This is a genomic window from Ancylobacter radicis (assembly GCF_018449475.1).
GTDB lineage: Bacteria > Pseudomonadota > Alphaproteobacteria > Rhizobiales > Xanthobacteraceae > Ancylobacter > Ancylobacter radicis.
On the sequence record NZ_JAHCQH010000021.1, the window covers coordinates 178229 to 233943 of the forward strand.

Annotated in this window: 51 protein-coding genes (2 of these 51 running past the window's edge); 28 read left to right on the plus strand and 23 right to left on the minus strand. The window is 69.1% G+C overall.

The window, feature by feature from the left end; translation table 11 throughout:
• A protein-coding gene (locus KIP89_RS17085) for a DNA-packaging protein (protein WP_250152588.1) crosses the window boundary here: on the plus strand, window positions 1-1178 show its 3' portion. The gene continues 145 nt to the left of window position 1, outside the view; the window shows 1178 of its 1323 coding nt (coding positions 146-1323); its start codon lies off the left edge, out of view; the stop codon is at window positions 1176-1178.
• A 48-nt stretch (window positions 1179-1226) separates the two neighbouring features.
• Here KIP89_RS17085 and KIP89_RS17090 read toward each other — a convergent pair whose 3' ends face one another.
• The gene (locus KIP89_RS17090) at window positions 1227-1946 is read right to left on the minus strand and encodes a S1 family peptidase (RefSeq protein WP_213756792.1); all 720 of its coding nucleotides are present in this window, start codon (window positions 1944-1946) and stop codon (window positions 1227-1229) included.
• 442 nt (window positions 1947-2388) lie between these two features.
• Between KIP89_RS17090 and KIP89_RS17095 the strand changes: the two genes are divergently transcribed.
• The 18 genes from KIP89_RS17095 (at window position 2389) to KIP89_RS17180 (ending at window position 20919) form a co-directional block, all read left to right on the plus strand.
• A complete protein-coding gene (locus KIP89_RS17095; RefSeq protein WP_213756793.1) occupies window positions 2389-2955 on the plus strand; it encodes a head-tail connector protein in 567 nt (188 codons plus the stop codon).
• Window positions 2952-3278, plus strand: a complete 327-nt coding sequence (locus tag KIP89_RS17100) for a head-tail adaptor protein (protein WP_213756794.1) — start codon at window positions 2952-2954, stop codon at window positions 3276-3278. The genes KIP89_RS17095 and KIP89_RS17100 overlap by 4 nt, the downstream gene beginning before the upstream one ends.
• A gap of 73 nt (window positions 3279-3351) precedes the next feature.
• A complete protein-coding gene (locus tag KIP89_RS17105; protein WP_213756795.1) occupies window positions 3352-3762 on the plus strand; it encodes a DUF3168 domain-containing protein in 411 nt (136 codons plus the stop codon).
• A gap of 224 nt (window positions 3763-3986) precedes the next feature.
• A complete protein-coding gene (locus tag KIP89_RS17110; RefSeq protein WP_213756796.1) occupies window positions 3987-4346 on the plus strand; it encodes a phage major tail protein, TP901-1 family in 360 nt (119 codons plus the stop codon).
• Between the two features lie 83 nt (window positions 4347-4429).
• Window positions 4430-5347, plus strand: coding sequence for an arabinofuranosidase catalytic domain-containing protein (locus KIP89_RS17115; RefSeq protein ID WP_213756797.1), 918 nt, complete (start codon window positions 4430-4432; stop codon window positions 5345-5347).
• A 24-nt stretch (window positions 5348-5371) separates the two neighbouring features.
• Complete coding sequence (locus KIP89_RS17120) at window positions 5372-6157, plus strand: glycoside hydrolase family 108 protein (protein ID WP_213756798.1); 786 nt, start codon at window positions 5372-5374, stop codon at window positions 6155-6157.
• Complete coding sequence (locus tag KIP89_RS17125; RefSeq protein ID WP_213756799.1) at window positions 6154-6402, plus strand: hypothetical protein; 249 nt, start codon at window positions 6154-6156, stop codon at window positions 6400-6402. Before KIP89_RS17120 ends, KIP89_RS17125 begins: the two co-directional genes overlap by 4 nt.
• Before the next feature lie 434 nt (window positions 6403-6836).
• Complete coding sequence (locus KIP89_RS17130) at window positions 6837-7508, plus strand: response regulator transcription factor (protein ID WP_213756800.1); 672 nt, start codon at window positions 6837-6839, stop codon at window positions 7506-7508.
• A complete protein-coding gene (locus KIP89_RS17135) occupies window positions 7508-8905 on the plus strand; it encodes an ATP-binding protein (protein WP_213756801.1) in 1398 nt (465 codons plus the stop codon). Before KIP89_RS17130 ends, KIP89_RS17135 begins: the two co-directional genes overlap by 1 nt.
• Before the next feature lie 104 nt (window positions 8906-9009).
• Window positions 9010-9477: an RT0821/Lpp0805 family surface protein gene (locus KIP89_RS17140; RefSeq protein ID WP_213756802.1), complete on the plus strand. Its 468-nt coding sequence runs from the start codon at window positions 9010-9012 to the stop codon at window positions 9475-9477.
• Window positions 9478-9628: 151 nt separating this feature from the next.
• Entirely contained in the window at window positions 9629-10780 is a 1152-nt protein-coding gene (gene ccmI, locus KIP89_RS17145; RefSeq protein ID WP_213756803.1) for a c-type cytochrome biogenesis protein CcmI, read from the plus strand.
• Window positions 10781-10784: 4 nt separating this feature from the next.
• A complete protein-coding gene (gene ccmE / locus KIP89_RS17150) occupies window positions 10785-11231 on the plus strand; it encodes a cytochrome c maturation protein CcmE (RefSeq protein ID WP_213756804.1) in 447 nt (148 codons plus the stop codon).
• Entirely contained in the window at window positions 11228-13225 is a 1998-nt protein-coding gene (locus KIP89_RS17155; protein WP_213756805.1) for a heme lyase CcmF/NrfE family subunit, read from the plus strand. Before ccmE ends, KIP89_RS17155 begins: the two co-directional genes overlap by 4 nt.
• A 131-nt stretch (window positions 13226-13356) precedes the next feature.
• Window positions 13357-13848 (plus strand): cytochrome c-type biogenesis protein, encoded by a 492-nt coding sequence (locus KIP89_RS17160; RefSeq protein ID WP_213756806.1) that lies wholly within the window; start codon window positions 13357-13359, stop codon window positions 13846-13848.
• Between the two features lie 94 nt (window positions 13849-13942).
• On the plus strand, window positions 13943-15511 hold the full coding sequence (locus tag KIP89_RS17165; protein ID WP_213756807.1) for a Do family serine endopeptidase: 1569 nt from the start codon (window positions 13943-13945) through the stop codon (window positions 15509-15511).
• A gap of 260 nt (window positions 15512-15771) precedes the next feature.
• Window positions 15772-16452: a response regulator transcription factor gene (locus KIP89_RS17170; RefSeq protein ID WP_213756939.1), complete on the plus strand. Its 681-nt coding sequence runs from the start codon at window positions 15772-15774 to the stop codon at window positions 16450-16452.
• Window positions 16436-17842 carry a sensor histidine kinase gene (locus KIP89_RS17175; protein ID WP_213756808.1) on the plus strand — a complete coding sequence of 469 codons (1407 nt, stop codon included), beginning with the start codon at window positions 16436-16438 and terminating at the stop codon, window positions 17840-17842. Before KIP89_RS17170 ends, KIP89_RS17175 begins: the two co-directional genes overlap by 17 nt.
• Window positions 17843-17895: 53 nt before the next feature.
• The gene (locus KIP89_RS17180; RefSeq protein ID WP_213756809.1) at window positions 17896-20919 is read left to right on the plus strand and encodes a bifunctional [glutamine synthetase] adenylyltransferase/[glutamine synthetase]-adenylyl-L-tyrosine phosphorylase; all 3024 of its coding nucleotides are present in this window, start codon (window positions 17896-17898) and stop codon (window positions 20917-20919) included.
• A gap of 7 nt (window positions 20920-20926) precedes the next feature.
• Here KIP89_RS17180 and KIP89_RS17185 read toward each other — a convergent pair whose 3' ends face one another.
• Together KIP89_RS17185 and KIP89_RS17190 are read right to left on the minus strand one after the other, a co-directional pair.
• Window positions 20927-22051, minus strand: a complete 1125-nt coding sequence (locus KIP89_RS17185; RefSeq protein ID WP_213756810.1) for an NAD(P)/FAD-dependent oxidoreductase — start codon at window positions 22049-22051, stop codon at window positions 20927-20929.
• Window positions 22052-22060: 9 nt separating this feature from the next.
• Window positions 22061-24391, minus strand: a complete 2331-nt coding sequence (locus KIP89_RS17190; RefSeq protein WP_213756811.1) for a sensor histidine kinase — start codon at window positions 24389-24391, stop codon at window positions 22061-22063.
• A gap of 242 nt (window positions 24392-24633) precedes the next feature.
• Between KIP89_RS17190 and fae the strand changes: the two genes are divergently transcribed.
• Entirely contained in the window at window positions 24634-25173 is a 540-nt protein-coding gene (gene fae / locus KIP89_RS17195) for a formaldehyde-activating enzyme (protein ID WP_213756812.1), read from the plus strand.
• Window positions 25174-25219: 46 nt separating this feature from the next.
• Here the strand turns inward: fae and pepN are convergent, their stop codons facing one another.
• Window positions 25220-27868 carry an aminopeptidase N gene (pepN, locus tag KIP89_RS17200; protein ID WP_213756813.1) on the minus strand — a complete coding sequence of 883 codons (2649 nt, stop codon included), beginning with the start codon at window positions 27866-27868 and terminating at the stop codon, window positions 25220-25222.
• A 173-nt stretch (window positions 27869-28041) separates the two neighbouring features.
• On the opposite strand from pepN, the gene KIP89_RS17205 reads away from it, so the two are divergent.
• A complete protein-coding gene (locus tag KIP89_RS17205; protein ID WP_213756814.1) occupies window positions 28042-29292 on the plus strand; it encodes an acyltransferase family protein in 1251 nt (416 codons plus the stop codon).
• Between the two features lie 4 nt (window positions 29293-29296).
• On the opposite strand, the gene folB is transcribed toward KIP89_RS17205, so the two are convergent.
• The 3 genes from folB to KIP89_RS17220 are packed head-to-tail and all read right to left on the minus strand — an operon-like array spanning window position 29297 to window position 31677.
• Window positions 29297-29659, minus strand: a complete 363-nt coding sequence (folB, locus tag KIP89_RS17210; protein WP_213756815.1) for a dihydroneopterin aldolase — start codon at window positions 29657-29659, stop codon at window positions 29297-29299.
• Window positions 29660-29677: 18 nt separating this feature from the next.
• On the minus strand, window positions 29678-30718 hold the full coding sequence (locus KIP89_RS17215) for a hydantoinase/oxoprolinase family protein (RefSeq protein WP_213756816.1): 1041 nt from the start codon (window positions 30716-30718) through the stop codon (window positions 29678-29680).
• Window positions 30715-31677: an ATP-grasp domain-containing protein gene (locus tag KIP89_RS17220; RefSeq protein ID WP_213756817.1), complete on the minus strand. Its 963-nt coding sequence runs from the start codon at window positions 31675-31677 to the stop codon at window positions 30715-30717. Before KIP89_RS17220 ends, KIP89_RS17215 begins: the two co-directional genes overlap by 4 nt.
• Before the next feature lie 44 nt (window positions 31678-31721).
• Between KIP89_RS17220 and KIP89_RS17225 the strand changes: the two genes are divergently transcribed.
• Entirely contained in the window at window positions 31722-32420 is a 699-nt protein-coding gene (locus KIP89_RS17225; RefSeq protein WP_213756818.1) for a HisA/HisF-related TIM barrel protein, read from the plus strand.
• On the opposite strand, the gene KIP89_RS17230 is transcribed toward KIP89_RS17225, so the two are convergent.
• From KIP89_RS17230 to KIP89_RS17255, 6 genes are all read right to left on the minus strand, one after another.
• Window positions 32410-33231, minus strand: a complete 822-nt coding sequence (locus KIP89_RS17230; RefSeq protein ID WP_213756819.1) for a triphosphoribosyl-dephospho-CoA synthase — start codon at window positions 33229-33231, stop codon at window positions 32410-32412. The genes KIP89_RS17225 and KIP89_RS17230 overlap by 11 nt on opposite strands.
• Entirely contained in the window at window positions 33231-34136 is a 906-nt protein-coding gene (locus KIP89_RS17235) for a RimK family alpha-L-glutamate ligase (protein ID WP_213756820.1), read from the minus strand. Before KIP89_RS17235 ends, KIP89_RS17230 begins: the two co-directional genes overlap by 1 nt.
• Complete coding sequence (gene mch, locus KIP89_RS17240) at window positions 34133-35098, minus strand: methenyltetrahydromethanopterin cyclohydrolase (protein ID WP_250152590.1); 966 nt, start codon at window positions 35096-35098, stop codon at window positions 34133-34135. The genes KIP89_RS17235 and mch overlap by 4 nt, the downstream gene beginning before the upstream one ends.
• A 7-nt stretch (window positions 35099-35105) precedes the next feature.
• Window positions 35106-36266: an ATP-grasp domain-containing protein gene (locus KIP89_RS17245; protein ID WP_213756821.1), complete on the minus strand. Its 1161-nt coding sequence runs from the start codon at window positions 36264-36266 to the stop codon at window positions 35106-35108.
• Entirely contained in the window at window positions 36232-37128 is an 897-nt protein-coding gene (locus KIP89_RS17250; protein WP_213756822.1) for an NAD(P)-dependent methylenetetrahydromethanopterin dehydrogenase, read from the minus strand. The genes KIP89_RS17245 and KIP89_RS17250 overlap by 35 nt, the downstream gene beginning before the upstream one ends.
• 86 nt (window positions 37129-37214) lie before the next feature.
• A complete protein-coding gene (locus KIP89_RS17255) occupies window positions 37215-38234 on the minus strand; it encodes a beta-ribofuranosylaminobenzene 5'-phosphate synthase family protein (protein WP_369807188.1) in 1020 nt (339 codons plus the stop codon).
• 214 nt (window positions 38235-38448) lie between these two features.
• Here KIP89_RS17255 and KIP89_RS17260 point away from each other — a divergent pair, with 214 nt between their 5' ends.
• From KIP89_RS17260 to KIP89_RS17280, 5 genes are all read left to right on the plus strand, one after another.
• Window positions 38449-38829 (plus strand): 4a-hydroxytetrahydrobiopterin dehydratase, encoded by a 381-nt coding sequence (locus KIP89_RS17260; RefSeq protein ID WP_213756824.1) that lies wholly within the window; start codon window positions 38449-38451, stop codon window positions 38827-38829.
• 17 nt (window positions 38830-38846) lie between these two features.
• On the plus strand, window positions 38847-40091 hold the full coding sequence (locus tag KIP89_RS17265) for a molybdopterin-binding domain-containing protein (RefSeq protein WP_213756825.1): 1245 nt from the start codon (window positions 38847-38849) through the stop codon (window positions 40089-40091).
• Window positions 40092-41759 carry a formylmethanofuran dehydrogenase subunit A gene (locus KIP89_RS17270; RefSeq protein WP_213756826.1) on the plus strand — a complete coding sequence of 556 codons (1668 nt, stop codon included), beginning with the start codon at window positions 40092-40094 and terminating at the stop codon, window positions 41757-41759.
• Window positions 41760-42102: 343 nt separating this feature from the next.
• Window positions 42103-43029, plus strand: coding sequence for a formylmethanofuran--tetrahydromethanopterin N-formyltransferase (gene fhcD / locus KIP89_RS17275; RefSeq protein ID WP_213756827.1), 927 nt, complete (start codon window positions 42103-42105; stop codon window positions 43027-43029).
• Window positions 43026-43823, plus strand: coding sequence for a formylmethanofuran dehydrogenase subunit C (locus KIP89_RS17280; protein ID WP_213756828.1), 798 nt, complete (start codon window positions 43026-43028; stop codon window positions 43821-43823). Before fhcD ends, KIP89_RS17280 begins: the two co-directional genes overlap by 4 nt.
• Window positions 43824-43936: 113 nt before the next feature.
• On the opposite strand, the gene mgtE is transcribed toward KIP89_RS17280, so the two are convergent.
• The 7 genes from mgtE to KIP89_RS17315 form a co-directional block, all read right to left on the minus strand.
• Window positions 43937-45340: a magnesium transporter gene (gene mgtE, locus KIP89_RS17285; protein WP_213756829.1), complete on the minus strand. Its 1404-nt coding sequence runs from the start codon at window positions 45338-45340 to the stop codon at window positions 43937-43939.
• 585 nt (window positions 45341-45925) lie between these two features.
• The gene (locus KIP89_RS17290) at window positions 45926-46642 is read right to left on the minus strand and encodes a (5-formylfuran-3-yl)methyl phosphate synthase (protein ID WP_213756830.1); all 717 of its coding nucleotides are present in this window, start codon (window positions 46640-46642) and stop codon (window positions 45926-45928) included.
• A complete protein-coding gene (locus KIP89_RS17295) occupies window positions 46639-47241 on the minus strand; it encodes a DUF447 domain-containing protein (RefSeq protein WP_213756831.1) in 603 nt (200 codons plus the stop codon). Before KIP89_RS17295 ends, KIP89_RS17290 begins: the two co-directional genes overlap by 4 nt.
• A complete protein-coding gene (locus KIP89_RS17300; protein ID WP_250152591.1) occupies window positions 47231-48757 on the minus strand; it encodes a DUF6513 domain-containing protein in 1527 nt (508 codons plus the stop codon). The genes KIP89_RS17295 and KIP89_RS17300 overlap by 11 nt, the downstream gene beginning before the upstream one ends.
• The gene (locus KIP89_RS17305) at window positions 48750-49316 is read right to left on the minus strand and encodes a flavoprotein (RefSeq protein WP_213756832.1); all 567 of its coding nucleotides are present in this window, start codon (window positions 49314-49316) and stop codon (window positions 48750-48752) included. Before KIP89_RS17305 ends, KIP89_RS17300 begins: the two co-directional genes overlap by 8 nt.
• Window positions 49313-49951 carry an amino acid kinase family protein gene (locus KIP89_RS17310; protein WP_213756833.1) on the minus strand — a complete coding sequence of 213 codons (639 nt, stop codon included), beginning with the start codon at window positions 49949-49951 and terminating at the stop codon, window positions 49313-49315. The genes KIP89_RS17305 and KIP89_RS17310 overlap by 4 nt, the downstream gene beginning before the upstream one ends.
• Before the next feature lie 252 nt (window positions 49952-50203).
• Entirely contained in the window at window positions 50204-51022 is an 819-nt protein-coding gene (locus tag KIP89_RS17315) for a TrmH family RNA methyltransferase (protein ID WP_213756834.1), read from the minus strand.
• 279 nt (window positions 51023-51301) lie between these two features.
• On the opposite strand from KIP89_RS17315, the gene mqo reads away from it, so the two are divergent.
• Window positions 51302-53020 (plus strand): malate dehydrogenase (quinone), encoded by a 1719-nt coding sequence (mqo, locus tag KIP89_RS17320; protein WP_213756835.1) that lies wholly within the window; start codon window positions 51302-51304, stop codon window positions 53018-53020.
• 291 nt (window positions 53021-53311) lie between these two features.
• On the opposite strand, the gene KIP89_RS17325 is transcribed toward mqo, so the two are convergent.
• The 3 genes in view from KIP89_RS17325 to KIP89_RS17335 are tightly spaced (at most 49 nt apart) and all read right to left on the minus strand, a layout consistent with a single transcriptional unit that may run on beyond the window.
• Window positions 53312-55153 carry an ABC-F family ATP-binding cassette domain-containing protein gene (locus KIP89_RS17325; RefSeq protein WP_213756836.1) on the minus strand — a complete coding sequence of 614 codons (1842 nt, stop codon included), beginning with the start codon at window positions 55151-55153 and terminating at the stop codon, window positions 53312-53314.
• A gap of 49 nt (window positions 55154-55202) precedes the next feature.
• Window positions 55203-55508, minus strand: a complete 306-nt coding sequence (locus tag KIP89_RS17330; RefSeq protein ID WP_213756837.1) for a type II toxin-antitoxin system RelE/ParE family toxin — start codon at window positions 55506-55508, stop codon at window positions 55203-55205.
• Window positions 55498-55715, minus strand: partial view of a type II toxin-antitoxin system ParD family antitoxin gene (locus KIP89_RS17335; RefSeq protein ID WP_213756838.1) — the 3' portion only. Its footprint extends 67 nt past the window's final position; the window shows 218 of its 285 coding nt (coding positions 68-285); its start codon lies off the right edge, out of view; the stop codon is at window positions 55498-55500. The genes KIP89_RS17330 and KIP89_RS17335 overlap by 11 nt, the downstream gene beginning before the upstream one ends.

Here is a 55715-nt window from a genome sequence, read left to right on the forward strand (position 1 = left end):
GGCTGACCTGGCTGGTGCTGGGCGGGCGCGGCGCCGGCAAGACGCGGGCGGGCGCCGAATGGGTGCGCGCGCTCATTCATGGCCGGGCCGGGCCACGGGCGGGGCGCATCGCGCTGGTGGCCGAGACCTTCAACGATGTGCGCGAGGTGATGGTGGAGGGCGTCTCCGGCCTGCTCGCCATCCACCCCCGGGCTGAGCGCCCTGTCTGGGAGCCGACCCGGCGGCGGCTGGAATGGCCCAATGGCGCGGTGGCGCAGGGCTTTTCCGCCGAGGACCCGGAGGCGCTGCGCGGTCCGCAATTCGATGCCGCCTGGTGCGATGAACTCGCCAAATGGCGCCACGCGCAGGCGAGTTTCGACATGCTGCAATTCGGCCTGCGGCTCGGCGCCCGGCCGCGCCAGATGGTGACGACCACGCCCCGCCCGAGCGCGCTGATCCGCGCCCTGCTGGCCGATCCGCGCAGCGCGATCACCCGCATGGGAACAGCAGAGAACGCCGCCCATCTCGCCCCGAGCTTTCTCGACACGGTGGTCGGGCGCTATGCCGGCACCCGGCTCGGCCGGCAGGAACTGGCCGGCGAGCTGATCGAGGACCGGCCGGACGCGCTGTGGAACCGGGCGGCGCTGGAAGCCGCGCGGGAGGAGATGGCGCCGGAGCTGATGCGCGAAAAGCTGGTGCGCATCGTCGTGGCGGTCGACCCGCCGGCGTCCTCGCGCCGCACGGCCGATGCCTGCGGGCTGGTCGCCGCCGGGATCGACCGCGACGGATTGGTCCATGTGCTGGCCGATGAGAGCGCGCAGGGCCTGACGCCGACCGCCTGGGGCGCGCGGGCGGTCGGGCTGTTCCATCGGCTGTCCGCCGACCGGGTGGTGGTGGAGATCAACCAGGGCGGGGAGATGGTGCGTACCATTCTCGCCGGCATCGACCCCGCCGTGCCGGTGCGCGAGGTGCGGGCCACACGCGGAAAATGGCTGCGCGCCGAGCCGGTCGCCGCGCTCTACGAGCAGGGCCGCGTGCGCCATGCCGGGGTGTTTCCGGCGTTGGAGGACGAGATGTGCGACTTCGCGCCGGAGGGCCTGTCCAATGGCCGCTCGCCGGACCGGCTCGACGCGCTGGTCTGGGCGGTGACGGCGCTGGCGCTCGGCCCCCAGTCCGCGCCGCGCGTGCGGCGGGTGTGAGGGCGCGTCCGGGGACGGCCATGACGGCCTGTTAATTCAGACCGCCCGCTACCGCCCCATCGCCCGCGCCGTCGCGTCGATCCAGGCGCGCTGCGGGCCGATCAGCGTCGCGCCGGTGACGCCGCCGCAGCCGCGCGCGCCGCCCGCCGCCGTCGACCAGCCGATGATGCCGGCGACCGTGCCGTCGAGCAGGACCGGCCCGCCGCTGTCGCCGGTGCAGCCGCCTTTGGCTGCGCCGTCTGACAGGCGGACCATGATGCCGCCGGTGGTGCCGATGCTCGGCAGTTCCACCCGGCGCAGCGTGCCGGCGGATTTGCCGTCGCCGTCCTTCGTCACCCCGAAGCCGGCGATGACGAAGCCGGTGCGGCGGGCGGGCAGTGCCAGCTCGGACGTCAGCGTCGCCGGGCGGAAGCTCGCCGGTAGCGGCTCGGACAGGCGCACCAGCGCGAGGTCGGGCGTCGGGCGCCGGGTGTCGAAGGAGTTCGGGTCGAAGCCGGGATGCACGGCGATGCGGTTGATGGGGATCAGCCGCGGGCCCGCCGCCTCGAACACCGCCACCGCGTAATCGGCCGCCGGCTGCACGCAATGGGCGGCGGTGAGCAGCACGCTCGGCGCCAGCACCACGCCGGTGCAGGCCGCCCCGCGCGTCGAGACGATCATCGCCGTCTCCGCCTTCAGCGCCGCCTCCGCCGGCACGCCGCCGACAATGGCGCGCGCGGGCAGGGCGAGGCAGGCGAGGGCGGCGAGAGTAAGGACGAGGCGGCGCATGGGTGGTTCCGGCGAGGGGGTGGGCGACGGGGCTGTATGAAGGCGGGCGTGCGAAGGCGGGCGTGCCACTAGAGGAGCCCTTGTCGCCGCGCCCGTCGGCGCCGTCAATCCGCACCGGCCCGACCCTGCGTCCCGGCCGCACTCACACCGTCATCCCCGGACTTGATCCGGGGATCCACGACTTTCGCACCCGCGCCCGGCCAGGACGTGGATGGCCGGACCAAGCCCGGCCATGACGGCGCGAGGCGGATCATCGTTGCGCGCAGCTCGTCCGGGGAACGGGGCACCTCAAGCCGCCTGCGTGCTTCGAGGCCGCCTGCGGCGGCACCTCAGCATGACGCTCATTCCCTCACACATCGTCATCCTGAGGTGCGAGCGCAGCGAGCCTCGAAGGATGTCGTTGCCCCGCCACCCTCCCATCCCCCCCACTCAAGAGGCGCCCATGCCCGCCCTTCTTCTCGCCGGGCCGCCGGCCGAGCCGCTGACCCTTGCCGAGGCCAAGGCCTATCTGCGCGTCGACCATGAGGCCGAGGATGCGCTGATCGCCGCGCTGCTGACCAGCGCCCGCGCCACCGTCGAGGCGCTGACGCGGCGCGTGCTGATCGACCAGAGCTGGCGGATCGTGCGCGATGCCTGGCCGGCCTCCGGGCTGATCCCGGCGCCGGTGAATCCGCTGCGCGACCTGCTGGCAGTCAAGCTGATCGACGCGGCCGGCGGGGAGACGGCGCTGCCGCTGTCCGCCTTCACGCTCGATGTGGCGCGCCTGCCCGGCCTGATCCGGGTGGACCGCGCGGCGGTGCCGGCGCCGGGACGGGCGCTTGCCGGCATCGTCCTCAACATAACCGCCGGGCACGGGTCCAGCGCCGACCATGTGCCCTCGCCGCTGGTCGAGGCGGTGCGGGTGGTGCTGGCGCATTTCTACGAGCATCGCGACGTGCCGGGGCCGGGCGCGGCCTTTCCCGCCCGGCTCGATGCGCTGATCGCGCCGTTCCGGGTGACGCGGCTATGAGCGCGCTCCCGGTTTCGGCGCTGCGCCACCGGCTGGTGCATGAGACGCCGCTCGAGACGCCGGACGGGCAGGGCGGGGTGACCCGCATCTTCCTCGCGGTGGATGCGCTGTGGGGCGCGATCGAGACGGGGGCGACCCCCGCCGAGATGGCCGACCGGCCGGGCGCGGTGCTCGCCCATCGCGTGACGATCCGCGCGCCCGCCACGGTGCAGCCGGGCGACGTTCTGCGGCTGGGGGCGCGGCGTTTCACCGTCGAGGCGGTGAGCGATCCCGAGGGGCGCGGGCGCCGCCTCGTCTGCGAGTGTCGAGAGGAAACGCCATGAAGTTCGAGGTGCGGATGAAGGGCCTCGCGGCGCTCGCCCGCCGGCTGGCGCAGATCGCGCAGCGGGGGCGCCGATGAGCGTGAGTCCCGCCAATGCGCTGCGCGCCGCGCTCCACGCCACGCTCGTCGCCGATGCCGCGCTGACCGCCGCCCTGGGCGGCCCGCGCATCCATGACGTGCCGCCGGCGTCGCCGGAATTTCCCTATGTCACGCTCGGCGAGGCGCAGCTGATCGATGCCTCGACGGCGACCGAGACCGGCCATGAGCACCGGCTGACGCTCAACGTCTGGTCGCGTCAGGGCGGGCATGGGCAGGCCCATCATCTCGCCCATCTCGTGCAGGCCGTGCTGCACGACGCGCCGCTGGCGCTCGACGGGCATCGCCTCGTCAATCTGCGGGCGACCAGCGCCGAGATTCGCCGCGAGGGTGGCGGGCGGACCTACCGCGCGCTGCTGCGCTTTCGCGCGATGACCGAAACCGATTGAGGTTTTCCGCGCGCGCGAGCGAACCGCGCCAAGGGATTCCACCGACTCATGAATCGGCGTGAAGTTGATTCAGAAGATGAGGTCACTTGCGGCGATTTCCTGAATCAAGCCGCGAAGTGGGGCGACGCCATCCCGGCGCCGGATCGGACTTAATCTGCCACATCAGGGTTAACGCTCCCTGAATACACGCCATTACCACCCATTGCCAGACAAGGAGACCCGCCATGGCGGCGCAGAAGGGCAAGGACCTGTTGCTGAAGCTGCATGACGGCAGCGCCCTCATCACCGTCGCCGGGTTGCGCTCGCGGCAGATCGCCTTCAACACCGAGCCGGTCGACGTGACCCATGCCGAGAGCGCCGGGCGCTGGCGCGAGCTACTGGCCGGCGCCGGGGTGAAGCGCGCGGCGATCGCCGGCTCCGGCCTGTTCAAGGACGCCGCGTCGGATGCGCTGATCCGCCAGAGCTTCTTCGACGGCGACATCCGGCAGGGCCAGGTGGTGGTGCCGGATTTCGGCACGCTGACCGGCCCGTTCCAGATCACCAGCTTGGAAATCGCCGCCGAGATCGCCTTCGTGGCGCTGTGAGGGGGCCGCCGCACCGCCCTCGCGCCGCCGGGTGCTCGCCACCGGCACCAGCGCCGGGCTCGACATTCACGCGGTGTACTGAGATGGCCGGCTCGCTCGGCCTTTCCCTTGGCTTCGGCCCCGGTGCCGCGCGGCGGCGCGCCGGTCCGTCGCGGGCGCCGCTCGATGGGCTGGCGCTCTACGCAGCCCATGGCCTGCGGCGGATGTTCTCCGCCCATACCGGCCCGCTGCTGCGGGCGCGGCGCGGCTCCGACCATGCGCAGGCCGATTTCGGCCCGCGCGGCGATGGCTGGCTGGACATTGCGGCGCTGCTTGCCTGGGGCGGCAGCGCCAGCGTGTTCCTCGTGACGCTTTATGACCAGACCGGCAATGACCGCCATGCCGGCCAGAGCAGCGCCGGTGCGCAGCCCCGGCTGGTGCAGGCGGGAAGCGCCGAGCTGGGCCCCGGCGGGCGGCCAGTTGCGCTGTTCGACGGCATCGACGACTGGCTGGCGATCAGCGACAGCCTCGCCTTCTCGCAGGCGCAGGCGAATCTCACTCTGGCCGCCGTGGTGGCCCGCACCGGCGTCAATGCCGCCGCCGGCAACCAGCAGATTGTCTACGCGCCGTCCGGCGGGACGTCCGTGCTGACCCGCGCCAGCCTCGCTCTGTTCGCGGCGGATGGCTACCGGGCGGTGGCCGGCGGGCGGCGCCTCGACACCGATGCGTTCACGCGCGTGACGGCGGCCGACGCGCTGGCGCCCGGCATCTGGGGGCGGCTGATCGGCCGGGTCCGCTATGGCGCGGCGCAGGCCGATATCGTCGTCAACGGCGCCAGCACCAGCGGCCCCTTCCAGACCGCCGGCACGAGCGCGAACACGGTGCAGGGCGCGCGCGTGCTGATCGGCGCCACCAATACGAATGGCGAACCCTTCAGTGGCGGGCTGTCCGCCGTGCTGCTCGCCCAGACGGCGCTGGATGTGGCGGCGCTCGATGCCGCGCTCGGCCAGATGCTGCCCTGACACTCCTTCCAGCGGAGACCTTGCATGACCGCGTCGAGCTTCGACGGGGCGCTGCGGCGCGTCCTCGTCCATGAGGGGGGCTATGCCGACCATCCCGCCGACCCCGGCGGGGCGACGATGAAGGGCATCACCCAGCGCGTCTATGATGGCTGGCGGCGCCGCAACGGCCGCGCGCTGCGCCCGGTGCGGCGGATCGCGGCGGATGAGGTGGCGGCGATCTACCGCGCGCAATATTGGGACGCGCTGCGCGCCGACGACCTGCCGGCGGGGCTGGATTACTGCCTGTTCGACGCCGGGGTGAATTCCGGCCCGGCGCAGGCGGCCAAATGGCTCCAGCGCGCGCTCGGCGTCGCCGCCGATGGGCAGATCGGCGAGGCGACGCTCGCCGCGCTGATGGCCGCCGAGGTGCCCGAACTGATCGCGGCGGTGTGCGAGCGGCGCCTCGCCATGCTGCGTTCGCTCAGGACGTTCCGCCATTTCGGCGCCGGCTGGAGCCGCCGTGTCGGCGAGGTGCGGGCGGCGGCGCTGGCGATGGCGGCGGGCCGCGACAGCGCCGCACCGGAGCACCCGGCGGCGGGGCGGGCGCGGCCGTCCGATGCGCGGCTCGCCCGCACGCCGGAAGGGGCGGCCGGCCTTCTCGCCGGCCTGGGCGGGCTCGGCGCGGTGGTGGCCGAACAGGCCGACCGCCTGGCCCCGCTCGCCGCCTATGGCGGGCCGCTGAAATGGGTCTTCGCCGCGCTCATGCTGGCCGGTGTCGGGCTCACCCTGCGCGCCGCGCTCTCCCGCATTCGGGCGGGGGAGGCGGCATGAGTCTGATCCTCGGACTGATCGCCTCGCCGGCCGGGCGGCTGGCGGGGGCGCTGCTGCTCGCCGGCCTGCTGGCGGGCGCGATCTATCTCAAGGGACGCCATGAAGGGCGGGCGGCCTGTCTGGCGCAAGGAGAACGCGATGTCGTGGAGACCATTGAGCGGGCGAATCATGCGCGCGCTGCTGCTGACCAGCGCCTTGCCGACCCTCGCCGGCTGCGCGAGCCTGACGCCTTCCGCCGCGAGTAGAGGCGCGTGCGGCGCCTTCCGGCCGATCAGCTGGGCCGACGCCGACACCGACCCGACCATCCGGCAGGTGAAGGCGCACAACGCCGTCGGCCGCGCGCTGTGCGGCTGGGGCCGGGCAGGCTGATATCCCGGACGCCTGTCGCGTGAGCCGAACGAGGCTCCCGCCGGTCACCACGTCATCCCCGGGCTTGACCCGGGGATCCACGTCTTTCTCGCCACCCAAGTCGTGGATGGCCGGGCTGATCCCCGGATCAAGTCCGGGGACGGCCATGACGGCGCAGAGCGGGAGGTGGCGGGGCGCGCCGCGCGATCCGGGATCGGCCTGCGGCCGTCCGGGATGACGTATCCGGGCGCGCCGCACCTGACATCGCCCTTTTGTGGTGGCATTCTCCGCCCGCCGCGCGAACAGGCGCGGCGCGTGCCGAGGAATTGCCGTGCGACTTCTTGTTGTCGAGGACGATCCCGATCTGAACCGCCAGATGCATGAGGCGCTGGTCGATGCCGGTTATGCCGTCGACCGCGCCTTCGATGGCGAGGAAGGCCATTATCTCGGCGAGACCGAGCCCTATGACGCGGTGGTGCTCGATATCGGCCTGCCGAAGATGGACGGGCTGTCCGTGCTCGAATCCTGGCGGCGTGCCGGCAAGAAGATGCCGGTGCTGATCCTCACCGCGCGCGACCGCTGGAGCGACAAGGTGCAGGGCTTCGATGCCGGCGCCGACGACTATGTCGCCAAGCCCTTCCACATGGAGGAGGTGCTGGCCCGCATCCGCGCGTTGCTGCGTCGCTCCGCCGGCCATGCGGCGAGCGAACTGACCTGCGGGCCGGTGATGCTCGATACCCGCTCGGGCCGGGTGACGGTGAACGGCCAGTCGGTGAAGCTCACCTCGCATGAGCATCGCCTGCTGGCCTATCTGATGCACCATGCCGGGCGGGTGGTCTCCCGCACCGAGCTGGTGGAGCATCTCTACGATCAGGATTTCGACCGCGATTCCAACACGATCGAGGTCTTTGTCGGCCGGCTGCGCAAGAAGCTCGATGTCGACGTGATCCAGACCGTGCGTGGGCTGGGCTATCTTCTGGTGCCGCCGGAACCGCCGCGTTGATGCGCGCCCGCTCGATCGCGCTCCGCCTCTTCGTCTCGGCCACGGTCGTGATGGTGGCGGTGCTGCTGCTCACCGGCTTCACCCTGTCCTCGCTGTATCGCGGGGCGGTGGAGCGGGCGTTCGACCAGCGGCTCGACGTGTATCTCAAGACCATCGTCGCCGATGTCGCCAACGCGCCGGCCGGCACCATGCCCGAGCCGACCACGCTGGGCGATCCGCTGTTCAACTTCCCCATCTCCGGCTGGTACTGGCAGATCACCCGGCTGGACGGGGCGGCACGGCAGGTGAAGACCTCGCGCTCGCTGCCCGAGGGCACGCTGCCGCTTCTGGTCGAGCGCGACGAGCGGGCCGAGCTTTCGGGCCTGCGCGAGGCCTATGCGCGCGGGCCCTCGCAGCAGAACCTGCGGGTGGTCGAGCGCATCGTCGATCTCGGCGAGGATGGGCGCTACGCGGTGGCGGTGGCGGCCGATGCCGGCGAGATCGAGGAGGAGGTGGCGGGGTTCAACAACTCGCTGGCGGTGACGCTCGCCGTGCTCGGTGCCGCTTTCCTGCTCACTCTTTTGTTCCAGGTCCTCTTCGGCCTGCGCCCGCTCAAGCGCATGCTGGCCGCGCTCTCCGCCGTGCGGGCGGGCCGGGCCGACCGGATCGAGGGCGACTACCCGATCGAGATCGCCCCGCTGGCGGCGGAGGTGAACGCGCTGATCGAGACCAATCGTGAGATCGTCGAGCGGGCGCGCACCCATGTCGGCAATCTCGCCCATGCGCTGAAGACGCCGATCAGCGTGTTACAGAACGAATCCACCCGTGCCGCCGGGCTGAACCCCGATGACGGCCTCGCCGCCAAGGTGAGCGAGCAGGCGCAGATCATGAAGGGGCAGGTGGCCCATCATCTGGAGCGGGCCCGGATGGCGGCGCGCGCCTCCGTGGTCACCTCGGTGGAGGAGGTCGGGCCGATCGTCGAAAAGCTCGCCGGCACGCTCGCCAAGGTCTACCGCACCAAGGGCGTGGAGGTGGAGACCGCGCCCATGCCGGCCCTGATGCCCGATCTGCGCTTTCGCGGCGAGCGGCAGGATCTGGAGGAGATCCTCGGCAATCTCATCGACAACGCCTGCAAATGGGCCGAGACCCGCGTGCGCGTCGCGGTCGAGCTGCTGCCGGGAACGGGCGGGCAGCGCGATTTCTTCGAGATCGTCATCGACGATGACGGCCCCGGCCTCACCCCGGCCCAGCAATCTCAGGCGCTCCAGCGCGGCAAAAGGCTCGACGAGACCAAGCCGGGCTCGGGGCTCGGCCTGTCCATCGTCACCGAACTTGCCGCGCTCTATGGCGGCGCCCTCGCCATGGAACGCGCGCCGCTGGGCGGGCTGCGCTGCCGGGTGCGCCTGCCCGCGGCCTGACCGGCGGTGGCCGGGCCGGGTGACGGGGCCGCGGTTTCGCCCTATTCCTGACGCCTTCTGCCGGCCGGTCGGCTGCTTCGCGGTAGTTTCTGGAAGGATTTTTCATGCGCGCTATTCAACTCGTCGCTCTTGGCCTCATCGGCGCCACCCTCGCGGGCTGTACGGCCACGCAGGAGAACCCGAACATGGTCGGCGGCGCCACATTGGGCGCGGTGACCGGCGGCGTGATTGGCGCCATTGCCGGACGCAACGTGGCGGGCGCCGCGATCGGCGCGCTGGCCGGCGGTCTCATAGGCGGCGCCATCGGCAGCGCGCTCGACGAGCAGGACCGCCAGCGGGCCCAGCAGGCCGAGATCCAGGCGCTCGAATATGGCCAGCCCGGCGCGCCGGTGAGCTGGCGCGGCGATGACGGCGCCTATGGCACCATCGTGCCCGGCCCGGCCTATGCGCGGGGCGGCTCGCCGCGCTGCCGCGAATACACCCACACCATCTACATCAATGGCCAGCCGCAGACCGCGCGCGGCACCGCCTGCCGCAACCCGGACGGGACGTGGACCCCTGTGGCGGGCTGAACCCGGCCGCGCGCCCGCCCCTTCGCCTTCACGCTCGCGTGAGAGATGCCGCAGAGTCGCCTAAGCGCGGGCCTGCGGCGATCCGACTGAGGGTGATACGGATTGGCGGGAGCGCGCCCGTCAGCTACCTCAGCGCATTAGAGGAAGACTAATGTCGCTGTGGATTGCCATTACCCTGATGACCGGCGCCGCCATTCTGGCCGTGCTGTGGCCCCTGCGCGTGCGCCGGGGGGCGAGTGCCGAGCCTGCCGGCAACGAGGTGGCGAGCGAGCCGGCGCTGGCGGACCTTGCCGTCTATCGCGACCAGCTGGCCGAGATCGAGCGCGACCGCGCCTCCGGCCTGATCGGCGCGGCCGAGGGCGAGGCGGCCCGTACCGAGGTCGCCCGCCGCATCCTGCGCGCCTCCGCCGAGGCGGAGGGGGCGGTGGGAGCGGGCGGCAATGCGGACCGGCGCCGACGCGTCGCGGCCGTGGCCGGGCTCGTCGGCATACCCCTGATCGCCGGCTCGCTCTATATCGCGCTCGGCTCGCCCGGCTACGGCCCGCAGCCGCTCGCCGCCCGGCTGGAGGCGCGGCCCGAGCAATCCGACATCGCCATTCTCATCCGCAAGGTCGAGTCGCATCTGGAGGCCAACCCGCAGGACGGGCGCGGCTATGAGATCATCGCCCCGATCTATGCCCGCATCGGCCGGCTGGACGACGCGGCGCGGGCCTGGAGCAACGCCATAAGGCTGCTCGGCTCCACCCCGCAGCGCCAGACCGGGCTGGGCGAGGCGCTGATCGCGCAGGCCGGCGGGGTCGTCACCACGGACGCCAAGGCGGCCTTCGCCGCCGCGCTGGCGGCCGACCCGAAGGACCCCAAGGCGCGCTATTTTCTCGGCCTTGCCGCCGAACAGGACGGGCAGCCCCAGCAGGCGGCCGCGATCTGGAGCCAGCTTGCCGCGGACACCCCCGCCGACGCGCCCTGGCTCGGCCTCGTGCAGCAGGCGCTCGCCCGTGTCGGGGCGCCGGTTCCCGCACCCGCTGCTGGCCCGAGCGCGGCCGAGGTGGCCGCCGCCGGCGACCTGTCGCCCGAGCAGCGCCAGCAGATGGTGCGCGGCATGGTCGACCGGCTCTCGGCCCGCCTCGCGCAGAATGGCGACGACCTCGACGGCTGGCTGCGCCTGATGCGCGCATGGACCGTGCTCGGCGAGGCCGACAAGGCCAAGGCGGCGGTGAGCGACGCGCGCACCCATTTCGCGCGCGACGATGGCGCGCTCGGCCGCATCGACGCGCTCGCCCGCGAACTCGGCCTCGGGAGCTGAAACCATGACCCGCAAAGGGCGCCGCCTCGTTCTCATCTCCGCCGCGCTCGGCGTGCTCGGCATCGCCGCCGGGCTGGTGCTGTTCGCGCTGAACGACACCATCGTGTTCTTCCGCGCCCCGAGCGAGATCGCCGCCGAGCGTACCGCGCCGGGCACGCGACTGCGGCTCGGCGGGCTGGTGAAGGATGGCAGCGTGGTGAGGCAGGACAACGCCCATGTGCGCTTCGTCGTCACCGATGGCGGCGCCGACATCGCGGTGGCCTATGCCGGAATCCTGCCGGACCTGTTCCGGGAGGGGCAGGGCGTCATCGCCGAGGGCGTGATGGAGGGCGATGGCAGCTTCCGCGCCGACACCGTGCTCGCCAAGCATGACGAGAAGTACATGCCCAAGGAAGTCGCCGACGCGCTGAAGAAACAGGGCGTCTGGAAGGAAGGCGAGGCGACGCAATGAACCCGGAAATCGGCCAATACGCGCTGGTGCTGGCGCTCGCGCTGGCGATCCTGCAGACGGTGCTTCCGATCTGGGGCGCGCGGGTCGGGGACGCGGCGCTGATGCGCACCGGCCCGGCGCTCGCCATCGGCTTTTTCGGCTTTGTCGCCCTGTCCTTCGCCGTGCTGACGGCGGCCTATGTGCAGTCCGACTTCTCGGTGCTGAACGTGGTCGAGAATTCGCACTCGCTCAAACCGATGCTCTACAAGATCACCGGCGTGTGGGGGAACCATGAGGGCTCCATGCTCCTGTGGGTGCTGGTGCTGGCGATCTTCGGCGCGCTGGTGGCGGTGTTCGGCTCCAACCTGCCGGCCAGCCTGAAGGCCAATGTGCTGGGCGTGCAGGGCTCGATCGGCGTCGCCTTCCTGCTGTTCATCCTGCTCACCTCCAACCCGTTCACGCGGGTGGTGCCGCCGCCGGCGGAAGGGCAGGATCTCAACCCGATCCTGCAGGATATCGGCCTCGCCATCCATCCGCCGCTGCTCTATCTCGGCTATGTCGGCTTCTCCGTCACCTTCGCCTTCGCCGTAGCGGCGCTGCTCGACGGGCGGATCGACGCCGCCTGGGCGCGCTGGGTGCGGCCCTGGGCGCTGGCCGCCTGGGCCTTCCTCACGGTCGGCATCGCCATGGGCTCCTACTGGGCCTATTACGAACTGGGCTGGGGCGGCTGGTGGTTCTGGGACCCGGTCGAGAACGCCTCGCTGATGCCGTGGTTCGCCGGCACCGCGCTGATCCATTCCGCGGTGGTGATGGAAAAGCGCGACGCGCTGAAGGTGTGGACCATCCTTCTCGCCATCCTCGCCTTCTCGCTGTCGCTGCTCGGTACCTTTCTGGTGCGCTCGGGTGTGCTGACCTCGGTCCACGCCTTCGCCACCGATCCCTCGCGCGGCGTGTTCATCCTGTGCATCCTGATCTTCTTCATCGGCGGCTCGCTGGCGCTTTATGCGTTCCGCGCCCCGATGCTGCGGCAAGGCGGCATCTTCGCGCCGATCTCGCGCGAGGGCGCGCTGGTGCTGAACAATCTGCTGCTCACCGCCGCCGCCGCTGCCGTGCTGATCGGCACGCTCTTTCCGCTGGCGCTGGAAGCCTGGAACGGCGCCAAGATCACGGTCGGCCCACCCTATTTCAACCTGACGGTGGGCGCGCTGATGCTGCCCGTGGTGTTCGCCATGCCGTTCGGCCCGCTGCTCGCCTGGAAGCGCGGCGACCTCGCCGGGGCGGCGCAGCGGTTGATGCTGGCCTTTGGCGCCGGCATCGTCATCGCTGCGATCTGCCTCTATGCGCAGGGCGGCGGGCCGGCGCTGGCGCCTCTCGGCATGGGGCTCGCGGCCTTCATCGTGCTCGGTGCGGTGGTCGACATCGCCGAGCGCGCGGGAATCGGCCGCGTGCCGGCGGCGAGCGCCATTGCCCGCCTCAAGGGCCTGCCGCGCGCCGCCTGGGGCGCCGCCATCGCCCATGCCGGCGTCGGCATCTGCCTGTTCGGCATCATCGCTGAGACGAGCTGGAACGCCGAGCGCATCACCGGCGTGAAGCTCGGCGAGAGCTTCACCGTCGGCGGTTATGAGCTGACGCTGGCGCGGGTCGAGCCGCGCAACGGGCCGAACTACCGCGACCTCGCCGGCATCTTCACCATCCGCCGGGGCGGGGTGGAGATCGGCACCGTCGAATCCTCCAAGCGCGTCTTCCTCGCCCGCAACATGCCGACCACCGAAGCCGGCATCCGCACCTTCTGGTTCAGCCAGCTCTATGTGAGTCTCGGTGACGAACTGCCGGGCGGCGGCATCGGCGTGCGCGCCTATTGGAAGCCGCTGGTCACGCTGATCTGGCTGGGCTCCGTGGTGATGGCGCTGGGCGGCGTGCTGTCGCTCTCCGACCGCCGCCTGCGGGTCGGCGCGCCCAAGCCCGCCAAGAAGCCGAAGGTCGTCCCGACGCCGGCGCCGGTGGCGGCGGAGTGAGGCGGATGCGCGATCAGCCCTTTTTGTCCTCATCCTCGGGCTTGACCCGAGGATCCAGCACGGCCCCCGCCAGCCGGCTCCCTCTGGATGCCCGGGTCAAGCCCGGGCATGAGGGGTGGTTGTGTGGATGGATGGGCATGCTCCTCGCGGCCTGTCTGCTGAGCTTTACCTTCGCCGCTCCCGCCCATGCCGTGCAGCCGGACGAGGTGCTGCCGAATGCGGCGCAGGAGGCGCGGGCGCGCGAGCTTTCCAAGGAGCTGCGCTGCCTCGTCTGCCAGAACCAGTCGATCGACGATTCCGACGCGCCGCTGGCCAAGGATCTGCGCATCCTCGTGCGCGAGCGCATCAAGGCCGGCGACAGCAACCAGCAGGTGCTCGATTTCCTGGTCGCCCGCTATGGCGAATTCGTGCTGCTGCGCCCGACCTTCCACGGCGCCAACCTGCTCCTGTGGGGGGCTCCCTTCGCGGTGTTGGCGATCGGCGCGGTGGGCGCCATCATCGCCTATCGCCGCCGCCGCGCGAGCGCCGAGCCGAATATCATGCCGCTGTCGGCTGACGAGGAGGCGCGGCTGAGGCAGGCGCTCGGCGAGGCCGACGGGGCCGGCGAGGTTACCAAAGTTTAATCGCCCCGCCAGCCTGCGTTAAGGCGACGGCCGCTAGCTTCTCGTTCAACGCCTCCCCGACAGGGGGCCGTCGTTGTCGAACGAGGAACGTTACATGTCGCGCACCGCGCCTTCGCAGCCCAATTCCGCGCAGCCCCAGAACTCCACCCTGCGCCGCAGCCGCACCCGGCTGCTGGCCGGCGTCTTCACCCTTGCTCTCGCGGGCGGCGCCGTCGGCGGTCTGCTCCTGCCGGAGACCGTGACCCCGGCCAACGCCCAGATCACCACCAACCAGCCGGCCGGCACCTTCTCCTTCGCCGACATCGTCGAGAAGGTTTCCCCCGCCGTCGTCAGCGTCAAGGTGAAGAAGGACAGCGACGACCAGGTCGCGATGAATGACGAGGGTAACCAGAACATTCCGCCGCAGATCGAGCGTTTCATGCGCCGTTTCGGCCTCGGCCCGAACGGTCAGGGCGGTCCCGACATGGGTCCGCGCCGTGGCGGCCCCGGCCATCGCGCCGTGGTCGGTCAGGGCTCCGGCTTCTTCATCTCGGCTGACGGCTATGTCGTGACCAACAACCATGTGGTCGACGGTGCTTCCGAAGTCGACGTGACCCTCACCGATGGCAAGAGCTACACCGCCAAGGTGGTGGGCACCGATCCGCGCACCGACGTGGCGCTGCTCAAGGTCGACGGCAAGTCGGACTTCCCTTGGGTGAAGCTGGCCGGCAAGGCGCCGCGCGTCGGTGACTGGGTGGTCGCGGTCGGCAACCCGTTCGGCCTTGGCGGCACCGTGACCGCCGGCATCGTCTCGGCCCGTGGCCGCGACATCGGCTCGGGTCCCTATGACGACTTCCTGCAGATCGACGCCCCGATCAACCGCGGCAATTCCGGTGGCCCGACCTTCAGCCTCGACGGCGACGTGATCGGCGTGAACACCGCCATCGTCTCGCCCTCGGGCGGCAATGTCGGCATCGCCTTCGCCATCCCGTCCGAGACGGTGATCGAGGTGGTGGACGCGCTGAAGGCCGGCGGGCAGGTGGCGCGCGGCTATGTCGGCGTGCAGATCCAGCCGGTCAGCGACGAGGTTGCCGAGGCGCTGGACCTCAAGAACTCCGAGGGCGCGCTGGTCGCCCAGGTGCAGCCCGGCACGCCCGGCGAGAAGGCCGGCCTCAAGCCCGGCGACGTCGTGACCGCGATCGACGGCGAGACCATCAAGGACTCCCGCGAGATGTCGCGCGAGGTCGCCCGCAAGAAGCCGGGCACCACAATCAAGCTCTCCGTGCTGCGTGACGGCAAGACCATCACCGTCCCGGTCACGCTGGAGCAGCTCCCGACCGATGTCGCCTCGAACGATACCGGCAAGGGTTCGGGCACGGAGGAAGGCAACCGCGACGTGCCGCGTCTCGGCCTCAGCCTCGCCCCGGCCAAGGGCGTTGCCGGCGCCGGCGACCAGGGCGTCGTCATCACCGAGGTCGACCCGAACGGCCCGGGCGCCGAGCGCGGCCTGAAGGCTGGTGACGTCATCCTCGATGTCGGCGGCAAGCCGGTCGCCACCCCTTCCGATGTCCGCGACGGCCTCGCCGCCGCGCGCAAGGACAACCGCAAGGCCGTGCTGATGCGCGTGAAGTCCGAGCAGGGCACCCGCTTCGTCGCCATCTCGCTCGGCGAGCAGCGCGGCTGATCGATCGGTTCCGGCCGCAGTTCGTTCCGTCGCCCCTTGGGCTGCGGCTGGTCCGGTGGCGCGGGAAGTCCGAAAGGGCTTCCCGCGTCCTCGTTTCAGCGTCCGCGACGGTACCCTCTTGAACCGCCCCGATAGGCGGGAGGCGTGAAATGACGTACATGGAAGCGAGTTCGAATCCCTCCACCGCCCATGAGTCCGCCGCGGGCCGAGACCGCTACGCGCTCGATCCGGCGGACCTCAGGAAGAATGCCGAAGACGCCATGCGCCTGCTCGTCGTGGAAGATGATCGCGATGCCGCCGACTATCTGCGCAAGGCGTTCCGTGAAGCCGGCCATGTGGTGGACCTCGCCGCCGATGGCGAGGAGGGCCTCGCTCTCGCGCTCGATGGCGGTTACGACGTGCTGATCGTCGACCGAATGCTGCCGCGCCGCGACGGGCTCTCGCTCATTTCCGAGCTGCGCGGGCGCGGCGACAAGACCCCGGCGCTGATCCTTTCCGCGCTCGGCCAGGTGGATGACCGCGTGACCGGGCTGCGCGCCGGTGGCGACGACTATCTGCCCAAGCCCTATGCCTTTTCCGAGCTGCTGGCGCGTGTCGAGGCCCTCGCCCGGCGCGGCGGACCGCAGGCGACGGACACTGTCTATCGCGTCGCGGACCTTGAGCTCGACCGTCTGGCGCACCGCGTCACCCGCGGCGGGCAGGAGATCGTGCTGCAGCCGCGCGAGTTCCGGCTGCTCGAATATCTGATGCGCCATGCCGGGCAGGTGGTGACGCGGACCATGCTGCTGGAGAATGTGTGGGACTATCATTTCGACCCGCAGACCAACGTGATCGACGTGCACGTCTCGCGCCTGCGCTCGAAGATCGACAAGGGCTTCGATCCGCCGCTGCTCCATACGGTGCGCGGCGCGGGATACATCGTCCGTGACGTCGCTCGCTAGGCTGCTCCGTTCCACCGCGTTCAAGCTGATCGCGGCCTATATCATCGTCTTCGCCGTCTTCGCCGGCTCGGTGATCGCCTATCTCGGCTGGCACACGCAGCGCCTCGTCACCCGGCAGGCGGTGGAGGCGATCGAGAACGACACCCGCTTCATGCAGGCGCAGTTCGAGCGCGGCGGGGTGAGCCGGCTCGTGCAGGTGGTGAACCGGCGCGCCCGCGCGCCCGATGCCGGGCTGCTGCTCATCACCAGCTTCAATGGCGAACCCCTCGCCGGCAATGTGCTCAACCTGCCGCTCAACTTCCTCGACAAGGAAGGCTGGCGGGAGATCGACTATGTGCGCTCCGAGGAGCAGACCGCGCCGCCAAGCCGCGCTCTGGTGAACGTCATCTTCCTGCCGGGCGAGTTCCGCCTGCTGGTCGGGCGCGACGTCGTCGAGCGCGAGGAACTGCGCAAGATCATCATCGGCCCGGCGCTCTGGGGGCTGGGTCTGCTGGTGGTCATGGGCATTGCCGGCGGCCTGTTCGTGACCCGGCGCGTGCTGAAGCGGATCGACCGGATGACCGCGACCTCCGAGGTCATCATGGCCGGCAATCTGTCGCGCCGGCTGGAGGTGGACGGCACCGGCGACGAGTTCGACCGGCTGGCGCTCAGCCTCAACGCCATGCTGGAGCGCATCGAGGCGCTGATGGCGGGGCTGAAGGAAGTTTCCGACAACATCGCCCATGATTTGAAGACCCCGCTCACCCGGCTGCGCAACCGCGCCGAGGACGCGCTGCGCACGGCACGGACGGAAGAGGAGTGGCGGGCCGCCACCGAGCAGACTATCGACGAATCGGACGGGCTGATCCGCACCTTCGACGCGCTGCTGATGATCGCCCGCGCCGAGGCTGGCCAAGCCAGCGCCTCCATGGTGCGGGTCGATCTCGCCGCCATGGTCGAGGGCGTGGCCGAACTCTATGAGCCGGTGGCGGACGAGAACGGGCTCGACCTCGTGCTGGAGGCGACCGGCCGGCTGCCCGTGCAGGCGGTGCGCGAACTGGTGGCGCAGGCGCTCTCCAACCTGATCGACAACGCGATCAAGTACAGCGCCCCCGCGGTACCCGGCGAGCGCCGGGAGGTTCGGCTCACCGCCGGACTTATCGACGGCCGGGTGCGCCTGACGGTGGCCGATCAAGGGCCGGGCATCGCCGAGGCCGATCGGGGGCGGGTGCTGGAACGCTTCGTGCGGCTGGAAGCGAGCCGTACCCGGCCCGGCTTCGGTCTCGGCCTGTCGCTGGTGGCGGCGGTGGTGCACCTGCATGGCGGTTCGATCACGCTGGAGAGCAACGAACCGGGGCTCAAGGTCATTATCGAGCTGCCGCTGGCGCCGACCGAGGAGGGAGCTGCCTGACTTTGCGGCAGGAGCTCAGGACTTCGGCAAGGAAATTCCGCTAGACTCGGGGCATGGTGCGGAAAGCAGAACGTCACAGCGTGTTGCAGAGCGGTGGTCCGGGAACGAGCGCGGAGCAGCCGACGCCGCCGGGCGGCTCCCTTGCCGCGCGGTTGCGGCTGGAAAAGGGCGCTCGGATTCCCGCGAAAATGTCGGCCGCGCTGGCCGATCTGCTGGAGCCGGCCCCGCCGGTCGTGCGCGAGCCGCTCGAAACGCTTATGGCGACCTATCCCGAGGCGCGCCGCGTGCTGGCGCGGGTGGCGCTGCATTCACCGTTCCTGTCCGAATTGATCCGGCAGGATCCCGCGCGGCTTCTGCACATCCTCGACAGCGATCCAGCCGTGGCGCTGGCCGAGGCGCGGGCGCGCGCGGTCGAGACCGTGGCGGCGAGCGAGGATGAGGCCGAGGTGATGGTCGCGCTGCGCCGGCTGCGCGCGCAGAGCGCGCTTACCATCGCGCTGGCCGATATTGGCGATGTGTTCGATCTCACGACGGTCACCGCCGAACTCACCGACACCGCCGACACGGCGATCGCGGCGGCGACCTCCTTCCTGTTCCGCGAGGCGGTCGGTGCCCGCAAGCTAAAGGCGGAGGGCGCGCAGGGGCGCGGCTACACCATTCTCGCCATGGGCAAGCATGGCGCGCGCGAGCTCAACTATTCCAGCGATGTCGACCTCATCGTGCTCTACGACCCCGACCTCGCGCCGCTGCGCGCCGATGTCGAGGCCGCGCCGCTGTTCGTCCGGATGACGCAGAAGCTGGTGCGCCTCATTCAGGAGCGCACGGCGGACGGCTATGTCGCGCGCGTCGACCTGCGGCTGCGGCCGGATCCGGCCTCGACACCGGTGGCGGTCTCCGTCGACGCCGCCCTCGACTATTACGAGCGCGAGGGCGCGACCTGGGAGCGGGCGGCCTATATCAAGGCGCGGCCCATTGCCGGCGATATCGCGCTGGGCGAGGCCTTCCTCAAGCAGCTTTCCCCCTTCGTCTGGCGGCGCTCGCTCGATTATGCGGCGGTGGCCGATGTCCATGCGATGAAGCAGGACATCCACGCCTTTCGCGGTCACGGGGCGATCGCGGTGGAGGGACACAACGTCAAGCTCGGACGCGGCGGCATTCGCGAGATCGAGTTCTTCGCCCAGACCCAGCAGCTCATCGCCGGTGGGCGCGACCCGGATCTGCGCACGCCCCGGACGCTGGAGGCGCTGGCCCTTCTCGCCCGGACCGGGTGGATCGGCGAGGAGGCGCGGGCTGAACTCGACGAGGCCTATCATTTCCTGCGCCGTGTCGAGCATCGTCTGCAGATGGTGGCGGATGCGCAGACCCATTCGCTGCCAGAGGATGAGGCGGCGCTCGCCGATTTCGCCCGCTTCATGGGTTACGCCAAGCTGTCGGCCTTTGCCGATGCCCTCACCGCGCGGCTGTCCACGGTGCAGGATCACTATTCGAAGCTGTTCGAGGACGCCCCGCCCCGCGCGGCGGTGGAAGGCCGGCTCGACTTTCCCCCCGACAAGGACGACCGCGAGACGCTGGCGACGCTGCACAAGCTCGGCTATGCGGAGCCTCTGGCGGCGAGCGCGCTGGTGCGCGGCTGGCTGGCCGGCGACTACCGGGCGTTGCGGCTGGAGCCGGTGCGGGCGGAACTGGCGGCCATCGTGCCGCTGCTGCTCGACTCGCTGGCGCGGGGCGGGGCGCCGGACGCGGCGCTGATCGCCGCCGACCGTTTCTTCCAGGAGCTGCCGACCGCCGTGCGGCTGATGCCGGCGCTGATGCATAACCCCGATCTGGTGCGGCTGCTCGCCACCATTCTCGGCACCGCACCGCGCCTCGGCGAGATGTTGGCGCACCGACCCTCGCTGGTCGACGCGCTGCTCGATCCGAGCTTCTTCGGCGCCTTGCCCGATGAGGCGGCGCTGGCCGAGCGGCTGGATCGCGAGCTGGAATTTGCCGAGGGCGAGGAAGACCTGCTCGACCGCGCCCGGCGCTTCCGGCAGGAACAGCACGTGCTGATCGGCGTGCGCATCCTCTCCGGCACGCTGCCGGCCGCCCGCGCCGGCGAGGCCTTCGCGCGGCTGGCCGACGTGTTGATCCGGGCGCTGGAACGCGCGGTGGAGACGCGGTTCCGCGAGGCGCATGGCCGTCTGCCCGGCGCGGAGATCGCGGTACTCGCCATGGGCAAGCTCGGCGGGCGCGAAATGACGGCCGGCTCCGACCTCGACCTCATCGTGCTCTATGATTTCGACGAGGACCACCCCGAGAGCGAGGGGCCTCGCCGTCTGCACGGCGCACAATATTTCGCCCGGCTGACCCAGCGCATCGTCAGTGCGCTGACCACGCCGACCAATGCCGGCCAGCTCTATGAGGTGGATCTGCGGCTGCGTCCCTCCGGCCGGTCGGGCCCGGTGGCGACCAGCCTGCCGCGCTTCGAGGTCTATCAGGCCGAGGAAGCCTGGGTGTGGGAACACATGGCGCTGACCCGCGCCCGCGTCGTCTGCGCCTCGCCAGCTTTCCGGGCGCGGGTCAAGGCCGTCATCACCGAGGTGCTGTGCCGCGAGCGCGAGCCGGGACGGCTTGCCGCCGACATCCGCGACATGCGCAGCGCCATCGCCGACGAGAAAGGCGACGGCGAACGCTGGGACCTGAAATACGCCAGGGGTGGGCTCGTCGATATCGAGTTCATCGCGCAATATCTGGTTCTGGCCCATGGACGCAGCCACCCCACCATCGTCGACACGTCGACGCTGAAGGTGATCGCGCAGGCGACGCAGGCGGGGCTGATCGATGCGCAGGACGGCCAGTTGCTGGCCGATACCGGCAAGCTGATGCATGACCTGACGCAGGTGCTGCGCCTGTGCATTACCGAGCCGTTCAAGCCCGAGACGGCGAGCCCGGCGCTGCGCCGGCTGCTGGCGCGGGCCGGGGCGATGCCGGATTTCTCGACGCTGGAGGCGCATCTGTTCGAGGCGCAGAACGCCGTGCGCGCCGCCTTCGAGCGCATCCTCACCCAGGAGCCGACCCGCCGGCGCCGGCGGGCCTGAACACGCGTCAGGCGGTGGCTGCGAGCTTTTCCGCTACCAGATCGCCAATGGCGAGGCTCGCGGTGAGGCCGGGCGATTCGATGCCGAACAGCTGCACCAGCCCTGCCACGCCATGTTCGTCCGGTCCATCGATGCGGAAATCGGCGGCGGGGGAGCCGGGCGGCGTGATCTTCGGCCGGATGCCGGCATAGGCGGGAGTGAGCACCCCGTCCGGCAGGGCCGGCCAATAGCGGCGGATCGCGTCATAGAACACCTCGCCGCGCGCGGGATTCACATCGTAGTTCATCGCCTCGATCCATTCCGTGTCCGGCCCGAAACGGGCCTGCCCGGCGAGGTCGAGGGTGAGGTGCACGCCGAGCCCCGCCTGTTCCGGCACGGGATAGATGAGGCGGGTGAAAGGCGCGCGGCCGGCGAGGGTGAAATAACTGCCCTTGCAGAAATAGGCCGGCGGGATCGCTTGGGCCGGAATGCCGGCGATGGCGCGGGCGATTGGCACCGCGCCGTGGCCGGCCGCATTGACGAAGCTGCGGCAACGCAGGCTCATCGGCTCGGCGCCGCCGACGCGCAGAACGATCCCATCCGGGACGATCTCGCCACTGAGGATCGGCGCGTTGAAGGCGATCATGCCGCCGGCATCTTCAAGGTCGCCGCGCAAGGCGAGCATCAGCGCGTGGCTGTCGATGATGCCGGTCGCGGGTGAGAGCAAGGCGGCCACGGCATTCAGCGCCGGCTCCAGCGCGCGCGCTTCCGTGCCGGTCAGCGGCTGGAGAGTGGTGACGCCGCAGGCCCGCGCATGGGTATCGATGGCGGCAAGCTTCGCGGTTTCGGCCTCGGTGGTGGCGACGATCAGCTTGCCGCACTTGCGGTGCGGAATCGTGCGCTCCGCGCAATAGGCATAGAGCGCATCGCGCCCGGCAACGCAGAGCCGGGCCTTGAGCGTGCCGGCGGGATAATAGATGCCGGCATGGATCACCTCGCTGTTGCGGGCCGAGGTTTCCGACCCGACGAGGCCGGTGGATTCGAGCACCAGAACCTCGCGTCCGGCCAGGGCAAGCGCGCGGGCGATGGCGAGGCCGACCACCCCGGCGCCCGCCACCACGCAGTCGATGAAAGCCGGATCGTCACTCGTCATGCGGGGTTCTTAGCGCGCCGGCAAAGCGGGCGCATTACGATAGTGCAGCGCCGGGCGACCCTGGAGCGGCAGGCGGATGATGACCGTGGTGCCCACGCCCTCCGAGGAGCGGATGCGCATGGTGCCGCCGTGCAGTTCCACCAGCGACTTGGCGATGGCGAGGCCGAGGCCGGAGCCCTTGTAGGTCTTGGTGAACTGGCTCTCGACCTGCTCGAAGGGCCTGCCGATCTTGGCCAGCGCGTTCTTGGGAATGCCGATGCCGGAATCCTCGATGACCAGCAGGGCCGCGCGTTGCGAGGCGCGGGTGCGGATCGTGATGCGGCCTTTTTCCGGCGTGAACTTGATGGCGTTGGAGATGAGGTTGAGCGCGATCTGCTTGAGGGCGCGGCGGTCCGCCTCGACGGTGACGCCTTCATCCGACTCGGCGGCGACGGTGAGCTGCTTCTCGTCCGCCCGCACCGACATGACGCGGATGGCGTCGGTGATGATTTCGTCGAGATTGGTGGGCTGAAGGTTGAGCTGCACCCGCCCGGCCTCGATGCGCGACATATCGAGAATGTCGTTGATGACGTCGAGCAGGTAACGGCCGGAATCGCGGATGTCGCGGCAATATTCGTTGTACTTGTCGCTGCCGAGCGGGCCGAACAGCCCGCTTTCCATCAGTTCCGAGAAGCCGATGATGGCATTGAGCGGCGTGCGCAGCTCATGGCTCATATTGGCAAGGAATTCGGACTTGGCGCGGTTGGCGTCCTCCGCCTTGTTCTTCTCGTCGGCGTAGTTCTGGGCGAGTTCGGCGAGCTGGAGAGCCTGCATTTCCAGCGTCTGCTGGGATTTGCGCAGATCCGCGACAAGGGCCATGAGGCGCTTCTCGCTCTCCATCAGGCGTTCTTCGTGGCGTTTCAGCGCGGTGATGTCGGTGCCGACGGAGACGAAGCCGCCATCCTTGGTGCGGCGCTCGGTGACCTTCAGCCAGCGCCCGCCTTCAAGCTGCGCCTCGAAGGCGCGGGCGCCCTCATCCGGCCGGTCCTCGGTGCGCAGGGGAATGCGCACCACCGGCTGGCGGGCAATGGCGGCAATGGCCTCGAATGGCGTGCCGGGGACGACATTGGTGTCGCCGAAGCCATGCAGGGACTGGAATTTCGAGTTGCACATGACGAGGCGGTTGGCGCTGTCCCACAGCACGAAGGACTCGGAGATGCTCTCGATCGCGTCGCGCAGGCGCATATCGGCGGTGGCGGTGCGCTCGGCCAGGCGCCGTTCCTCGGTGACATCGACGGCGATGCCGACCAGATGCGGCGGCTCGCCATTTTCCTGCGCCACCACTTCCGCGCGGGCGCGCAGCCATACCCAGTGCCCGTCCGCGTGTTTCATGCGGAAGACCCGCTCGATGGTGCGGCCCGGCTTGTCGGCGATCTCCTTGGCGACGTCGTAGAGATTGGTGTCGTCGGGATGCACCAGCGCGGCGACCTCGCCGAAGGAGACGAGCTCGTCGCGTGGCTCATGGCCGAGCATTTCGAACATGGAACTCGACCAGAACATGCGGCCGCGGCCCATGTCCCAATCCCACAGACCGCAGCGCCCGCGCGAGAGCGCGGTGTCGATGCGGGCCCGCACCGTGTCATAGATGCCGTCCGCCTCGCGTGCCCGCGTCGCCTGCCAGTGGAAGGCGAAGCCGAGGATCATGAGCACCGCGCCCGTCGTGCTGAGCAGCGTGACGGTCAGGATGGTGTCGGACTGCCAGGTGGCGAGCGCGCTGGCGACAGGCTGCACCGCCACGAGCTGGAGCGGCAGCGCGTGCAGGTTGCGCACCGTGGCGAGCGCCACGACGCCGCCCGGCAGCGTCACTTCGAGCACGCCGGCATCTTCGGCGAAGATGGTCAGCGCCTGAACATTGCTGATCAGGTGGCGGATGTCGTCGCCCGTGCTGGCCGTGCCGGTGGAAGCGCCGGCGGCGTCATGGGTGACGAGGACCTTGCCCGTGCTGTCGATGAGACCGTAGCGCCGATCGTCATCCACCGCGCGCGGGGGGAGCGCAGCGGCGAGTGTGTCGGCGATGGGGCTATCCGTGCCGCGGCGATCGATCTCGCTGGAGAGAGCGGCGGTGAAGAGGGCAAGCTCGTCCTTGGCGTTGGCAAGGGCGTCGGCCCGATAGGAGCGGGTCTGGATGATCGCCGCAATGGCGACAATGGCGATGAACGCCACGATCAGCGCAGGCACCGCCTTGCGCAGAAAGGGTTCGGCGTCGACCAGCCGCTGATAAGCGGGTTTTGCAACCGAGCGTGCCAGGCCTTGCATGGCCTGGGCGCGCACGGACGCACCCGCAGCGTTGGCGCGCGCCATCGCCGGTCTCCCCCGAGTCCCAGTGCCCAGTGTGAAGGAGGGATGTGCCGCATCTCTCCGAATCACCCTGATTTGAATCGAAGCAGCCCCCCCCTGTCCAGAGTCCTCGGGAGTCAAGTTAACGATTCGGCAATCTCTGGGTGGTCGTGGCGGTGCGGCGGTAATGTCGCCAATGCGCATGGACGGCCCCGAACCCCTGATGCTATGCGCTTTGGCGCGGTCTGAGCATGGGAGACGAAAAAATGAGTGAGATTTGGTTCCGTACCGGCGAAGCGACGGTGTTGGCGGCCGATGGGCAGTTTACCGACGCCATGCCCGAGGTTTTGATCGGTTCGGTGCGCGGTCCGGCCGGCCATGCCTTCGCGGGGATGATGGGCCAGGTGCAGGGCCACACCCGCATGTTCGTGGTGCGCGACCTGAACCAGATGGTGCGCCCGGCCACGATGATGACCACCAAGGCGACCATTCACACGCTCGAATATGTCGATCTGCTCGGCGGTGTGGTGCAGGGCGCCATCGGCGACGCCATCGTCGACGCGCTGGCGGAGGGCATCCTCCCCAAGGATCAGGCGGACGAGATCTGCATGATCGTGATGGTGTGGCTCGATCCGCGTTGCGCCGAAGATCCGAACCTCGACAAGGCCGATCTCTACCGCACCAATTACGAAGCGATGAAGATCGCGCTGGAGCGGGCGATGACCGGCAAGCCGACGGTCGACGAACTGATCGCCAACCGCAAGACGGTTAAGCACTACGCGCTCGATGGCGTGGTCGAGTATTGATGGCCTGCGAGCCGGCCCGTGCAAGGGCCGGCTCGCGCAGCGCCGCTCAGTCGAGCGCGCGACCGACAATATCCGAGACGTCGGGCGACAGGCCCGGCGTTTCCGCCACCCGCCGCAGCGCGCTCTGGGCGCGGCCGGCGCGGCCCGCTTCCAGCGCCCGCCAGCTCTTGAACGCGGCGAGCAGCCGAGCCGCGACCTGCGGGTTGATGCCATCGAGAGTTAGCACCGTTTCGGCCACGAATTCATAGCCAGCCCCATCCGGGCGGTTGAACTGGGTCTGGTTGGCGCTGGCGAAGGAGCCGATCAGCGAACGCACCCGGTTCGGGTTGCTCATGGCGAAAGCGGGATGCTCGGTGAGTGCGCGCACCCGCTCCAGCGTTCCCGGCTCGGAAATCTGCGCCTGCAGGGCGAACCATTTGTCGATGACCAGCGGATCGTCGCGGAACCGGTCATAGAAGGCGGCAAGCGCCGCCTCGCGGTCCGGCGGCGCGGCATGGGCGAGGACGGACAGCGCGGCGAAACGGTCCGTCATGTTATCGGCGGCGTCGAAATGGGTCAGCGCCCGTCCGATATCGGCCGATGTGCCGGTGGCGGCCAGCAGGTCCAGCGCCGTGTTGCGCAGCGCCCGGCGTCCGGCTGACGCGGCGTCCGGGGAATAGCCGCCCGCGGGCGCGGCATGAGAGTAGGCGGCCTCCAGTGCGGGGCGGAGCGCCTCGCCGAGCGTGCGGCGCAGCAGGCGCCGGGTGCTGTGGATGGCGTCGGGATCGACATCGCGGCCGATCTCCCGCGCAATATCGGACTCTGAGGGCAAGGCCAGCACCTGCGCGATGAAGGCCGGGTCGAGCGCACCATTGCCCAGTGTCGCTCCCAGCGCCTCGACCAGCGGGGCGGGGGAGGGCGCGGCTTCGCCCTCGCGCAGCGCCTGCGTGGCGGTGACGAGATGGGTAAGCGCGATCGTCTGCACCGCGTCGAACCTGTTGAACGGATCGGCGTCGTTACGGGCAAGGAAGACGAGATCGTCGGTGGTCAGATTCGAGCTGAGCTTCACCGGCGCGGCAAAGCCCCGGTTGAGCGAGGCGACGGGGCGATGCGGCAGGTCGGGGAAGACGAAGCTCTGCTTGGGCTGGCGCAGCAGGAGCACGCCCCGTTCGGCATTGGAGCCATCATCCAGCGTCAGCGGCAGATCCGCGCCGTCGGGGCCGACAAGACCCAGCGCGAGCGGGATCAGCATCGGCTGCTTGTCCGTCTGGCCAGGGGTGAGCGGCAGGCGCTGCTCGACATCGAGCCGCAGCGTGCGCGCCGCCTCATTCCAGTAGGTTTCCGCCCGGAGTTCGGGCGTGCCGGACTGGCTGTACCAGAGCGCGAACTGTTCGAGATCGACGCCATTGGCATCGGCGAAGCAGGCGAGGAAATCCTCGACGGTCGCCGCGTCGCCGTCATGACGGTCGAAATAGAGGTCCATGCCGGCGTGGAAGCCTTCCGCGCCGAGCACGGTCTTCAGCATCCGCACCACCTCGGCGCCCTTCTCGTAGACGGTCGCTGTGTAGAAATTGTTGATCTCGCGATAGGTGTTCGGCCGCACCGGATGGGCCAGCGGGCCCGCATCCTCGGCGAACTGGTGGCTCTTGAGCAGGCGCACATCGGCAATGCGTTTCACCGGCCGGGAACGCTGGTCCGAGGAGAATTCCTGATCGCGGAAGACGGTGAGTCCTTCCTTCAGGCAGAGCTGGAACCAGTCGCGGCAGGTGATGCGGTTGCCGGTCCAGTTGTGGAAATATTCATGGGCGATGATCGCCTCGATATTCGCATAGTCGGCATCGGTCGCCGTCTCGGGGCTGGCGAGGACGTATTTGTCGTTGAAGACATTGAGCCCCTTGTTCTCCATCGCCCCCATGTTGAAATCAGCCACGGCGACGATGTTGAACACATCGAGGTCGTACTCGCAGCCGAAGGCCTCCTCGTCCCAGCGCATGGAACGCTTGAGCGCGTCCATGGCGTAGCCGGCTCGGCCACTCTTGCCGGGTTCGACATAAATGCCGAGTTCCACAACCTTGCCGGTGGCGGTGGTGAAGCTGTCGGCCACGCGCTCCAGCTTTCCGCCGACCAGGGCGAAGAGATAGCAGGGCTTCGGCCAGGGATCGTGCCAGATGGCGAAATGGCGCGTGGTGCCCTCGATCGGACCGCTCTCGACCTTGTTGCCGTTGCCGAGCAGCACCGGCGCCTCGTCGCGTTCCGCCTCGATGCGGGTGGTGTAGACGGCAAGCACGTCCGGCCGGTCCGGGAAATAGGTGATGCGGCGGAACCCTTCGGCTTCGCACTGCGTGCAGTAGGTGCCGCTGGAACGGTAGAGGCCCATCAGCTTGGTGTTGGCGGAGGGGGCAAGCAGCGTCTCGATCTCCACCGTCACGGGCTGCTGCGGCGGGGCGAAGATGGTGAGGGACGACGGGGTCGCGGCATAGGACGTGCCGGCGAGCGGCACGCCGTCCAGCGCCAGCGACTTCAGCACCAGTTCGTCGCCGTCCAGCACGATGGGCGAGCCTTCACGTCCCTCGGGATTGGGCCGCATCGCCAGCCGGGCGATGACGCGCGTGGCACTGTGATGAAGCCGGATGTCGAGATGCACCGTGTCGACGAGCCAGTCCGGCGGCCGATATTGGCTGAGGCGGACAGGCTGGGGCTCGGCATCACGCAACATGAGAAGGCTCCGTACAGGGACGCCCAAGAAGTAGAGCGTCAGGCGGCGATCCGAAAGCCCCCGTGGATCCGGGCGTCGTTGGAACCGGGAACCTGATCTGCCGATGTCGGTTAATTGATCGCTGGGTCGGCCCCTGGCGCGGTCCCGATTGCGCCCGAGAAGGACAGATACGCATGAAGATGACGGTGGCAAGCGAGCGTTTCGAGGTACTCGATTCCTGGCGTGGTATCTGCGCCGTCATGGTCATCATCTACCACTTCATCTACATTGTGCGACTGGACTATTTGCACTGGAACCTGCTTTCCAACGCGTATCTGTTCGTCGACTTTTTCTTCGTGCTTTCCGGCTTTGTCGTTTGCCACGCCTATCGCGACCGGCTGCGCAGCGGGCGCAGCGTCGGCGGCTTCCTGCTGCGGCGCATCGGGCGGCTCTGGCCGCTGCATATCGCGGTGCTCTTTGCCTTCATGCTGGCGGTCATGGCGATCAACATTTCCGGCCGGCATCCCGATCATCTGATGATCGAGGCGGGCACGGGCAATTATTCCATGCGCGCGCTGCTGCTGAATGCGGCGTTGCTCAACTCCATGGGTTTCTATGGCGTCTCGTGGAACGGCCCGGCCTGGAGCATCGGCGCGGAGTTCTACACCTACGCCCTGTTCGCCGCCGTCACTCTGCTGGCCGGCGCGCGGCGGCTGGTGCCGGCGGCCCTCGTCATCACCTTGCTGGCCATGGGCGCGATCCTCATCGTCGCGCCGACTTACATGAATTCGACCGCTGATTACGGCTTCATCCGCTGCATTGCCGGCTTTTTCGCGGGTGTGGTCGCTTATCACGCGCATCAGCGCCTGCGTCATCTGCCGCTCCCGATGGCAACTCTCTGGGAAGTCGGCACTGTTGCGCTGGCCGGTCTGTTCATCGCCTCTGTCGGCACCGGGCCGGATGAGGTGAAGCCGATCAGCGTGCTGGCCCCGGTTGCCTTTGGCGCGGCCATTCTGGTCTTCGCGCGCGAGGGCGGGTGGGTTTCCGTGATGCTGCGCGCCCGTCCGCTTCGCGCGTTGGGCTGCTGGTCCTATTCGATCTATCTCATCCACATGCCGCTGCTGATCCTGCTCGCCTATGGCATCTGGCTTTATGGCGATGTGGCGGGCGTGGCGGTGCGGCAGGACGTCGATGTGCTCGGCCACATGAAGACGCTCTATGATCTCGGCGATCCGCTCCTGACGGGCGTCTTGCTGGCCGGCTTCGTCGGGTTGGTGATCGCGCTGGCCGCCTTTACCTATGCGCGGATCGAGGAGCCGTGGCGCGATCGCTTCACCCGCATTGCCCGCAATTACGAGACGCGTGGGCGCAGCTACGCGCCGCTGCCCTCGCGCTCGGTCATGGGCACGCCGATCCCGGTCCGCATCGATCGGCGGGGGCGCTGAAGGGTCAGCGGGTGCGGGTGATCTCGACCCCGGCATCGCGGAAGATGCCGGCGATCGGCGCGGAGGGCTTGTGCAGCTCGACCCGCACCTTCTCGACTCTGGGGTAACGGGTGAGCACGGTCTCGGCGATCGCCTGCGCCAGTGCCTCGAGAATATGGAAGCGGTGACCGGAGGAGACCTCGTGCACCAGAGCGAACACCTTCTCATAGCCGACCGTTGACCCGTAATCGTCGGCACGTGCCGCCGGATCCGCGTCCAGCCACCAGTCGATGTCGATGATGAAGCGTTGGCCGAGCCGCGCCTCCTCCTCATGCAGCCCGTGATGGGCATGCAGTTCGATTCCTCTTAGAAAGATGCGGTCGGACATGAAGGGATTTCCGGCGGTTCAGGCGGTGAGGGCGGCGGCGAGCAGGCCGACGGCGACGGCCGGTGCACAGTCCGCCGCCGCGCCGGAGAGGGCTTCGTCGTCGGTGAGCACATTGGCAAGGTCGAGATAGGTCGCGTCCCGGCGCTCGGCCAGCTTGGCGGCAAGAAAGCGCCCGACCCCCGCGCCGACGATCATGTCGATCTCTTCATTCTGGGCGGAGGCGACACAATCCACGGCGCGCGAAAGGCGGTAAAGCTGGGCTTCCGAAAGATGGCGCGCCAGCGCTCTGGCCGGGGCGAGGCTGCCGGGCGCATAATCCTGCCCGACCATGCGCAGCAGGCGGCGAGCGCTGGCTTCCTCCGTCTTCGGCCCGCCATCCGCGCTCGGATGCAGGTCCGCACCCTCCGGCAATTCGCCGGTGAGCCGGTAGATATCTGCGCTCGTTGCATAATGCTCGGCCATCAGCGGCAACCAGCGGCCGCCGAACGGTGCCTCCGGCGCCAGCGCCATGACCGGCGTGCGGGCGGCGCCGGTATAGATCAGCTCATTGCCGGCGAGCCGCTCCGCATCGGTGAAGCCGCGTGCCGTCACACGCCCCGCGGAAAACGGGATGAGGTCGCTGGTGGTCGAGCCGATATCCACCAGCAGCCCTCCGGGCAGAAGATGGGCCAGCACGGCGGCGGTGGCGTACCAGTTGGCGGAACCGATGGCGTCGGCATGCGCGACCGCCTGCTCCGCCTCGACGAAACCCTCTGGTCCCGCAAACAGGGCGAGCGGCGCGCCGGCGAGTTCCTCCATCAGGATCGCCACCGTCCCCACCACGCCGCTGCGCCGGTCCGGCCACAGATCGGCGACTTCGGCGGTCATGGTGACGGCGGAGGAGGCTTCGGGCGGAAACTCGGCGCGCAGCGTGCGGATCGCCTCGCGCAGATGATCCGCTCCCTTCCAGACGGGGCAAGGCGCGATGCGCACGGCCTTCAGCCCCCCCTCAATGCCGAAGGCGGCCAGCTTCACATGGGCGCCGCCGACATCCCAACCAAGGCGATTAATTCGGGTCAAAGGCTGATCTCAACTGGAACGGTGGAAGGGAGAGGAGGCAGGTCCGGCACCACCCCGTCGTGACTGAGTTCGGCGAGGAAGGCGAGCGGATTGATGCCCAGGGACCGGCGCAGTCCGACATAGGAAGTGGTGAGGCGCGGATTGATCTCCACGATCACCGGTCCGTCCGGCGTGGCGATGTAGTCCACGCCGAGGAAGCCGTGCAGTCCCGGAAAAGCGGCGCCGATGGCTTCTCCAAGCCCGCGCAATGCCTCGTCGACCGGGAAAGCTCCCACGGTGACGCCGCGCAGCACCATCTGGCCGTCCACTGTGCTCATATGCTGGCGGTTGGCGGATAGTACATGGGTCCGGCCCAACTGGCAGAGCAGGTTGAGGCTCGCCGCCATGCCCTCGACCAGGGGCTGGACGACCACGCCAGGCGGATAGGGACCGGCGGGCAAGCGGGAAAAGACCCGCACATCCACCGCGCCGGCGCCGTCGTCCGGCTTGATGACGAACGGTCCCAACCGGCCGGTCGGGACCGTGTCCGGCGACCAGGTTGGAATGGCCGCAATTCCGGCGGCCGTGAGCTGCTCGGCGGTGCGGGCCTTGCTTGCGCAGAGCCGCAGGGTTTCTTCCTCGCAGGCGATCACGCGGGAATTGCGGGCGCGCAACTGCTCGACCAGACGGTCGAGAATGCCCTCGCACTCCGGTGCGATCGGCCAGCAGCAATCCGCCTGTGCGGCGAGGTCGTTCCAGATCGCGCGCGTATCGTCGCCCGGCCGGATGGCGATGCTGTCCCCGCGCGCGGGCGGATCGAGCCGCGCATCATGGGTTGTGATCACGCGGATTCCGGGGAGATCTTCGAGATCGCCGATCAGCGCGTCGCGCATCATTATGCCTTCGGCTATCAGGGCCTCGGGAAGATCAACGCCGATATGGTCGCCGCCGGACACCGTTTCGCAGACGAAGACGCGCATTAGTAAGCTCGAGCCCGATTGATACGCCCGGGAAGGAACGCATCGTGGAACTTATACCTGTCCTCGATCTGATGGGAGGTGTGGTGGTGCACGCGCGGCGCGGCGCCCGCGCCGACTACCGCCCGATCCAGTCGCCGCTCTGCGCGGGCGCGGCCCCGGCGGAGGTTGCGCAGGCGCTTTTGCAGCTCGCGCCGTTCCGCACCCTTTATGTCGCCGATCTCGACGCCATTGCCGGGACGGGGAGCCACGATGCCGCTCTTGCCGCTCTCGCGGTCGATCATCCCGGCCTTGGGCTCTGGGTCGATGCCGGCGAGGGAGAGCCGGAGAGGGTCGCCCGCCGCGCCGCGCAGGGGCCGGGGAGGCCGGTTGTTGGCAGCGAGGCGATGCGCGACCCTGTCAGCGGGACAGCGGCGCTTGCCGTGGCGGGAGCGATCCTCTCGCTCGATTACGGAATCGAAGGCCCGCGCGGGCCCGCTGTCATCCATGAGCAGGTGCAACTGTGGCCGCAGGCGGTGATCGTGATGACGCTGGCGCGGGTCGGCGCCGGCGAGGGGCCGGACCTTGACCGGCTGCGCGCGGTAATGGCCCGTGCCGGCAGTCGCCGCGTCTTTGCCGCTGGCGGTGTGCGCGATCTCGACGACCTGAAGCGCCTGGCGGATCACGGGGCTGCGGGCGTGCTGCTGGCGAGCGCGCTTCATGATGGGCGGCTGTCGCCGGACGATATCGCGGCCTTCATGAACTGAGCGCCGCGGCGAAGAGGGTGGCGACGGTAAGGTCGGCGGTGGTGCCGGGATTGATGCCGCGCCGCTTGAGCGCCGCGTCGAAGGCGAGAAGCGGCTTGTGCCGAGTCTCGGCCGACGCGGTGAAATCCACCTCGGCGGCGACCTTCTGCGCCTCACGCTGCACCTCCCGCGCAAGCGCGAGGCTGAATTTGCGGGCAATATGGCTGTCGGGGAACGCTGCGAGATAGGCGAGGTGCACGGCCTCGGCCCCCGCCTCCGTCTCCGCTCCCGCAAGGCTGGCCAGACGTGGCAGGCCGAGTTCAAAGATGTCGGCAAAACCGCTCACATATTGCCAGGCGATGCGGTCGCGCTCCGCCGCGAGGGCCATCGCCTCGATCAGCCCGATGCGAGCCGGAGCGGTCACGTCGTGTTCATCATGCCGGCCCAAGCCACCGGGACTGGCGGCGGCGATGGCGCGGAACGTCGCCGCCGCATCGCCGTCATCGAACCTTGCCAGTACCTGTCGGAGGCTGTCACGCAGCGGTCCGCCGCGCTCAGCGGCGGCGGCGAGCGGCGCGCAGAGCAGCAGGATGCCGAGATTGGTGTTGAGCCCCGTCGCTGTGAGCGAGGCCTGCACCGCCGCTTCGATCCGCGCACCGACCCGCCTTCCATTGGCCGCGATGAACGGCGCGGCGGCACGGTAGGCGACCTCGAAATGCGCCACCTCCATGCCGTGTCCCGGACTGAAGCGATGGACATTGCCCACCTTCAGCGCCGCCAGCTCGGCGGCGCAGGCGTCGCGAAAGGTGGCCGCAAGATGGTCCGGCGTCATCACGCCTCGACACGTCCGATTGCCTCGGCGACGTGCCGGGCCAGCGCGCTGGCGATATCGACCTCGGTGGTCTTTTGCAGGCCCTTCCAGGCTGGCATGGAGTTTACCTCCAGCACCTGGAACGCCCCGCTTTCATCCTCGATCAGATCCACCCCGGCATAATCGGCGCCTACCGCCGCCGTGGCACGGATGGCGAGGTCATGCGCATGCGCATCGGCCGGTGCCGGTTCCCCCGTCGCGCCCTGATGGATGTTGGTGATCCAGCGCGGCGACCGGCGGATCATGGCAGCGGCCACGCGGTTGCCGATGACGAAGACCCGCCAGTCGCGGAAATCCGGGCCGGCCGGCTGGGTGACGAAATCCTGGAGATAATAGAGGCCACCAACCTTTTCCGGCTCCGGCAGGTCGGCGCGTGGGGCAAGGCGGCGGATACCTTTGCCCTGTGCGCCGAACAGCGGCTTCAACACCATGTCGCCGGGCGCCTCGTCCACCAGAGCCTGCATCGCTGCCCGGTTCTCGCCAACGAAGGTGCGCGGCGTCGGCAGGCCGGCCTGCGCGATGAGGAAGCTCGTCATGCTCTTGTCGACGCAGCGCTCGACGGCGCGGGCGTCGTTCATCACCTTTACCCCGAGTTCGCGCAAGGCGTGCAGCAGCCCGAGCCGGGCGGTGATCTGCTCGGTCGTGCCCTTGGCGATCAGACGCACGAACGCCGCCACCGGCAGCCGGTCGCCGAAGCCCGGCAGGACCAGCCCATGCGCCGTCTCGCCGAGGGCGAAGCCGCAATCATTGAGCGAGAGCACGGTAACGCCGAGCCCGGTGCGCTCCAGCGCCGCCTTGAGATTGCGGGTGTGCCAGTCGGCATCCTCGGTGAAGATGACGACCCGGTCGCTGCGCGGGGCGCTCATGCGAAAGAGCGGTCGAGCACCGCCTCGTCAAAGGCGCCATGGGTGAAGCTGCGTCCGGTGGACAGCGCCGTCACGGTGACGCGGGCAGGGCTGAACAGCATCGGGTCCATGGCGTAGAAGTCGCCATTATAGGCCGAGAAGATCTCCCCAAAGGCGCGGCCATAGTCCCGCGAGGTCGAGCTGGGGAGGCCTTCCGCCAGCTTGGCCGCTTCGTCCTCCGGTCCGTCCACGAACAGATGGACGTCGCCGCCATAGAGCGTCGCGTCATTGGTCCGGCCCATCGCCGTAATGAAATCGGGCGCCGGCGGGGGCAGCGGGGCGCTGGCAAGCCCATCGACAATGCGCTCCAGCGGGAAATGCAGCGCATGCGCCTTGTGCAGGGCGACTTCCAGCACGCGGGCGACAACCTGCACCGTGCCGGCGAGGCTGCGGGTCGGGGTGAGGATCAGCGTCAGCTTGTCGGTGGCCACGCCGCAATTGGCGCCGATCCGGTCGATCAGCGTTTCCGGCGGGAAGCTGTCGACCTCCAGCACCAGAACGGCGCTCGCCGCGCTGTCGCGATAGCCGAGTTCCTCGTAAAGCGTCTCCTTGGCATGGAGCGCGCGGGCGGGGCCTGATCCGAGCGCGAAGAAATCGCCCTCGGACAGGCTCCAGCCGGCATATTGGCTGATGAGGCACGCGGTGACGGGGTCGGCTGTGCGCACGCCGAGACTCGTACCCCAACGTGAAAAGCGCGGCGACGGAACAATGTCCACCGTGCCGAGCCCGCCGAGGCAGATCTCCGCGATCAGGCGGCCGGCCTCGATGCCTCCGGCCGCCTTGATTCCCGCGTCGACGATCCGCGCCCCATTGGCGCTGTGCGAGATGGCAAGGCGGAGCACTCCAGCCCGCGCGATGAGGGCCTCGACCAGCGGTGCGGCGAGGGCCGAGACGCTGGGCCGTGACATATGGTGGGTATGCATCAGGGAGTTACTCCGCAGCTTGGCGGCTGGCTGCGTTCAGCCCATGCCAAAGATGGTCGATGCGCCCGGCGAGTTGCGCGCGGGCTTCGGTGAGGTCGTGCCCGGAGGCGAAGACGGTGCAGATCGGCTCGTCCTGGTCGATGAGGCTCCCGGGAGCCGGGCGGTCCGCCACCCAGACGGGAAGATCGCTGCCGATTTCGACAGGACGCGGCGCGTAGAAAATGGCCGCGGCCTGAACGGTCGCCCCAATGTCGAGGTTGCAAGGTTTGAGTTCCGGCAGGCGACCCTCGCAGGCATCCAGATGCAGCCGTAGCAGCGGCGCCAAAGGCGGGCGGTCGAACACGTCCAGCGACGCTCCCGGACGCGGGTTCACCTCGATCAGCCACCAGCCGGTCTCGCCAATGACAAGGTCGGTGCTGGCGAGGCCTAGTAGTCCGGTGGCGTCGGTGAGTGCAGTGAGTGCAGCCTCGATCTCGGCTTCCAGATCGGGCGCGAGGCGGATCGGCCCGGCGGCCCCGCCATAGCGGAAGGGAGCGTCCTCGGTCGGTGCGCACCATTGCTCGGAGAAACCGAGCAGGCGCGCGGAACGGCCATTACCGAGGAACAGCGCCGAGACGCTGCGCCCCGGCACGAATTCCTGCAGATACCAGCCGGCCCCACGGGCGCGCCGGGCCGGGCGCACATGCCCACCGCCCGCCGCTCCCGCCTGCTTTTCCAACGCCGCCACGCCGTTCGGCGCGCTTTCCGCGAAAAGCAGGGGATGGGGGATGGAAAGGTCCGCGAGAAGCTGCGCGAAGGCTGCCGGCTGTTTCAGCCAGGTCAACGTCCGGCGCCCGCTGCCCATGAGCCGGAAACGGTTCGCAATCGCCTCGACCCGTTCGGGCATCGCCTCGAACCCTGTGCCGAGCACAAGCGGCAGGTCGGGGCCGACATGCCGCTCGAGCTGGGCCATCAGGTCCTTCGGATCGAGGCTAAACCCCTCACCGCGTTGCAGGATTACCGTCGTGGCGGCAAGCGCCCGCGTGTCCTCGTCCGCGAAGAGGTCGAGCACAAGAGGGCGCAGCCCCGCCCGCCGCGCCGCCGCCGCAAGACTGCGCGCGGAGACGCCGACCACGGCGATATCGGCGGAAGCGTCAGGCCGCGAGGGAGCGTGCGAGCGCAAAGGCATCCTCGAATCCGAAGGTGAGGGCTTCCGTCGTGACCTTCATCTGCTTCAGCATTTCGTGCTGAACCCGGTACTTCAGGTGCCCGATGGTCAGTGCGCCGATGCCGAGAGTGCCATTGGCGAGAACCTTGCCATCCGCATGGGCGTCGATGCCGGCGATGCCGGCGGGAGGCACGGCGTTCACATCCGCCGCGGCGATAAGGTTGCGGGCGGAGGCGAGGGCTTCGGCCGAGAGAATCTCGACGCCGGCCTTGCCGCAGGCGAGCACCACATGGGCCTCGGGAACCAGCGCGCGCTTCTCGTCCTCGCTGCTGGCGCTGGCGCAGGCGATGTCGACATTGAAGCGGCGCTTGAAGTCGCGCGCCTTCACGGCCACCGCTTCGACGTCGCGGTGGCTGACGAAGGTCACCTCCGCGCCGGCCTGCGCGGCGATCACGCCGGCAATACCGCCGACCACGCCGGTGGCGCCATAGACCTGAATTTTCAAGCCCTTGATCCCGTCAGGATGGGTCGGGCGCAGCTTGCGCTCGACCTCCGCCACCATGGCGGCGGCGGTGGTGAAAGAGCCGGCCGGGTCGACGAAGACGGAGATTTCGAAGGGCGGGAAGAGGACGCTTTTGGCCTTCGCCGCCATGTCGAGGGCGAGGCTGGCATCCTTGCCGCCGATGAACAGGCCGGTGCGCGGAGCGGCCTGTGGGGCGCGCGAGAACATCATGTCCTGCGTCAGGTCGCCCATCTCATCGAGGGTGACGCCCGAATAGGGCAGGATGGTCGTGTAGCCGGCATCGACGGCCATGTTCACGTCGAACGGCGAGACGTGACGCAGGGGCGAGACGATGTGAAGAATCGGGGCGATGTCCGCCATGTGGTTCCATTCCCTAGGCAAAATCGGGCCTTGCGGCCTCTCATGATCGGGGAAGAAGCGACGCGGGCCTTAAGCCAAAGCCGTCGCTAGCACTGCTCGACGCAGGCAAGCCATTCGATCCGTGCGCCGACATTGCTGCCGCGTACACAGTCGAAAGCCAGAGCGGGCCGGTCGCCGAACAGGGCGCGGGCCTCGCGGATCACGTGGTCGGCCTCATCCGGGTTGCCGAGAATGGCAAAACCGGTGGGACCCCACGAACTCTGGCCAAGACCGCGCAGACCGCGCGTCTCCAGCCAGTCCATCACCTCGGCGACGGCTGTGCTTGTATAGCGGCCACCTTGGGCGTCCGCATAGTGGTCGCCGAGAAGTCGCTGCATTTCGCCGATCGAAGCGGCAAAATAATCCACATCCGCTTCCGCGAGCGCCGGCAGCGCCACCATGACGGCGAGGCGCGCCATATGGCCGGCCAGCGTGTCGGCGAAGGGCGGCAGGCCATCCATCGCCGCCACTTCTTCCTTGCCGCTAAGCCCCTGATGGGATTTGTCATATACCAGAAGAATGCGCCAATGCTCGGGGAAGGGCAGGCGCGAGAGGATGGGCGGCGGCGCGTCCGAGCCGCGCTTCTTGCCGCCGTCGAGGATCACCCCGCCCTCGGTGAAGGCGCCGATGCCGATCGCCGAGCGGGCCCCGCGACCCAAAGCCGCGCCGACCTCGCGGGGCGAGAGGGTGAGGCCGTTCAGCAGGCACAGCCCGGTGGCCACGGCGAGACCGAGCTGGGTGCCGGAGCCGAGGCCGGAATGCGGCGGCAGAGCCGATTCAACCGTGATTTCAATGGCTTTGTCGATGCCGAAGCACTGCGCCGCCCTCTCTGCCGCGGCCAGCGCCCGGCCGACATCCGGCCCGGTGGCGGTGAGCGCGTGGCTCCGGCGCATGCGGACGATGGTCGAAGGGCGGTCGAGGGTGATGCCGAGGCTGCCGAAGCGGCGGCCGAGGGTGCCGGCGAGGTCGATGAAGCCAAGGTGCAGCCGGGCGGGCGCGGTGATGCGCACCACGCTCGATCCGTCCTCCTGGCGTGTCGTCGGCGATTTCGGCGTTATCTTGTTCACCGGCGTTTCCTCGGCCTGCATCGTAAGGCCGCAAGGGCGGGCAGGACAAGCGCCCTTGGCCGTCGGCTTAACGGCGGGCGCGGCGTTTTGCTGCCGTGTCCGGTGACAAATCCCCGCGAGTTGGGATTTGCGGCCGGGCCCCGCCGCGTGCTACCGAATCGTTAAAAGCCGCCTGCGCCAGAACGGGCGGACCTACCGAGGAGGACGCCACAGCATGGCCGTGGATCCGAAAAAAACCTTCACCATCAATGAGGTGGAGGACCGGCTCGCTATCGAACTGCCGCACTGGAAGCTCCAGGAAGGCTGGATAAGGCGCACCTATCGCACCTCCAGCTGGAAGGGGACGCTGATGGTGATCAACGCTGTCGGGCATCTGGCCGAGGCGGCTTGGCACCATCCCGATATCACCGCGTCCTATGCCTGGGTCGAGGTGCGGCTGATGTCGCACGACGCCAAGGGCATCACCGAGCGCGATTTCCAATTGGCGAAGAAGATCGAAGAGGTCGTCGGCTGGCAGCCCGGCCTTGAGCCCGGCAGCGCGCTGGAAGGCACGCCGCACGGCGATCTTCGCTTTTCCTATATCAAATATGATTGATTTTTCAGGTATTTATCATGGCTGAGGTGCGCACGATCGAGAATGTGGCCTGCGGCTTTTGCGGGCTGGCCTGCGACGATCTCACGGTCGAGGTCGAGGGGCGCGAGGTCCGCGCCAAGGCGGGGCCGGGCGGCACCGTCTGCCCTGAGGCGGCCCGGCTTTTCCGGCGTCTGGATACCGCTGACGCGGTGGCGCGTGTGGCCGGTGAGGTGACCAGTCAGGCCGATGCGGCCAGTGAGGCGCACCGCCTGCTCACTGCGGCGACCTCCCCGGTGATCGCCGGCATGGGCACCGACATGACCGGCGCCGGGGCGCTGGTCGATCTCGCCATCCGCTTCGGCGGGGTGCTCGACCATCACGCCTCAATGGGCCTGTTCCGCAACTATGCGGCGGTGCAGCGCACCGGCTGGCTCGCCTCCACCCTTGCCGAGGTGCGCAACCATTGCGACCTGCTGCTGGTGGTGGGCGAGGACCCGACCGCGAACTGGGGCCGGCTGTTCGAGAAATTCTACCCGGCCACTCCTCTGTTCGCGACCGGCGAGCGCCGGGTGGTGTTCCTTGGCGGCACGCCCGGCGAGAAGGCGCGCCGGCAACTGGCGGGCATCACCCTCTCCGAGCTTCCCGGCGCGCCGGTCGAGGTGCTGGAGGCGCTCGCGCTGCTGGTTTCCGGGCGCACCCCGCCGCAGGCGACCATTGGCGGCCTGCCGCTCGCGGAGGTCGCCGCTCTCGCCGAGGCGCTGCGCGGGTCGAAATACGCGGTGGTGACCTGGAACGCGGCGGCGCTGGATGATGGCGACCTTGTCGCCGAGCGGGCCACCGCGCTGGTCGACGCGCTGAACGTGACCACCCGCGCCGGGGTGTTCCCGCTGGGCGGCACGGACAATCTGATGGGCGTGAACCAGCTCATGCTCTGGCGGCTGGGCTACCCGCTGCGCACGCTGGTGAGCGGGCAGGGCAGCGCCCATGACGGCACGCTCTACGCGACCGAGGCCGCGCTCAAGGATGCCGATGTGATGGTCTGGGTCTCGGCCTTTCGGCCGGAGCCGCCGCCGTCCTTTACGGGCAAGGTGATCGCCCTTGCCCATCCCGATACGGTCTTCGAGACCGAACCAGATGTTGTCATCCCTGTGGGCACGCCCGGCATCGACCATGCCGGCACCGTGTTCCGCATGGATTCCATCGTCAGCATGCCGCTCGGCGCCTTGCGCGTCGCGACGCTCCCCAGCGTTGCCGAGGCTGTGCGTCGCATAGCGGAGGGCTAGATGAGAACGAGGCTGAAGGGCGGGCGTGTGCTCGACCCGGCCAATGGCGAGAACGGCGTCGCCAGCGGCGCCGTGCGCGACATCGAGATCGAGGACGGGCGTATCGTCGCCGCCACCGATCGCAAGGCGGATGCCGAATATGATCTCGGCGGCGCGGTGGTGATGGCGGGTGGGATCGACCTGCATAGCCACATTGCCGGCGGCAAGATGAACCTGGCCCGCCTGCTGATGCAGGAAGACCGCAAGGCCTTCCCGGAAATGCCCGGCAATTTCTGCGGCTGCGGCGGCGGACGGGCGGCCCCGACCGCCCATGCCACCGGCTGCCGCTATGCCGAGCTTGGCTACACCACGGTGTTCGAGCCGGCCATGGTGGGGGCCAATGCGCGCGGCGCGCATCTGGAAATGGCGGATATCCCTAATCTCGACACCGGCGCCTATCTGGTGCTCGGCAATGACGATTTCTTCCTGCGCCTGCTGGCCGCCGGCGCGCATCAGGAAACCGTCAATGCCTATGTCGGCTGGATGATCGAGGCGACGCAGGCCTTCGCCATCAAGATCGTCAATCCCGGCGGCATCAACGCCTTCAAGTTCAACGCCCGCCGCATGGAGCTGGACGAGGCCAACCCCTATTACGGGGTCACGCCGCGCAAGGTGCTGACGACGCTGATCCGCGCGGTGACCGAGCTTGGCCTGCCGCACCCGATCCATCTGCATGGCTGCAATCTCGGCGTGCCCGGCAATGACGAGACCACGCTCGCCACCATCCGCGCGGCGGAGGGGAGGCGCCTGCACCTCACCCATCTCCAGTTCCATTCCTATGGCACGGAGGGCGACAAAAGGTTCTCCTCCTCGGCGGCGCGGATCGCTGAGCTGGTCAACGCCAACCCGAACATCTCGGTCGATGTCGGGCAGGTGATGTTCGGCCAGACGGTGACCGCCTCGGCCGACTACATGTCGCAATACCGCAACCGCGCCATCGCCTCACCGAACAAGTCGATCGGCATGGACATCGAGCTGGACGCCGCCTGCGGCGTGGTGCCGTTCGAGTACAAGGACAAGTCCTTCGTCAACGCGCTGCAATGGGCGATCGGGCTGGAGCTGTTCCTGCTGGTGGAAGACCCCTGGCGGATCTTCCTCACCACCGATCACCCCAATGGCGGGCCGTTCACCACCTACCCGCATCTGATCCGGCTGCTGATGGACCGCGATTTCCGCAACGCGCAGCTCGCCACGCTGAACAAGGCGGCGCAGAAGCACACGATGCTCCCGCAGATCACGCGGGAATATTCGCTGGAGGAGATCGCCATCCTCACCCGCGCCGCCCCGGCGCGCATTCTCGGCCTCACCGACAAGGGCCATCTCGGCCCCGGCGCGGTGGCGGACATCGCTGTGCACACCGAGGATGCCGACCGCGAGGCGATGTTCTCGACCACCCGCATGGTGTTCAAGAACGGCCGGCTGATCGTCAAGGACGGGGTGGTGGTGGAACTGGCTCAGGGCACCACCCATGTCGCCCGCCCGACCTTTGACCGCGCCATCGACACCGACATGCAACGCTGGTTCGACGAATCGGTCGGGCTGAAGGCGCAGCATTTCCGCATCGCCGATGGCGAGTTGAGAAACGGGGCGGGGCCGACCATTCTCACCTGCGAGCGGGGGGAGGGGTGATGAAACCCATCCGTTTGGTGTCATCCTCGCAGCCGGCTGGCCGTCATGGTCGGGCTTGGCCCGGCCATCCACGCCTTTCCCCGGTGCGCCTCGCGGTGGCCAAGTCGTGGATCCCCGGGTCAAGCCCGGGGATGACGGGGCTTTCGCGGCTTGCGAGTGCCGTGTCCTTCACCTCTCCCCGTGGGGGAGAGGTCGGCGCGCAGCGCCGGGTGAGGGGGCCCGCGCTCGCCGCTTTGGCGCACTGCTGCCCCTCACCCCAGCCCTCTCCCCGTCGGGGAGAGGGAGCAGGGCGCGTGGTTGTGATTGGGCGTCGGCTCCTCGTGACCATGCCGGAGGGCGCGCGATGATCCTTAATGGCGTCGAGATCCGCGACACCTTCGCGGAAGCCTTTCCGATGGTCGGCACAAGGCTGATCGTCACCGCCGACACGCCGGACTGGGCGCTGACGGCCGGGCGCGTCACCACCGGTTTTGCCACCTCCGTCATCGGCTGCGGCTGCGAGGCGGGGATCGAGCGCGTGCTGGCGCCGCAGGACACGCCGGACGGAAGGCCGGGCGTATCGCTGCTGATCTTCGCGATGGATTTCGGCTCGCTGAAAAAGGTCGTGCCGCTGCGGCTCGGCCAATGCGTGCTGACCTGCCCGACCACCGCCTGCTATGCCGGCGTCGAGGGCGGCAAGCGCGTGCCTCTGGCCAAGACCATCCGCTATTTCGCCGATGGCCACCAGATTTCCAAGAAGCTCGCCGGCAAACGCTTCTGGCGCCTGCCGGTGATGGAGGGCGAGTTCGTCTGCGACGAGGACACGGGTTCCGTGGAAGGCGTCGGCGGTGGCAATTTCCTCATCCTCGCCCGTTCGCGCGGGCAGGCGCTGCATGCCGCCGAACAGGCGGTGGCGGCGATGGGCCAGGTGCCCGGCATCATCCTGCCCTTCCCCGGCGGGGTGGTGCGCTCCGGCTCCAAGGTCGGCTCGAAATACAAGGCGCTGTTCGCCTCCACCAACGACGCCTATTGCCCGACATTGCGCGGCGCGGTGCCGAGCCAGCTTCCCCCGGAGGTCGGCTCGGTGATGGAGATCGTGATCGACGGGGTGAGCTTCGAGGCGGTGGCGGAAGCGACGCGCGTCGGCATCGAGGCGGTCTGCGCGGTCGGCACTGAGGGCGGCGTGGTCGCCATCGACGCCGGCAATTATGGCGGCAATCTCGGGCCGTTCCATTTCAAGCTGCGCGAGATCATGAGCGCGGGAGCGGGCAGCGCGGGAGGCGTGGCATGAGCGGCGTATCATTGAAGCCGCGCGCGGCCCTTGAGGCGCGGGTGGACCTGTCCGGGCTCACCCCGGCGGTGGCCTGCGCGACCTCGCTGCGCGAGCTGGAACATCTGGCCGTGCCCTATGGCGCGACCTCCGTGCCGCTGGGCGAGCTGTTCTTCATCGAGGGCGCGCCGGAGGGCGTGCTGCTGATCGAGATCGGCGATGAGAGGCTCGACGGGGTCGGCGCCGGCATGGCCGGGGGCGAGCTGATCGTCGACGGACGGGTTGGCGCCTGGGCCGGGCGGGGCATGTCCGGCGGGGTGCTGCGCATCTCCGGCGATGCCGGCGACTTCCTCGGCGCGGAAATGTCCGGCGGGCGGATCGAACTGGCCGGCAATGCCGGCGCTCACGCGGGCGGGGCCTCCTCCGGCTCGCGGCGCGGCATGTCGGACGGCGTGCTGAAGATCGCCGGATCCGCTGGCGAACGCGCCGGCGCCCGCCAGCGCGGCGGGCTGATTCTGATCGGTGGCGATGCCGGCGCGGGGCTGGCCACCGGCATGATCGCCGGCACGATCAGCGTCGCCGGATCGGTCGGCACGCTGGCCGGGCGCGGCATGAAGCGCGGCACGTTGCTGGTAAACGCGCTTCCCGAACTGCCGGCCGGTTTCGCCGACACCGGCACGCACGACCTCGTCGCCCTGCGCCTGCTCGCCCGGCGCGTGCCGGACCTCGCGGCCACGCTCAAGGACGTCACCCAGGCGCGCCGCCTCGTCGGCGACACGCTGATGGGCGGGCAGGGCGAGGTTCTGGTGGTCTAGCCGCCCTCTGGGTCGTCATCCCGGACGGCCCAAAGGCCGATCCGGGATCGCGTGCCGCGACGGCTGACGATCCCGGCGCTCGCTGCGCTCGGCCGGGATGACGGTGTTCAGACCTACAACAGCGTTCCGTGCAGGATGACCAAGGCGACGGTGAAGTAGATCACCAGCCCGGTCACGTCGACGAAGGTCGCCACAAACGGCGCGGAGGCGCTGGCCGGGTCAAAGCCGAGGCGGCGCAGGACGAAGGGCAGCATCGAGCCGGTCATCGAGCCGAAGGTGACGATCGCGATCAGCGCCGCCCCCACCGTCGCCGCCACCAGCACCCAGTGCTCGCCATAATCATGGAAGCCGGCGAGCTGCCAGATGGTGATGCGGGTGACGCCGAGCGTGGCGAGGATCGAGCCGAGCACGAGGCCCGAGGGCAGCTCGCGCAGCGCGACGCGCCACCAGTCCTTCAGCTTGATCTCGCCCAGCGCGAGCGCGCGGATGATCAGCGAGGTCGCCTGCGAGCCGGAATTGCCGCCCGAGCTCATGATGAGCGGGATGAACAGGGTGAGCACGATGGCGCGCTCCAGCTCGTCCTCGAAATGCTGCATGGCGTTGGCGGTCAGCATCTCGCCGAGGAACAGGATGGAGAGCCAGCCGGCGCGCTTCTTCAGCATGGCGATGAAGCCCATCTCCATATAGGGCTCGTCCAGCGCCTCCATGCCGCCGAATTTCTGCACGTCCTCGGTGCTTTCCTCGATGATGGCGTCGATCATGTCGTCGACCGTGACGATCCCCAGCACATGGTCGTGCTCGTCCACCACCGGCACGGCGAGCAGGTCGTATTTCGAGATGAGCTTGGCCACTTCCTCGCGGTCGGTGAGCGGGGAGGTGGTGATCGGGTCATGGCGCGGGGCGACCGAGAGGATCGGGTCTTCCGGCGCGCCGGTGATGAGACGGCGCAGCGTCACCGCCTTCAGCAAAGCGTGGCTGTCGGGGTCCAGCACATAGATGGCGTAGATGGTCTCGCGGGTGCGCTCGATCGCCCGGATGTGCCGGAGCGTCTCGCCCACCGTCCAATTGGCGGGGACGGTGACGAACTCGGTCGTCATCAGGCTGCCGGCGCTGTGCTCGGGCCAGGCGAGCAGGCGGTTCAGCTCGGCCTGCGTCTCGGCCGGCAGATGGGCGAACAGATGCGAGCGCGCCGGCTCCTCCATCCAGCGGAACAGGTCGGCGGCACGGTCGGCCGACATGTCGGTGAGCAGGCGCACCGCCTCCTCGACCGGCAGCGCCTCGATCAGCTCGCTGGAGAGGTCGAAATCCGGCAGGTCGAGGATTTCGACCTGCTTTTCGCGCGGCAGGCTCGCCAGCACGGCGGAGGCGGTGTGACGCTCTTCCTCGTCGAGCGCCTCGGCGATGTCGGCGGGATGCTCCTCGGCAAGCTCGGCGGCGAGGGCGGCGGCGTCCACGAATTCATCGTCGCGGCGGGCATCGTCACGGCGGGAATCCGCCGGGGTACGGGTATCGTCCATCTTGGCTCTCTTTCCGACGTCCGGTCACCGGAGGCGGACGCAGAGAGCCGATGCCCCTCAGGGCCGCGGTCGGCTCAGAGCGCCGGCCGCCGGCGGCCGGACAATCGACTGGGACTGTCGCTGGGCATGGGTAAGGGGTTCCGATTGCGGCGCGGTGACACGCGGCGCCGGGCAGATGGACCCGCGCGGGAGCGGAGTCAAGCGGGGGATGGGCGCTTGGGGCCGGCCGGTGGCCGGCACCTCCGCATGACGGGGGTGTAGGGGCGGGCGGGTTCGAAGACGACTCGTCGGAGGGCTCGTCATCCTGAGGTGCGCGCCGAAGGCGGGCCGCGAAGGACGCAGAGGCGCGCCGTGCTCTTGAACAAGGCTGCCGGTGGAAGGCGCGGGTGTCCCGTCTCCCTCAGGACCGGGCTTGCCCCCGTCCTCATACCCGGCCGGGTTCGGCATCGTGGGTGGATCCCCGGGTCAAGCCCGGGGATGAGGGGATGGACGGGTGCGTGCTTCGAGGCCGGCCGGTGGCCGGCACCTCAGCATGACGGGGGGTGTAGAGGGCGGGGGCGCGGGAACCGTCCCTTCGCCCGGCCGTCAGCCGCGCAGCGAGCCGGCGGCGGTGGTGAGGCGCTCGCGCACGGCGGCGAGGCGGGCGGGGTCGAAGCGGCCGGTACGCCCGCCCTCGCACAGCGCGCCGCGAAAGCCGAGATAATCCGCCCCGGCGCCGGCCAGCGGGCCGATGTCGTCCAGCGTGAGCGAGCCGGCGAGGCCGGTCATCAGCCCGTGGCGGCGCGCCTCGGCGGTGAACTGGCTGAGCGTCAGCGGGTCGAGATGGCGGGTCAGCGGCCCGCCTGCCTTGTCGGCGGTGTCGATCATGGCGCCGGCAAAGCCGGCCGCGCCGAGCGGGGCCAGCAGGCCGAAATCCGGGTTCTGGTCGGCGAACAGCACGGCGATCAGCCGGCGCCGCGTGGCGAGCGGCGCCAGCGCCTCGATGCAGGCGCCGACATGCTCGGAGGCGAACAGCCCGACCTTGACGAGCGGCACGCCGGTGGTGGCGATGCGCTCGGCGGCGCTGAGCAGCAGGGCCGGGACCATGGGCTGGTCGCCCACCGTGGCCGAGAGCGCCGGGCGCGCCGGCCCCCAACTGTCCCACAGCATGACGGCGGCGGTGAGCGCCGGGCTGCTCCACGCGCCCAGCGCGCCATAGGCCGGCTGCTTGAGATCGACGATATCGGCGCCGCCCTGCCGCGCCAGCTCCATCTCGTGCAGATCCGCGACGCTGGCGAGCAGGCCGGGCGAGGGCGCGCTCATGATGCGCCCTGCAGAACGCTCGGCGCGCCGTTCTGGTTACCGCGCTGGCGGCGATGGGCGGCGATGGCCTCGACCAGCCAGCCCCAGGCTTCCAGCTCCTCGGGGCCGGCGGTCTTCTCGATGGCGATGGTCAGATAGGCCATTTCCTGGTCGATCTTCTCATCCGAGAGCAGTGCGAGCCGGCTCACCAGCACGGCGCCTTCCAGCACCGCCGCCTTGGCGCGGTTCATCCCCTCGAAGCGGCGATGGCCATCGGAGTGGTGAATCTTGCAGAAGAATTTCGGCCGCTGCGGATCATCCTCGATGCGCTCGACGATCAGCTCGTCATGGGAGAGCGTATCGGCAAGGCGCGGGCAGTCGATCCGGTCGGCCTTGCGCACATCGACCTTGAGGGGACGGCCAACCACGCAGCCGGCGAAGATACGCACATCATCGGTGAAGTTGATGACGGCGATGCGGGTCGCCGCCAGGTTCTCCAGCGTCCGCGAGGGGCGGAAGGGCTGCAGCAGATAGCCGCCCTCGATCACCGTCGCCCCCATGGGCGCGAGATGCGGTTCGCCGCCGGACGAACGGGTGGTGACGATGGCTTCACGGATCACGGTTCGGTGCCTTTCCGGTCTCGGTCTGCGGCGCGCCCTCCGGCGCGGCCGGGGCCGCAGCCTCCTTGTCGGAGTCTTTTTTGTCGGTCTGTTTCTCGGCCCGCAGGGTCGTGCCGGCTTCCTTGAATGTCAAACGATGCGCCGCCTCGGGACTGCCGGCGATCTCGCCCGCGACGCCCCAGGCTAGGCCCTCATCCTGCGCGTAACGCTTGCCGAGCGTGTAGGCGATCTCGGCACGCGCCGTCTCCACGCCGAGATAGAAGGCGTGGGCGCCATCCGCCTCGACCTTGAGATGGGGAAACAGCGCGAAGGGGTCGGCGGCGATGTGGTGGCCGTCGCGGTTGTAGATGTGGATGCCGGCTTCCGTCACGTCGATGCGGAAATTGCGGTCGCGCACCGCGCCGGCCAGCCGGGCGATGTCCTTGGGGCTGGCGGCATAGGGCTTGCGGTCGCGCAGCGCCATCAGCCCGCCGCCGAACCCTTGCGGCAGCGCGCCCGCCTCGCGGGCGGCATAATATTCGCGCCGCGCCCGGTCGAATTCGCGCACGGCGGTGCGGCAATGCGGGCTCACCTGCACGGCCAGCACCGCGTTGAGCCGCATTTCCGAGATCAGCCCCATGAGGATGGCGTTGATGCCGGTGGTGTCGGCGTCGGTCAGCTCGGTGACATTGCCGATGCCCATGAGAACGGGAATGTCGGGGTAGCGCCGGCGCAGCTCCGCATAGCGCAGAATCGAGGCGGTGAAGCCGTAATGGATCGGGTCGAGGATCGGGTCGGCATAGAAGGGCTGGCCGCTGGCGAGGCAGGCGTCCACCGCGCGGCAGAGCGAGTCGAGATCACCTTGCGTCGCCGGCACCAGCACCGGCACGGCCGGGCCTTCGCGGGCGATGTGCAGGGTGTTCTCGTTGAGGCTAAGCAGGAAATCGGCGCCGGCGCGGGTGGCGCGGGCAAGCTCCGTGAGATCGAAGGAATCGACGCTGACCTTCAGCCCCTCGGCCTGAATGGCGCCGATGGCCTCTTCCAGATGGGGAAAAGCGGTGTCCGGCAGGCAGCCGAGGTCGATGACGTCAGCGCCCTCCGCCCGCAGGGCGCGGGCGCGCATGACGATGCCATCAACGCTCATCACGGTGGCGTCGACGATCTCGGCAAAGAGGGTGACGTCGTGCCGGGTGAGGTCGGCGGCGCGGCGCTTCTGGCCGAAATAATCCGGCAGGTCGGCCATCTCGTCCGGCCCGCGCGAAAAGGGCACGCCGAAGAAGCGTTCCAGCCGGTCGAGATCGCCGCGGAAGCGGCCGGGCATCAGCACGCGGTCGGTGCCCTCCGGCAGCTTCAGCCGGCGCTCGACGATCTCCGCCGTCATCAGCGCCGCGACCTTGACGCCGACATTGACCACCACCGGCTCGACCGCCGCGTCGGTAATCTCGCCGGCGATCCGGGTGAGGCGCGGCTCGGCCAGCGAGCCGGTGACGAGGGCGATCTTTTCCGCGCGGCGCGGGGGCTCGGGGGTGTCAGCCATCGACCGGGGCGGCCCGTTCCGCCAGCAGAAGGCGCCGCGCGCCGATGGCGGCGTCGAGATCGGCGAGCGACTCGACCACCGTGGTATCGTCGAACTCCTTGAGCCGGGCGGTGTTCTCCAGGTCGATGCGGCGCGGATAGACCGGGTATTCGCCGCCGGGCGCCATGGTGATCATCTCCGGCGCGGTGTCGCAGGCGAAGACGATGGCGTGCACGCGGCACTTGCCGGCCTGCGCGAAGCAATTGGTCACCAGCGTGTCGGAGATGCCGTACACCGCCTTCGCCACCGTGTTGGAGGAGGCGGGGGAGACCACCAGCGTGTGGTAGAGCTGCTCGTAGAAGCGCCCGACCGGGGCCGAGCTGGCGGTGGTCTCCTTGAAGATGCGGGTGTTCTTCGGCAGGTCCTGCTTGTACATGCGCAGCACCTCGTCCGCTGCGCGCGAGACGAACAGGTCCACCGCGTCGAGCGACTGGATCAGCGCGATCGACTCGGTGAAGAAATGGCCGGAGCCGGTGAGCGCCCAGGCCCAGCGCGGATAGGTTCCCTTGTCGGCACTCATGCGGCCATGCTCCCGTCGGTAAAGGTGGCGCGCGCCGCATCCAGCGTGACAATCTCCACCGCCCCGCCGAACGCGGCGGCGTAGCGGGGAAACAGCGGATCGACCAGCCCGGCGTCGGCCCAGTCCTGCGGGCGGCTGCCGGGGGCGGCGGGGGCGGATTTGACCAACACCAGCCGGCCCGCGCCAAGCCGCGTGCTCAGCTGCGCGGAAAGCCAGGCGGCGAGGCTGTCGGAGGTCAGGTCCCAGCTTTCCGGCAGGTCGGGGGCCTCAAGGGTCATGGCGGCGGGTAGCCACAGCGCCGCGCGGCCGGCGCCATGGTGGCGGGCGATGCTCGCGGGGTCGGCGGCGGTCGGGATGCCGGAGATATCGGCGAGGGCCAGCGCGGTCTGCTCCATGGCGAGGATCGCCATGCGATGGCAGGCGGCATCCGACAGGCCAAGGCGCGGCTGGAGATCGCGCACGCCATCGGCCAGCGGCCCGCCGCCGGCGACGAGCACCAGCGGCGCGCCGGCATGGGCGAGCGCGTGGAGCAAAGCGGGCAGGAGCGGGGCGCCGAGCAGGCTGCCGCCGAGCTTGACGACGAGCGGCGCGGGATGGGCGGCATCGGACGGGCGGGGCGCGCGCGATCCGGGCATGGGACGTTTCCTGAAGGGTGCCGCCAAGGGGAGGTCGGGCGACGCCGTTTGCCGCAAACTAGCCCAAGCGTCGGCGCGATCAATGGAAACGGCGCCGCAGGCTGGCCGGAAACCCCGCGGCAAGAAAAAAAGGCCCGGGGACGAGCCCCGAGCCTTGATAAAGTCGACGGTCATGCAGACGGGAACGCCGTCTGGTAATCCAATGAAAGCATGAGCCGACTCCGGCTTCTTGTCGAGGACTGATTCGGCGGATCACGCCGGCGTTATCTGCGTGCGGCGCATGGCATGTAACGCGATACCGCTGGTCGTCGCGACATTCAGGGAATCGAAGTTCCCGGCCATAGCGATGCGCGTGGTGAGGGTGCGGGCGAGGATATGCGGGGCAAGGCCCGGCCCCTCCGCCCCCAGCAGCAGCGCCGCGCGGGGCGGGCGGGCGAGGGTGGACAGCTCGCTGGCGCCGGAGGGCGAGAGCGCGATCAGGGTGAAGCCGCTGGCCGCCAGCCGGTCGAGGATCGCCTCGGCCGAACCTTCGCGGGCGAACGGCACCATCAGGCTGCCGCCGACCGAGACGCGTATCGCCTTGCGGTACAAGGGATCGCAGGAGGCGAAATCGAACAGCGCCGCATCCGCCCCGAAGGCGGCGGCGTTGCGCATGATGCCGCCGACATTGTCGTGATTGGTGATGCCGAGCGGCACCACGACCAGCGCCTCCTCCGGCAGGGAGGCGATGAGTTCCGCCATCGAGGGCTCCGCCCCGCGCAGGCCGATGCCGAGCAGGCCGCGATGGATGTGGAAGCCGGTGATGCCGTCGAGGATCGCCTGGCTCGCCGTGTAGACCGGCAGGTCGGCGGGCGCCTGCGCCAGCAGGGGGGCGAGCGCCTCGATCCGGCTTTCCGCCAGCAGCAGCGATTCCAGCGTGAAGCGGTTGCGCGGGGAGAGCGCCACGTCGAGCACGGTGCGCCCTTCGACGATGAAGCGCCCGCCACGGCCGACGAGATCGCGCTCCTTGATGACGCGGTAGGCGTCGATGCGCGGATCGTCCGGGGCGGTGAGGGGAATGAGACTGGCCATGGCCGCTTCATAGCCGCCAGCCCGGCGCTTGTCGCGGGGCACCTATGCGCCAGACAGCCGGGAAACGAAAGCGCAGGCGCGCCTCCCGGCGGTAGAGGCTCGAAGAAAAACGATTATCTTACAAATGGATAAGTCTCGGTTGCGCGTGCCTTGCATCCTGGCCGTCTTTCGATCTGGTTTCATTCGAAATCGCGTAGTTCTACGGATGGTCAGGTTGTTTTGCCTAAGGCGGCCCGATACGAGCCCGGCGCGGGACTCGATCAGGACAAGGAAGAACAGATGGCGACGCGCAGCAAGGACACCCTCCTGACCACTTCCGCGCCCTTTGACGGGCTGGCCATGAACCGCCGGCAGGTGCTGGGCACGGCCTTTGCCGGCCTTGCGGCGAGCGCGCTGCCGGGCGGCATCGGCGCGGCGCTGGCGGCGGCGGGGGACCGGAAGGTCGATGTGCTGCTGATCGGCGGCGGCATCATGAGCGCGACGCTCGGCGTGTGGCTCAACGAGCTGGAGCCGGACTGGAAGATCGCCATGATCGAGCGGCTCGACGGCGTGGCGCTGGAAAGCTCCAATGGCTGGAACAATGCCGGTACCGGCCATTCCGCGCTGGCCGAGCTGAACTACACGCCCGAGGACGACAAGGGGCAGGTGCATATCGAGAAGGCCGTCGAGATCAACGAGGCGTTCCAGGTCACCCGCCAGTTCCTCGCCCATCAGGTCGGGCGCGGCGTGCTGCGCAACCCGCGTTCCTTCATAAACTCCACCCCGCATATGAGCTTCGTGTGGGGCGAGGAGAACATCGAGTTCCTGGAGAAGCGCCATCAGGCGCTGAAGGCCAGCCCGCTTTTCGCCGGGATGGAATTCTCCACCGACAGCGCCAAGATCGCCGAATGGGTGCCGCTGATGATGGAGGGGCGCGACGCCTCCCAGACCATCGCCGCCACCTGGTCGCCGCTCGGCACCGATGTCGATTGGGGCGAGATCACCCGGCAATATGTCGGCTATCTGCGCAGCCAGCCGAATTTCGATCTGGAGCTTTCCAGCGAGGTCGCGGACATCACCCGCAACGCCGATGGCAGCTGGCGCGTGACCTATGGCTACACCGGCACCGGCGAGCAGCGCACGGTCGATGCCAATTTCGTCTTCATCGGCGGCGGCGGCGGGGCGCTGCATCTGCTCCAGAAGTCCGGCATTCCCGAGGGCGAGGACTATGCGGGCTTCCCGGTGGGCGGCTCCTTCCTGGTCAATGACAACCCGGATGTGGCGCTGCGCCATCTCGCCAAGGCCTATGGCAAGGCCTCGGTCGGCGCGCCGCCCATGTCGGTGCCGCATCTCGACACGCGCTATCTCGACGGCAAGCAGGTGGTGTTGTTCGGGCCGTTCGCGACCTTCTCGACCAAGTTCCTGAAGGATGGCTCCTATTTCGACCTGTTCGGCTCGGTGACGCTGCAAAATCTCTGGCCGATGCTCGATGTCGGCGCCGAGCAGTTCGATCTCGTGAAATATCTCGCCGGCCAGCTCATGCTGTCGGACGCCGAGCGCGTGGCGGCGCTGCGCGACTATTACCCGCAGGCCAAGGGCGAGGAATGGCGCCTCTGGCAGGCCGGCCAGCGCGTGCAGATCATCAAGCGCGACAAGGAAGGCGGCGGCACGCTGAAGCTCGGCACCGAGATCGTCAGCGCCAGGGACGGCTCGATCGCCGCCCTGCTCGGCGCCTCGCCGGGCGCCTCGACCGCCGCGCCGATCATGCTCGGCGTGCTGGAGAAGGTGTTCAAGGACAAGGTCGCGACGCCCGAATGGCAGGCGCGCATCCACCAGATCGTGCCGAGCTATGGCGTGAAGCTGAATGAGCGGCCGGAGATGGTGCAGCAGGTCTGGACGGCTACCGGCGCGACCCTTCAGCTCGCCAATGCCGCCCCGGTGCTCGACGTCTCCGCCTATGGCGGCGTGACCGCCCCGGCGGGTGGCGTGGTCAAGCCGGTGCCGGATATGGCGCCGTGATTTGGGTGCTGTGAAACTGGCGTGAGGAGGTTGGCGCTGTCGCCGGCCTCCTTCGAGGCCCGGCCGCTGGCCGGGCACCTCAGGATGACGTGGTTCTGGGGATGAGGGGCGCGGCGGACGGGGATTGAGCCCTCGTCATGCTGAGGAGCGGCCCATGGCGCCGCGTCTCGAAGCACGCAGGCGGGTGTCGTCTCACGCCGCTTTGAACCTCCATCCTTCGAGGCCCGGCCATTGGCCGGGCACCTCAGGATGACGTGGCTCGGGTTTTGAACCCTCGCGCCGCCCGCCGCCTCAGCCGCCGGCTTCCTCGCGCAGCATTTCCAGCTTCAGCCATTCTTCCTCGGCCTTGGCGAGTTCCGCCTGGGTCCGGGTGAGTTCGGCGGTGGCCTTCTGGAAGCCGGCCGGGTCGCGCGTGTAGAAATTCGCCGTCGCCAGCGTGTTGTTGAGCCGCTTGATGTCGGATTCGAGCTGGGCGATGCGCTTGGGCAGTTGCTCCAGCGCGTGCTTGTCCTTGAAGGAGAGCTTGCGCTTGCTGCCGCTGGAGGCGGCGGCGGGGACACTGGCGGAAGCGGCGCGGGCCGGCGCGTTGCCGGAGGACCTGGCCGGGGTGGCCGCAGCGGCGGCGGCCGCGCGGGCCTTCACGCCATGGCCGCGCTGGTTGACCATGTCGGAATAGCCGCCGGCATAGACTTCCCAATTGCCGTCGCCTTCATAGGCGATGGTGGCGGTGACGGTGCGGTCGAGGAAATCGCGGTCATGGCTGACCAGCAGCACTGTGCCGGCATAGTCGTCGATCATCTCTTCCAGGAGGTCGAGCGTCTCGAGGTCGAGATCGTTGGTCGGCTCGTCCAGCACCATGAGATTGGAGGCCTGCGCCAGCGCGCAGGCCAGCAGCAGCCGGCCGCGCTCGCCGCCCGACAGGCGTGAGACCGCCGTGCCGGCCTGTTCCGGGGTGAACAGGAAGTCCTTCATATAGCCGATGACATGGCGCGGATTGCCGCCGACGAACACCTGATCGCCCCGCCCGTCGGTCAGCGTCTCGCGCACCGAGCGATTGGGATCGAGCGCGGCGCGGCGCTGGTCGAGCGTCGCCATCTCGATATTGGTGCCCATCTTGGCCTTGCCGCTGTCGGGCGCGAGTTCGCCGGTCAGCATCTTCAGCAGCGTGGTCTTGCCGGCGCCATTGGGACCGACAATGCCGATCCGGTCGCCGCGCTGGATGCGGATCGACAGGTCGCGCACGATGACGCGGTCGCCATAGGCCTTGGAAATGTGCTCGGCTTCCATCACCAGCTTGCCGGAGACATCCGCCTCGGTCGCGGCCATGGTGATGGTGCCCACCGCGCCGCGATGATCGCGGAACTTGGCACGCAGATCGGCCAGCTCGCCGACGCGGCGCACATTGCGCTTGCGCCGCGCGGTGACGCCGTAGCGCATCCAGTGTTCTTCGGCGACGATCTTGCGGGCCAGCTTCTGCTGGTCGCGCTCTTCCTCTTCCAGCACCTGGTCGCGCCATTCCTCGAAGAAGGCGAAGCCGCGCTCCATGCGCCGCGTCGTGCCGCGATCGAGCCAGACGGTGGCGCGGGTCAGATCCTGCAGGAAGCGGCGGTCATGGCTGATCAGCACGAGGGCGGAACGTAGCGAGGCAAGCTCGCTTTCCAGCCATTCGATGGCCGGCAGGTCGAGATGGTTGGTCGGCTCGTCGAGCAGCAGGATGTCCGGCTCGGGCGCCAGCACGCGGGCCAGCGCCGCGCGGCGCGCCTCGCCGCCGGACAGGTTGGCCGGGTTTTCCTCGCCGGTGAGGCCGAGTTCGCTCAGCAGGTACTGGGCGCGGTATTCCTGATCGCCCGGCCCCATGCCGGCCTCGACATAGGCCAGCGTGGTCTTGAAGCCGGAGAGGTCCGGCTCCTGCGGCAAATAGCGGATGGTCGCGCCGGGCTGCGCGAAGCGGTTGCCGCCATCGGCCTGCACGAGGCCGGCGGCGATCTTGAGCAGGGTCGACTTGCCCGAGCCATTGCGCCCGACAAGGCCGACGCGCTCGCCGGCGGAGACCGAAAGTTCGGCGCCATCCAGCAGCGGCGTGCCGCCAAAGGTGAGCCGCGTGTCTTGAAGCAGAAGAAGAGGAGGAGCCATGGCGCGGGGATAGGGGATGAGCGGGCGCCGGGCAAGGGGGAACAGGGAGTCAATCGTCCCCGCTCAGCCTTTCGAGCGAGCGTCCTCCATAGAGGAGACGGTCGAACACCACGCGATCACCATCAATGTGGAACGCCGCGGTTACGCGGCGCTCGAAACCGACAACCCGCAGGCCGGGCCGGATGTCGTCCCGGCAGGTTCCTCGCATCGGGAAATCGGCAAAGGACCGGCAGTAGACCTCGATCCGTTCCACATAGCCGAGCGCGATGTCGGGTCCCGAGCGTTGCGCGATAAACAGATAGAGGCCGAGCAGATCGTCGCTGGCCTCGGGCGAGAAGACGACCCTATAAGCCACGGCGGGAGTTGCGGCTGGCGTGAAGGGCGCGGATCTCGTTGAACACATCCTCTGCCGCAAGACCCCGTTCGGGGTGAGCCTGCATGTCGGCCATCACCGGCACCACCTCGTCACGCAGCCACCGCTCCACCGCGTCGTCCCGCTCCTTGAGGGCGCGCAGCCCGGCACGGATGACTTCGCTCGCGCTGCCATAGGTGCCGGAAGCCA

Excerpts from the sequence above, each read along its gene's own strand:
- KIP89_RS17110 (WP_213756796.1), top strand. The coding sequence starts at position 3,987 with ATGGCGGCGCAGAAGGGCAAGGACCTGTTGCTGAAGCTGCATGACGGC.
- KIP89_RS17265 (WP_213756825.1), top strand. The coding sequence starts at position 38,847 with ATGGCTGAGGTGCGCACGATCGAGAATGTGGCCTGCGGCTTTTGCGGG.
- KIP89_RS17290 (WP_213756830.1), bottom strand. The coding sequence starts at position 46,642 with ATGAGCGCGCCCTCGCCCGGCCTGCTCGCCAGCGTCGCGGATCTGCAC.
- KIP89_RS17160 (WP_213756806.1), top strand. The coding sequence starts at position 13,357 with ATGGGCATGCTCCTCGCGGCCTGTCTGCTGAGCTTTACCTTCGCCGCT.
- KIP89_RS17170 (WP_213756939.1), top strand. The coding sequence starts at position 15,772 with ATGCGCCTGCTCGTCGTGGAAGATGATCGCGATGCCGCCGACTATCTG.
- KIP89_RS17190 (WP_213756811.1), bottom strand. The coding sequence starts at position 24,391 with ATGGCGCGCGCCAACGCTGCGGGTGCGTCCGTGCGCGCCCAGGCCATG.
- KIP89_RS17180 (WP_213756809.1), top strand. The coding sequence starts at position 17,896 with ATGGTGCGGAAAGCAGAACGTCACAGCGTGTTGCAGAGCGGTGGTCCG.
- KIP89_RS17100 (WP_213756794.1), top strand. The coding sequence starts at position 2,952 with ATGAGCGCGCTCCCGGTTTCGGCGCTGCGCCACCGGCTGGTGCATGAG.
- KIP89_RS17220 (WP_213756817.1), bottom strand. The coding sequence starts at position 31,677 with ATGCGCGTCTTCGTCTGCGAAACGGTGTCCGGCGGCGACCATATCGGC.
- KIP89_RS17090 (WP_213756792.1), bottom strand. The coding sequence starts at position 1,946 with ATGCGCCGCCTCGTCCTTACTCTCGCCGCCCTCGCCTGCCTCGCCCTG.
- pepN (WP_213756813.1), bottom strand. The coding sequence starts at position 27,868 with ATGTTGCGTGATGCCGAGCCCCAGCCTGTCCGCCTCAGCCAATATCGG.
- KIP89_RS17115 (WP_213756797.1), top strand. The coding sequence starts at position 4,430 with ATGGCCGGCTCGCTCGGCCTTTCCCTTGGCTTCGGCCCCGGTGCCGCG.
- KIP89_RS17140 (WP_213756802.1), top strand. The coding sequence starts at position 9,010 with ATGCGCGCTATTCAACTCGTCGCTCTTGGCCTCATCGGCGCCACCCTC.
- KIP89_RS17315 (WP_213756834.1), bottom strand. The coding sequence starts at position 51,022 with ATGGCCAGTCTCATTCCCCTCACCGCCCCGGACGATCCGCGCATCGAC.
- KIP89_RS17135 (WP_213756801.1), top strand. The coding sequence starts at position 7,508 with ATGCGCGCCCGCTCGATCGCGCTCCGCCTCTTCGTCTCGGCCACGGTC.
- KIP89_RS17300 (WP_250152591.1), bottom strand. The coding sequence starts at position 48,757 with ATGGCTGACACCCCCGAGCCCCCGCGCCGCGCGGAAAAGATCGCCCTC.
- fae (WP_213756812.1), top strand. The coding sequence starts at position 24,634 with ATGAGTGAGATTTGGTTCCGTACCGGCGAAGCGACGGTGTTGGCGGCC.
- mqo (WP_213756835.1), top strand. The coding sequence starts at position 51,302 with ATGGCGACGCGCAGCAAGGACACCCTCCTGACCACTTCCGCGCCCTTT.
- ccmE (WP_213756804.1), top strand. The coding sequence starts at position 10,785 with ATGACCCGCAAAGGGCGCCGCCTCGTTCTCATCTCCGCCGCGCTCGGC.
- KIP89_RS17250 (WP_213756822.1), bottom strand. The coding sequence starts at position 37,128 with ATGGCGGACATCGCCCCGATTCTTCACATCGTCTCGCCCCTGCGTCAC.
- KIP89_RS17235 (WP_213756820.1), bottom strand. The coding sequence starts at position 34,136 with ATGAGCGCCCCGCGCAGCGACCGGGTCGTCATCTTCACCGAGGATGCC.
- KIP89_RS17165 (WP_213756807.1), top strand. The coding sequence starts at position 13,943 with ATGTCGCGCACCGCGCCTTCGCAGCCCAATTCCGCGCAGCCCCAGAAC.
- KIP89_RS17185 (WP_213756810.1), bottom strand. The coding sequence starts at position 22,051 with ATGACGAGTGACGATCCGGCTTTCATCGACTGCGTGGTGGCGGGCGCC.
- KIP89_RS17155 (WP_213756805.1), top strand. The coding sequence starts at position 11,228 with ATGAACCCGGAAATCGGCCAATACGCGCTGGTGCTGGCGCTCGCGCTG.
- fhcD (WP_213756827.1), top strand. The coding sequence starts at position 42,103 with ATGATCCTTAATGGCGTCGAGATCCGCGACACCTTCGCGGAAGCCTTT.
- mch (WP_250152590.1), bottom strand. The coding sequence starts at position 35,098 with ATGCATACCCACCATATGTCACGGCCCAGCGTCTCGGCCCTCGCCGCA.
- KIP89_RS17305 (WP_213756832.1), bottom strand. The coding sequence starts at position 49,316 with ATGAGTGCCGACAAGGGAACCTATCCGCGCTGGGCCTGGGCGCTCACC.
- KIP89_RS17270 (WP_213756826.1), top strand. The coding sequence starts at position 40,092 with ATGAGAACGAGGCTGAAGGGCGGGCGTGTGCTCGACCCGGCCAATGGC.
- mgtE (WP_213756829.1), bottom strand. The coding sequence starts at position 45,340 with ATGGACGATACCCGTACCCCGGCGGATTCCCGCCGTGACGATGCCCGC.
- KIP89_RS17310 (WP_213756833.1), bottom strand. The coding sequence starts at position 49,951 with ATGCCCGGATCGCGCGCGCCCCGCCCGTCCGATGCCGCCCATCCCGCG.
- KIP89_RS17260 (WP_213756824.1), top strand. The coding sequence starts at position 38,449 with ATGGCCGTGGATCCGAAAAAAACCTTCACCATCAATGAGGTGGAGGAC.
- KIP89_RS17325 (WP_213756836.1), bottom strand. The coding sequence starts at position 55,153 with ATGGCTCCTCCTCTTCTTCTGCTTCAAGACACGCGGCTCACCTTTGGC.
- KIP89_RS17205 (WP_213756814.1), top strand. The coding sequence starts at position 28,042 with ATGAAGATGACGGTGGCAAGCGAGCGTTTCGAGGTACTCGATTCCTGG.
- KIP89_RS17120 (WP_213756798.1), top strand. The coding sequence starts at position 5,372 with ATGACCGCGTCGAGCTTCGACGGGGCGCTGCGGCGCGTCCTCGTCCAT.
- ccmI (WP_213756803.1), top strand. The coding sequence starts at position 9,629 with ATGTCGCTGTGGATTGCCATTACCCTGATGACCGGCGCCGCCATTCTG.
- KIP89_RS17095 (WP_213756793.1), top strand. The coding sequence starts at position 2,389 with ATGCCCGCCCTTCTTCTCGCCGGGCCGCCGGCCGAGCCGCTGACCCTT.
- KIP89_RS17230 (WP_213756819.1), bottom strand. The coding sequence starts at position 33,231 with ATGACGCCGGACCATCTTGCGGCCACCTTTCGCGACGCCTGCGCCGCC.
- KIP89_RS17245 (WP_213756821.1), bottom strand. The coding sequence starts at position 36,266 with ATGCCTTTGCGCTCGCACGCTCCCTCGCGGCCTGACGCTTCCGCCGAT.
- folB (WP_213756815.1), bottom strand. The coding sequence starts at position 29,659 with ATGTCCGACCGCATCTTTCTAAGAGGAATCGAACTGCATGCCCATCAC.
- KIP89_RS17280 (WP_213756828.1), top strand. The coding sequence starts at position 43,026 with ATGAGCGGCGTATCATTGAAGCCGCGCGCGGCCCTTGAGGCGCGGGTG.
- KIP89_RS17125 (WP_213756799.1), top strand. The coding sequence starts at position 6,154 with ATGAGTCTGATCCTCGGACTGATCGCCTCGCCGGCCGGGCGGCTGGCG.
- KIP89_RS17105 (WP_213756795.1), top strand. The coding sequence starts at position 3,352 with ATGAGCGTGAGTCCCGCCAATGCGCTGCGCGCCGCGCTCCACGCCACG.